The 55,798-nt window shown below is 62.8% G+C and carries 54 protein-coding genes, 1 tRNA gene, 2 rRNA genes and 3 pseudogenes (2 of these 60 only partly in view); 39 read left to right on the forward strand and 21 right to left on the reverse strand.

Annotation, left to right across the window (positions count from 1 at the left end; all coding sequences use genetic code 11):
- From K8M09_RS02345 to K8M09_RS23710, 4 genes are all read left to right on the forward strand, one after another.
- Positions 1–2,247, forward strand: a 23S ribosomal RNA gene (locus K8M09_RS02345); it begins 550 nt to the left of the window's first position.
- A gap of 213 nt (positions 2,248–2,460) precedes the next feature.
- A 5S ribosomal RNA gene (gene rrf / locus K8M09_RS02350) occupies positions 2,461–2,575 on the forward strand.
- Between the two features lie 101 nt (positions 2,576–2,676).
- A tRNA-Met gene (locus K8M09_RS02355) sits at positions 2,677–2,753 on the forward strand.
- A 43-nt stretch (positions 2,754–2,796) separates the two neighbouring features.
- Positions 2,797–2,991, forward strand: coding sequence for a hypothetical protein (locus tag K8M09_RS23710; RefSeq protein WP_324256106.1), 195 nt, complete (start codon positions 2,797–2,799; stop codon positions 2,989–2,991).
- Between the two features lie 333 nt (positions 2,992–3,324).
- On the opposite strand, the pseudogene K8M09_RS23715 reads toward K8M09_RS23710, so the two are convergent.
- Both K8M09_RS23715 and K8M09_RS02365 read right to left on the reverse strand, forming a co-directional pair.
- Positions 3,325–4,365: pseudogene (locus K8M09_RS23715) on the reverse strand (recombinase family protein); the annotation flags it as partial.
- A 19-nt stretch (positions 4,366–4,384) separates the two neighbouring features.
- Positions 4,385–4,576 (reverse strand): hypothetical protein, encoded by a 192-nt coding sequence (locus K8M09_RS02365; protein ID WP_229342097.1) that lies wholly within the window; start codon positions 4,574–4,576, stop codon positions 4,385–4,387.
- A 294-nt stretch (positions 4,577–4,870) separates the two neighbouring features.
- Here K8M09_RS02365 and K8M09_RS02370 point away from each other — a divergent pair, with 294 nt between their 5' ends.
- Entirely contained in the window at positions 4,871–5,173 is a 303-nt protein-coding gene (locus K8M09_RS02370; protein ID WP_009450601.1) for a hypothetical protein, read from the forward strand.
- The gene (locus tag K8M09_RS02375; RefSeq protein WP_009450599.1) at positions 5,170–5,601 is read left to right on the forward strand and encodes a PIN domain-containing protein; all 432 of its coding nucleotides are present in this window, start codon (positions 5,170–5,172) and stop codon (positions 5,599–5,601) included. Before K8M09_RS02370 ends, K8M09_RS02375 begins: the two co-directional genes overlap by 4 nt.
- Positions 5,602–5,790: 189 nt before the next feature.
- On the opposite strand, the pseudogene K8M09_RS23765 reads toward K8M09_RS02375, so the two are convergent.
- The 6 genes and pseudogenes from K8M09_RS23765 to K8M09_RS02410 all read right to left on the reverse strand — a co-directional run.
- Positions 5,791–6,668, reverse strand: a pseudogene (locus K8M09_RS23765) (acetate/propionate family kinase); the annotation flags it as partial.
- 119 nt (positions 6,669–6,787) lie between these two features.
- The gene (locus K8M09_RS02390) at positions 6,788–7,165 is read right to left on the reverse strand and encodes a hypothetical protein (RefSeq protein WP_160787801.1); all 378 of its coding nucleotides are present in this window, start codon (positions 7,163–7,165) and stop codon (positions 6,788–6,790) included.
- 14 nt (positions 7,166–7,179) lie between these two features.
- A complete protein-coding gene (locus K8M09_RS02395) occupies positions 7,180–7,872 on the reverse strand; it encodes an ABC transporter ATP-binding protein (protein WP_009450594.1) in 693 nt (230 codons plus the stop codon).
- Position 7,873: 1 nt separating this feature from the next.
- On the reverse strand, positions 7,874–9,007 hold the full coding sequence (locus tag K8M09_RS02400; RefSeq protein ID WP_160787802.1) for an ABC transporter permease: 1,134 nt from the start codon (positions 9,005–9,007) through the stop codon (positions 7,874–7,876).
- On the reverse strand, positions 9,004–10,137 hold the full coding sequence (locus tag K8M09_RS02405) for an efflux RND transporter periplasmic adaptor subunit (protein ID WP_084496653.1): 1,134 nt from the start codon (positions 10,135–10,137) through the stop codon (positions 9,004–9,006). Before K8M09_RS02405 ends, K8M09_RS02400 begins: the two co-directional genes overlap by 4 nt.
- Before the next feature lie 18 nt (positions 10,138–10,155).
- Positions 10,156–10,734: a TetR/AcrR family transcriptional regulator gene (locus tag K8M09_RS02410; protein ID WP_090615767.1), complete on the reverse strand. Its 579-nt coding sequence runs from the start codon at positions 10,732–10,734 to the stop codon at positions 10,156–10,158.
- 168 nt (positions 10,735–10,902) lie between these two features.
- Here K8M09_RS02410 and K8M09_RS02415 point away from each other — a divergent pair, with 168 nt between their 5' ends.
- The 4 genes from K8M09_RS02415 (at position 10,903) to K8M09_RS02430 (ending at position 15,594) form a co-directional block, all read left to right on the forward strand.
- The gene (locus tag K8M09_RS02415) at positions 10,903–11,826 is read left to right on the forward strand and encodes a LysR family transcriptional regulator (RefSeq protein WP_009450588.1); all 924 of its coding nucleotides are present in this window, start codon (positions 10,903–10,905) and stop codon (positions 11,824–11,826) included.
- 185 nt (positions 11,827–12,011) lie between these two features.
- The gene (gene chrA, locus K8M09_RS02420) at positions 12,012–13,247 is read left to right on the forward strand and encodes a chromate efflux transporter (protein WP_160787803.1); all 1,236 of its coding nucleotides are present in this window, start codon (positions 12,012–12,014) and stop codon (positions 13,245–13,247) included.
- Positions 13,248–13,363: 116 nt separating this feature from the next.
- Positions 13,364–15,325, forward strand: coding sequence for a heavy metal translocating P-type ATPase (locus K8M09_RS02425; protein ID WP_009450586.1), 1,962 nt, complete (start codon positions 13,364–13,366; stop codon positions 15,323–15,325).
- A gap of 35 nt (positions 15,326–15,360) precedes the next feature.
- Positions 15,361–15,594 (forward strand): hypothetical protein, encoded by a 234-nt coding sequence (locus K8M09_RS02430; protein ID WP_137390480.1) that lies wholly within the window; start codon positions 15,361–15,363, stop codon positions 15,592–15,594.
- Here the strand turns inward: K8M09_RS02430 and K8M09_RS02435 are convergent.
- Positions 15,585–16,364, reverse strand: coding sequence for an acetoin reductase (locus K8M09_RS02435; protein WP_009450585.1), 780 nt, complete (start codon positions 16,362–16,364; stop codon positions 15,585–15,587). The two genes, K8M09_RS02430 and K8M09_RS02435, sit on opposite strands and share 10 nt — an antisense overlap.
- 292 nt (positions 16,365–16,656) lie before the next feature.
- Here K8M09_RS02435 and K8M09_RS02440 point away from each other — a divergent pair, with 292 nt between their 5' ends.
- Positions 16,657–18,045, forward strand: a complete 1,389-nt coding sequence (locus tag K8M09_RS02440; protein WP_009450584.1) for a mercuric reductase — start codon at positions 16,657–16,659, stop codon at positions 18,043–18,045.
- A 35-nt stretch (positions 18,046–18,080) separates the two neighbouring features.
- The gene (locus tag K8M09_RS02445) at positions 18,081–20,432 is read left to right on the forward strand and encodes a heavy metal translocating P-type ATPase (RefSeq protein WP_160787804.1); all 2,352 of its coding nucleotides are present in this window, start codon (positions 18,081–18,083) and stop codon (positions 20,430–20,432) included.
- 50 nt (positions 20,433–20,482) lie between these two features.
- Here the strand turns inward: K8M09_RS02445 and K8M09_RS02450 are convergent, their stop codons facing one another.
- The 9 genes from K8M09_RS02450 to K8M09_RS02490 all read right to left on the reverse strand — a co-directional run bounded on the left by K8M09_RS02450 (position 20,483) and on the right by K8M09_RS02490 (position 28,458).
- The gene (locus K8M09_RS02450) at positions 20,483–20,713 is read right to left on the reverse strand and encodes a hexameric tyrosine-coordinated heme protein (RefSeq protein WP_009450582.1); all 231 of its coding nucleotides are present in this window, start codon (positions 20,711–20,713) and stop codon (positions 20,483–20,485) included.
- A gap of 96 nt (positions 20,714–20,809) precedes the next feature.
- Complete coding sequence (locus tag K8M09_RS02455; protein ID WP_009450581.1) at positions 20,810–21,454, reverse strand: DUF924 family protein; 645 nt, start codon at positions 21,452–21,454, stop codon at positions 20,810–20,812.
- A gap of 92 nt (positions 21,455–21,546) precedes the next feature.
- Positions 21,547–23,496 carry a heavy metal translocating P-type ATPase gene (locus K8M09_RS02460; RefSeq protein ID WP_040672527.1) on the reverse strand — a complete coding sequence of 650 codons (1,950 nt, stop codon included), beginning with the start codon at positions 23,494–23,496 and terminating at the stop codon, positions 21,547–21,549.
- 86 nt (positions 23,497–23,582) lie between these two features.
- Positions 23,583–23,804: a heavy-metal-associated domain-containing protein gene (locus tag K8M09_RS02465; protein WP_160787805.1), complete on the reverse strand. Its 222-nt coding sequence runs from the start codon at positions 23,802–23,804 to the stop codon at positions 23,583–23,585.
- A 360-nt stretch (positions 23,805–24,164) separates the two neighbouring features.
- A complete protein-coding gene (locus K8M09_RS23815; protein WP_425287023.1) occupies positions 24,165–24,869 on the reverse strand; it encodes a hypothetical protein in 705 nt (234 codons plus the stop codon).
- 79 nt (positions 24,870–24,948) lie between these two features.
- Entirely contained in the window at positions 24,949–25,386 is a 438-nt protein-coding gene (locus tag K8M09_RS02475; RefSeq protein ID WP_051018000.1) for a MucR family transcriptional regulator, read from the reverse strand.
- Between the two features lie 139 nt (positions 25,387–25,525).
- A protein-coding gene (locus tag K8M09_RS02480) for an IS3 family transposase (RefSeq protein ID WP_112830905.1) occupies positions 25,526–26,835 on the reverse strand; the annotation gives its coding sequence in 2 pieces (ribosomal slippage) (positions 25,526–26,541 and positions 26,541–26,835; 1,311 coding nt in all).
- A gap of 20 nt (positions 26,836–26,855) precedes the next feature.
- Positions 26,856–27,872, reverse strand: coding sequence for a nucleotidyl transferase AbiEii/AbiGii toxin family protein (locus K8M09_RS02485; protein WP_160787806.1), 1,017 nt, complete (start codon positions 27,870–27,872; stop codon positions 26,856–26,858).
- Complete coding sequence (locus tag K8M09_RS02490) at positions 27,865–28,458, reverse strand: DUF6088 family protein (RefSeq protein WP_009450572.1); 594 nt, start codon at positions 28,456–28,458, stop codon at positions 27,865–27,867. Before K8M09_RS02490 ends, K8M09_RS02485 begins: the two co-directional genes overlap by 8 nt.
- A gap of 235 nt (positions 28,459–28,693) precedes the next feature.
- On the opposite strand from K8M09_RS02490, the gene K8M09_RS02495 reads away from it, so the two are divergent.
- The 11 genes and pseudogenes from K8M09_RS02495 (at position 28,694) to K8M09_RS02545 (ending at position 41,915) form a co-directional block, all read left to right on the forward strand.
- Positions 28,694–29,656: an ArdC family protein gene (locus tag K8M09_RS02495; protein ID WP_100237024.1), complete on the forward strand. Its 963-nt coding sequence runs from the start codon at positions 28,694–28,696 to the stop codon at positions 29,654–29,656.
- A pseudogene (locus tag K8M09_RS02500) lies at positions 29,653–30,049 on the forward strand (DUF2958 domain-containing protein). The gene K8M09_RS02495 and the pseudogene K8M09_RS02500 overlap by 4 nt, the downstream one beginning before the upstream one ends.
- A 124-nt stretch (positions 30,050–30,173) precedes the next feature.
- Positions 30,174–32,312, forward strand: a complete 2,139-nt coding sequence (locus K8M09_RS02505) for a ParB/RepB/Spo0J family partition protein (protein WP_160787807.1) — start codon at positions 30,174–30,176, stop codon at positions 32,310–32,312.
- Positions 32,313–32,409: 97 nt separating this feature from the next.
- Positions 32,410–32,715 (forward strand): hypothetical protein, encoded by a 306-nt coding sequence (locus tag K8M09_RS02510; protein ID WP_009450568.1) that lies wholly within the window; start codon positions 32,410–32,412, stop codon positions 32,713–32,715.
- Positions 32,716–33,132: 417 nt separating this feature from the next.
- Complete coding sequence (locus K8M09_RS02515) at positions 33,133–33,297, forward strand: hypothetical protein (protein WP_009450567.1); 165 nt, start codon at positions 33,133–33,135, stop codon at positions 33,295–33,297.
- Between the two features lie 199 nt (positions 33,298–33,496).
- Complete coding sequence (locus tag K8M09_RS02520) at positions 33,497–34,045, forward strand: hypothetical protein (RefSeq protein WP_024707717.1); 549 nt, start codon at positions 33,497–33,499, stop codon at positions 34,043–34,045.
- Positions 34,046–34,110: 65 nt separating this feature from the next.
- The gene (locus K8M09_RS02525) at positions 34,111–34,527 is read left to right on the forward strand and encodes a hypothetical protein (protein WP_081725750.1); all 417 of its coding nucleotides are present in this window, start codon (positions 34,111–34,113) and stop codon (positions 34,525–34,527) included.
- Positions 34,520–35,164, forward strand: coding sequence for an antitoxin of toxin-antitoxin stability system (locus tag K8M09_RS02530; RefSeq protein WP_112830902.1), 645 nt, complete (start codon positions 34,520–34,522; stop codon positions 35,162–35,164). The genes K8M09_RS02525 and K8M09_RS02530 overlap by 8 nt, the downstream gene beginning before the upstream one ends.
- 158 nt (positions 35,165–35,322) lie before the next feature.
- On the forward strand, positions 35,323–39,645 hold the full coding sequence (locus tag K8M09_RS02535; protein WP_160787808.1) for a strawberry notch-like NTP hydrolase domain-containing protein: 4,323 nt from the start codon (positions 35,323–35,325) through the stop codon (positions 39,643–39,645).
- Positions 39,645–40,682, forward strand: a complete 1,038-nt coding sequence (locus K8M09_RS02540) for a DUF7146 domain-containing protein (RefSeq protein ID WP_112830900.1) — start codon at positions 39,645–39,647, stop codon at positions 40,680–40,682. The genes K8M09_RS02535 and K8M09_RS02540 overlap by 1 nt, the downstream gene beginning before the upstream one ends.
- Before the next feature lie 306 nt (positions 40,683–40,988).
- Complete coding sequence (locus tag K8M09_RS02545; protein ID WP_024707710.1) at positions 40,989–41,915, forward strand: DUF2493 domain-containing protein; 927 nt, start codon at positions 40,989–40,991, stop codon at positions 41,913–41,915.
- 32 nt (positions 41,916–41,947) lie between these two features.
- Here the strand turns inward: K8M09_RS02545 and K8M09_RS02550 are convergent, their stop codons facing one another.
- Entirely contained in the window at positions 41,948–42,448 is a 501-nt protein-coding gene (locus K8M09_RS02550; RefSeq protein ID WP_015740143.1) for a hypothetical protein, read from the reverse strand.
- Between the two features lie 232 nt (positions 42,449–42,680).
- On the opposite strand from K8M09_RS02550, the gene K8M09_RS02555 reads away from it, so the two are divergent.
- Complete coding sequence (locus tag K8M09_RS02555; protein ID WP_112830899.1) at positions 42,681–43,121, forward strand: hypothetical protein; 441 nt, start codon at positions 42,681–42,683, stop codon at positions 43,119–43,121.
- A 568-nt stretch (positions 43,122–43,689) separates the two neighbouring features.
- A complete protein-coding gene (locus tag K8M09_RS02560; RefSeq protein ID WP_094540691.1) occupies positions 43,690–44,016 on the forward strand; it encodes a DUF736 domain-containing protein in 327 nt (108 codons plus the stop codon).
- A gap of 94 nt (positions 44,017–44,110) precedes the next feature.
- Here K8M09_RS02560 and K8M09_RS02565 read toward each other — a convergent pair whose 3' ends face one another.
- Both K8M09_RS02565 and K8M09_RS02570 read right to left on the reverse strand, forming a co-directional pair.
- Positions 44,111–45,352, reverse strand: coding sequence for a type II toxin-antitoxin system HipA family toxin (locus tag K8M09_RS02565; RefSeq protein WP_112830898.1), 1,242 nt, complete (start codon positions 45,350–45,352; stop codon positions 44,111–44,113).
- Positions 45,330–45,650 carry a helix-turn-helix domain-containing protein gene (locus K8M09_RS02570; RefSeq protein WP_160787809.1) on the reverse strand — a complete coding sequence of 107 codons (321 nt, stop codon included), beginning with the start codon at positions 45,648–45,650 and terminating at the stop codon, positions 45,330–45,332. Before K8M09_RS02570 ends, K8M09_RS02565 begins: the two co-directional genes overlap by 23 nt.
- Before the next feature lie 319 nt (positions 45,651–45,969).
- On the opposite strand from K8M09_RS02570, the gene K8M09_RS02575 reads away from it, so the two are divergent.
- The 14 genes from K8M09_RS02575 to K8M09_RS02640 all read left to right on the forward strand — a co-directional run.
- Positions 45,970–46,236 (forward strand): helix-turn-helix domain-containing protein, encoded by a 267-nt coding sequence (locus tag K8M09_RS02575; protein WP_020818551.1) that lies wholly within the window; start codon positions 45,970–45,972, stop codon positions 46,234–46,236.
- 60 nt (positions 46,237–46,296) lie between these two features.
- Complete coding sequence (locus tag K8M09_RS02580; protein WP_112830896.1) at positions 46,297–46,572, forward strand: DNA -binding domain-containing protein; 276 nt, start codon at positions 46,297–46,299, stop codon at positions 46,570–46,572.
- 128 nt (positions 46,573–46,700) lie between these two features.
- Positions 46,701–47,033 carry a transcriptional regulator domain-containing protein gene (locus K8M09_RS02585; protein WP_229342101.1) on the forward strand — a complete coding sequence of 111 codons (333 nt, stop codon included), beginning with the start codon at positions 46,701–46,703 and terminating at the stop codon, positions 47,031–47,033.
- On the forward strand, positions 46,969–47,466 hold the full coding sequence (locus K8M09_RS02590; protein ID WP_229342103.1) for a DUF2285 domain-containing protein: 498 nt from the start codon (positions 46,969–46,971) through the stop codon (positions 47,464–47,466). Before K8M09_RS02585 ends, K8M09_RS02590 begins: the two co-directional genes overlap by 65 nt.
- Positions 47,467–47,602: 136 nt before the next feature.
- Positions 47,603–47,884, forward strand: a complete 282-nt coding sequence (locus tag K8M09_RS02595) for a helix-turn-helix transcriptional regulator (RefSeq protein WP_010336149.1) — start codon at positions 47,603–47,605, stop codon at positions 47,882–47,884.
- Positions 47,885–47,903: 19 nt separating this feature from the next.
- Positions 47,904–49,049, forward strand: a complete 1,146-nt coding sequence (locus K8M09_RS02600) for a replication initiator protein A (RefSeq protein ID WP_160787810.1) — start codon at positions 47,904–47,906, stop codon at positions 49,047–49,049.
- Entirely contained in the window at positions 49,046–49,699 is a 654-nt protein-coding gene (gene parA, locus K8M09_RS02605; RefSeq protein WP_160787811.1) for a ParA family partition ATPase, read from the forward strand. The genes K8M09_RS02600 and parA overlap by 4 nt, the downstream gene beginning before the upstream one ends.
- Positions 49,696–49,950, forward strand: coding sequence for a hypothetical protein (locus K8M09_RS02610; protein ID WP_024708785.1), 255 nt, complete (start codon positions 49,696–49,698; stop codon positions 49,948–49,950). The genes parA and K8M09_RS02610 overlap by 4 nt, the downstream gene beginning before the upstream one ends.
- Positions 49,947–50,465, forward strand: coding sequence for a DUF2840 domain-containing protein (locus tag K8M09_RS02615; RefSeq protein WP_160787812.1), 519 nt, complete (start codon positions 49,947–49,949; stop codon positions 50,463–50,465). The genes K8M09_RS02610 and K8M09_RS02615 overlap by 4 nt, the downstream gene beginning before the upstream one ends.
- Positions 50,462–51,007 (forward strand): S26 family signal peptidase, encoded by a 546-nt coding sequence (locus K8M09_RS02620; protein WP_035746360.1) that lies wholly within the window; start codon positions 50,462–50,464, stop codon positions 51,005–51,007. Before K8M09_RS02615 ends, K8M09_RS02620 begins: the two co-directional genes overlap by 4 nt.
- 35 nt (positions 51,008–51,042) lie before the next feature.
- Positions 51,043–51,378, forward strand: a complete 336-nt coding sequence (locus tag K8M09_RS02625; protein WP_112830889.1) for a DUF736 domain-containing protein — start codon at positions 51,043–51,045, stop codon at positions 51,376–51,378.
- A 4-nt stretch (positions 51,379–51,382) separates the two neighbouring features.
- Positions 51,383–52,093 (forward strand): lytic transglycosylase domain-containing protein, encoded by a 711-nt coding sequence (locus K8M09_RS02630; protein WP_112830888.1) that lies wholly within the window; start codon positions 51,383–51,385, stop codon positions 52,091–52,093.
- A 1,252-nt stretch (positions 52,094–53,345) separates the two neighbouring features.
- Complete coding sequence (locus tag K8M09_RS02635) at positions 53,346–54,467, forward strand: DUF3363 domain-containing protein (RefSeq protein WP_229342295.1); 1,122 nt, start codon at positions 53,346–53,348, stop codon at positions 54,465–54,467.
- A gap of 187 nt (positions 54,468–54,654) precedes the next feature.
- Positions 54,655–55,798, forward strand: the 5' portion of a protein-coding gene (locus tag K8M09_RS02640; protein ID WP_160787814.1) for a conjugal transfer protein TraG. The gene runs 845 nt beyond the window's last position; the window shows 1,144 of its 1,989 coding nt (coding positions 1–1,144); its start codon is at positions 54,655–54,657; its stop codon lies beyond the right edge, outside the window.

A 55,798-nucleotide genomic window follows, 5' to 3' on the forward strand; every position in this document is an offset into this window, starting at 1 on the left:
TGAAACCGGTTGCCTACAAGCAGTCGGAGGCCGCAAGGCTGACGGCGTACCTTTTGTATAATGGGTCAACGACTTAGTGTAACTAGCAAGCTTAAGCCGGTAGGTGTAGGCGCAGCGAAAGCGAGTCTGAACAGGGCGTTCAGTTAGTTGCATTAGACCCGAAACCGAGTGATCTAGCCATGAGCAGGTTGAAGGTTGGGTAACACCAACTGGAGGACCGAACCCGCATCTGTTGCAATAGATTGGGATGACTTGTGGCTAGGGGTGAAAGGCCAATCAAACTCGGAGATAGCTGGTTCTCCGCGAAATCTATTTAGGTAGAGCGTCGACCGAATACCCTCGGGGGTAGAGCACTGGATGGGCTATGGGGACTCACCGTCTTACTGATCCTAACCAAACTCCGAATACCGAGGAGTACTAGTCGGCAGACACACGGCGGGTGCTAACGTCCGTCGTGAAAAGGGCAACAACCCTGACCTCCAGCTAAGGTCCCCAAGTCATGGCTAAGTGGGAAAGGATGTGAGACTCCCAAAACAACCAGGATGTTGGCTTAGAAGCAGCCATCATTTAAAGAAAGCGTAACAGCTCACTGGTCTAATTAAGGGGTTTTGCGCCGAAAATGTAACGGGGCTAAAGCCATGCACCGAAGCTGAGGATTGGACGCAAGTCCAGTGGTAGCGGAGCGTTCCGTAAGCCTGCGAAGGAGGACCCGTGAGGGCCTCTGGAGGTATCGGAAGTGCGAATGTTGACATGAGTAACGATAAAGGGAGTGAGAGACTCCCTCGCCGAAAGACCAAGGGTTCCTGCTTAAAGTTAATCTGAGCAGGGTTAGCCGGCCCCTAAGACGAGGCGGACACGCGTAGTCGATGGGAACCACGTTAATATTCGTGGGCCTGGTGGTAGTGACGGATTGCGTAACTTGTTCATCCTTATTGGATTGGGTGGGCAGGGAAGCGGTTCCAGGAAATAGCTCCACCGTATAGACCGTACCCGAAACCGACACAGGTGGTCAGGTAGAGCATACCAAGGCGCTTGAGAGAACTGCGTTGAAGGAACTCGGCAAATTGCACGCGTAACTTCGGAAGAAGCGTGACCCCAAGGCACGCAAGTGTTTTGGGGTGGCACAGACCAGGGGGTAGCGACTGTTTATCAAAAACACAGGGCTCTGCGAAGTCGCAAGACGACGTATAGGGTCTGACGCCTGCCCGGTGCTGGAAGGTTAAGAGGAGAGGTGCAAGCTTTGAATCGAAGCCCCAGTAAACGGCGGCCGTAACTATAACGGTCCTAAGGTAGCGAAATTCCTTGTCGGGTAAGTTCCGACCTGCACGAATGGCGTAACGACTTCCCCGCTGTCTCCAACGCAGACTCAGTGAAATTGAATTCCCCGTGAAGATGCGGGGTTCCTGCGGTTAGACGGAAAGACCCCGTGCACCTTTACTATAGCTTTACACTGGCATTCGTGTCGGCATGTGTAGGATAGGTGGTAGGCTTTGAAGCAGGGACGCCAGTTTCTGTGGAGCCATCCTTGAAATACCACCCTTATCGTCATGGATGTCTAACCGCGGTCCGTTATCCGGATCCGGGACCGTGTATGGTGGGTAGTTTGACTGGGGCGGTCGCCTCCGAAAGAGTAACGGAGGCGCGCGATGGTGGGCTCAGACCGGTCGGAAATCGGTCGTCGAGTGCAATGGCATAAGCCCGCCTGACTGCGAGACTGACAAGTCGAGCAGAGACGAAAGTCGGTCATAGTGATCCGGTGGTCCCGCGTGGAAGGGCCATCGCTCAACGGATAAAAGGTACGCCGGGGATAACAGGCTGATGACCCCCAAGAGTCCATATCGACGGGGTTGTTTGGCACCTCGATGTCGGCTCATCGCATCCTGGGGCTGGAGCAGGTCCCAAGGGTTTGGCTGTTCGCCAATTAAAGCGGTACGTGAGCTGGGTTCAGAACGTCGTGAGACAGTTCGGTCCCTATCTGCCGTGGGTGTAGGAATATTGACAGGATCTGTCCCTAGTACGAGAGGACCGGGATGGACATATCTCTGGTGGACCTGTTGTCCTGCCAAGGGCATAGCAGGGTAGCTATATATGGAATGGATAACCGCTGAAGGCATCTAAGCGGGAAACCAACCTGAAAACGAGTATTCCCTTGAGAGCCGTGGAAGACGACCACGTTGATAGGCCGGGTGTGGAAGCGCAGCAATGTGTGAAGCTTACCGGTACTAATAGCTCGATTGGCTTGATCGTTCTCATTGTTCATGCTCATCGAATAAATTCGATGAGCCATATCTTCTGTCCTGACGCGCCAAAGCGCTCCGGACGGGCCGCGCCACGAGGCGCGACGGCCTCTGGCCTTGCGGAGCGATGCTCCGTTGCCCAAAGAAGAAAAGACGTGTTCACAAAACAAGACAAACGAAGGCTTTGCCTTCTACCAGCTTCTCATTGATTGCCCTTAGCCGACCTGGTGGTTATGGCGGGGTGGCCGCACCCGTTCCCATTCCGAACACGGCCGTGAAACGCCCCAGCGCCAATGGTACTTCGTCTTAAGACGCGGGAGAGTAGGTCGCTGCCAGGTCTGCTAAAGGCAATCAACAGTCTTCTCATCACACATTCGGCCCAAGCCGATAGCGGGCCGCCCTCAAAGCGGCCCTTTTGCATGCAAAACTAAACAAATAACGCGGGGTGGAGCAGCCCGGTAGCTCGTCAGGCTCATAACCTGAAGGCCGCAGGTTCAAATCCTGCCCCCGCAACCATCTTTACTTGCGATCCACCCCGCTCTCCGGCGGGGTTTTTCGGTTGTGCGGAAATCATAAGGATTCCAGCGAGATCGCCCTGAACGTCGATCTCCACCTTCCCATCCACCGGCGTCAGCACGATCTTGTCCACCAGCGAGCGCAGGATGTCCGCCGCCTCGATCCGCTTCTCTTCCTCTTCGTCCTGCAAGGCTTCGTAGAACTGCTGAACGCGCTTCCGGTACTGGAGCGCCATTGAGGGATGCAGCAGTGGAGGCGGCTCGTCGGCCTCGGCGAGGAACGTAACCAGCTCGGTCTTCCGAGCCTCCAGCCGCTTCATGTCTTCCACGATGGCCTCTATCGGTCCACCAGCCTTGATTGCGGTCAGCAGCTTCGCCAACTCGCGCTCGATCTTTCCGATCTCGGCTTCGGCCGATGCGATGCCGGCGCGGCCTTCCATGCGCAGACGGTTCATCTCCTGCGTGAACACCTCGCAGAAGCGGGCGAACATCTCGGGATCGACCAATCGAGTGCGAAGGGCGTTCAGCACGCGGGCTTCCAACTCGTCGCGGCGAATGTTGACTCGATTGTCGCAGGTGCCCTTGTTGCGCGCTGTCGAACAACCGATCAGCTTCTGAGAGATGGCGGAGTAGCCGCCTCCGCAGCAGGCACATTTGGTCAAACCCGAGAACAGGTATTTGGGGCGGCGACGGTAGTTCATCTTGCTGACGTCGGCGATGCCGCTCTCATCCCGTTCGGTCCGCATTTCGCCTTGGCGGGCTTTCACGACGTTCCAGAGGTCGTCATCGAGGATGCGCAACTCCGGCGCCTCCTGGATCACCCATTCCTCTTCCGGGTTGGGCCGAGCCTGCCGCTTGCCGGTATCCGGGTCTTTGACGAAGCGCTGGCGATTCCAGACGATCTTGCCGACATACATCTCGTTGTTAAGGATGCCGTTCCCGCGTTTCGGATTGCCGTTGATGGTGCTGAAACCCCAATGCCCACCCGAAGGGGCGGGAATACCATCCTTGTTCAGGGCAAAGGCGATGGTCTTGGCCGATTTGCCAGCCGCATAGTCACGGAAGATGCGGCGCACGACATTGGCCTGCGCTTCGTTGATGGTGCGGTCACCCCGGATTGGCTCACCGTTGGCATCGAATTTCTTCACCACATCGTAGCCGTAGGAATTGCCGCCGCCGGACTTGCCGGCCTCGACGCGGCCGCGTTGCCCTCGGCGGGTCTTGTCGGCCAAATCCTTCAGGAACAGCGCATTCATCGTGCCCTTGAGCCCGACATGCAACTCGCTGATCTCACCCTCCGACAGGGTGAACATCTTCACGTCGGCATAGCGCATGCGCTTGTAGATGCCGGCGATGTCTTCCTGGTCACGGCTGATCCGGTCCAGTGCCTCGGCCAGGATCATGTCGAACCGGCCTCGCGCGGAATCCATGATCAGCGCCTGGATGCCGGGACGCTGGATCATGCTGGAGCCTGAGATGGCGTGATCGGAATATTCCTCGACGACCGTCCAGCCTTCCTTTTCCGCCCGCAGGCGGCACATGCGGAACTGGTCGGCGATGGACGCCTCGCGCTGGTTGTCGGACGAATAGCGGGCGTAAATCGCGACCTTCAATGCACTTCTCCCCGAAGCATCAGGAGGGGCGCTTCCTCCGCCGCTTCATCATCTGAACTTCCTCGGCGTAGCACTCCCGCGCCGCCTGACGAGCCAGGAAATCGACCAGACGCAGAAGACGTGGATCGGGATCGCCCCGCGATGTGAACGTCAGCTCCGGCTCTTCCAGCAACAGAGATTCGAGCAGCGCTTCGCGCTCGCTTCCAGTCATCTTGGATTTGTTTCCGGGGGCTCGCAAGGTCATAACTTGCAGCATCCCCGGCGTTTCTGACGTAAGCAACTGAAATCAAAGCCGTATAATTGGCGGCGGCCGGGGCGACAACGGCGGCGTTGTCGCGCTCGGGCGAAGCATGGCGTGCCACAGCATATGGAAAATACTGGCGGGAACGCGCAGTATTCTTCTGCACAAATGGCCTGTGGTGCGAGTCTCGTGGCATCGCTGACATCCCTTGTTTACAAGGCCGACATCGGCTATATGTCAGGATATATAACACGGAGGCCAGCCATGAGCAATGCCGCACAGAAGAGAGCGATCGAGAATTACCGGACACGCCTGACGCAGCGTGGCTTCAAGCGCTTCGAGGTTCTGGCGCTGGAAGCCGACCGTGAGCTGATCCGGTCGCTTGCCCGGCATCTGGCCGAGGAGGGGCCGGAAGCGGAAGAAGCCCGGCAGACCATCAAGGCTCTGGTTGCCGGCGAGCCGCCGAAATCTGGGGACATCCTGTCGGCCCTGCGCCGCTCGCCTCTGGTCGGCGCCGATCTCGACCTGTCGCGGCCGCGCGAGGAAGGGCGCCGGGTCGACCTGTGACGCGCTACCTCCTCGATACGAACATCCTCAGCAACATCGTCAAGCCGCAGCCGTCGGAATCGCTACTGGCGTGGTGGGCGGAGCAACGCGACGAAAACCTGTTCGTCGCCTCGTTGACCATCGCAGAAATTCGGCGTGGCGTTCTCGAAAAGCCACGCGGCAAGAAGCGCGATGCTCTCGATGCCTGGTTTTCGGGACCGGAGGGGCCGCAAGAGTTGTTCGCCGGCCGCATTCTCTCGTTCGATGACAAAGCGGGCCTGATCTGGGCGCGATTAATGGCGGACGGCAAGGCCGCTGGCCGCCCGCGCAGCGCTCTCGACATGATCATCGCTTCTGTCGCAGGTGCAAACGACTGCATTGTGGTTACGGACAACGAGAAGGACTTTGCCGGGCTGGAGTTCGTCAATCCGCTGCGTCCGGTGGAATGATCCCCGGCAGACCGGGATCAAGAACGGGTTCGTCCCATTTGCGTGCGACGCCGAGCCAGCGGTCCACGAACGCCTGAAACTCGGGCTCTCCGAAGCGGAGCTGGAACGTATAGAGGCGATTGACAGTCCTCCCATCGCTGCAGCATAAGCCCCGACATACTTTTTGGCGCGGTATGCGTAGATCTCGATCGCGAGTTGGGCCTCGGGGTCGCCCTTAGCCGCCCTGTCTTCAATGTCGCGCATGTCGGACGAGCCTGCCAGCCCCTTCAGCCCGCTCTCGTAATAGAGCGCATCCTCGATCTCCTGCACCGAAAGCTGAAGTTCGCGCGACAGAAAGCCAAACGCGCCTGGGTCCACGTCACCGGAGCGGGTACCCATCACCAGCCCCTCGAGCGGCGTCATGCCCATCGAACTGTCCATGCTGTGCCCGCGGTTGACGGCGCAGATGCTGGCGCCGTTGCCGAGATGAATGCTCACCAGTTGGAGGTCGGAAAACGGCCGGCCGATCTCTTGGGCCGCCCTCTCGGCCACATATTTGTGAGAGGTACCATGAAACCCGTAGCGGCGCAGACCGGCATCCCGCCACCTTGCCGGCACCGCATAGGTGTTTGCGAAGGCTGGGTTGTCGAGGTGGAAGGCCGTGTCGAACACGGCCACTTGGCTTATGTCCGGCCATAGGCCGCGGCAGAGCCTGACTGCTTCCAAGTTCGCCGGGTTGTGCAAAGGAGCCAGCGGTGTCAGGGCTTCGATGGCCTCGACTGTCTCGTCGTCAACAGTGTCGGCGAGGTAAACCTTGCGCCGCCATGGACGATCCTGTGCCCGACAGCGTCGATTGCGTCGAGCCCGAAACGCTTCAGCGCGGCCGGAACCACTTTCAGCGCTTCGCTGGGACTATCGAATTCGACCGCACCCCGCTCGTCGGTTTCTCCATGCCGAAAACGGCATTCGCATCCTCCGGCCCGAAAGCGCTCATAAGAACCCTTGAACACTTCGTGTGTTTCAGTCGTCACGCTGAAGATGCCGAACTTGAGGCTGGAACTGCCGGCGTTAAAAACAAGTACCTGCATAGTTGCCCTGTCATTTAGTGGTTAGGTTTGCCAAAGGTTAGTTCGATCCAACTTCGCCATATCGCGATACTGGACGTAGCGAATGCCTGTCGACTCGCCAGCACAGTCGTCGCGCACCACTATCGTGGCCATCGGATCTTTACCGCAACTGTCGAAATGGCAACCCAGATGCCGAGCCGCAGGACCATCGCGGCCATCGTGCGGCTCTCGTAGGCCCCGCCGCGCCAGACGTGCCAAAGGAAGAAAACGAAGACCACGGCCGTTGCCGCCGCGATACCGATGGACAGGGCAGGCGCCCAGGCCGTGCCGCGCCATAGTCCGATCCCTGCCAGCAGATAGGCGAAGCCCGCCACGAAATTGAACCACAGCACGAAGGGAACCACCGCTCCCATATCAGCGCCGCCGAAGAGCGCGCGGCCGCCCGAAATGACGGTAGCCAGGCCAAACACGATCGCCACAACTGCGGTGATAGAATGGGAAAGTGGCCTTGCGGTCATGGTGTCCTCCGGTGTCACGCGTCGGCCAGCCTGCCGTCGCGCAGGTGGACCAGGCGGTCGAAACGGTCAAAAATCTTCTCGTCATGGGTGACGGTGACGATGCAGGCTTCCTGCTCGACGGCAAGCTTGCGCAGAAGGTCCATCACCAGTCCGGCCCGCTTGCCGTCGAGCGCGGCGGTCGGTTCGTCGGCTAGGATGATGCGGGGACGGTTGGCCAGCGCCCGCGCAATGGCCACTCGCTGCGCCTCGCCACCCGACAGGAGCGCTGGCTTGGCCGCGGCGCGGTGGTCGACCTCGAGATAACCGAGCAGATCGCCGGCACGCGCGCGACCCTTCTCAACCGACCAGCCGGCGAGGTCGAGGACCACGGCGACGTTCTCCTCCGCAGTCAGGAAAGGCAAAAGGTTATGGGTCTGGAAGATGAAGCCGATCTTGTCGAGCCTGAGCCTCCTCAGGTCGCGCCGCAGCCATTGCCCGTCGAACACCGTCTCGCCGTCCAGCGTCACCTTGCCCGCCGATGGCGCCAGGATGCAGCCGATGACGTTGAGCAGCGTGGTCTTGCCCGAGCCGGAGGGGCCAAGAAGAGCGATCACCTCGCCGGCGCGAACCTGAAGGTCGACGTCGCGCAGCGCATCGACACGGGTTTCGCCGTCCCCAAAATGCTTGGCCACACCCTTCACGTCGATCAGGATTTCGCCGTCCGTCATGTCAGCTCCCCAGAGCCGTGGCCGGATCGACCTTCATTGCCGCCCGTACGCCAAGACCCGAGGCGGCGATGCAGACGGCGAAGATGATCCCGGCCAGCACCATCACGTTGAACGGCTCCAGCACCACCCGGCGTGGGAAATAGTCCTTCACCGTCAGGATCAGCACGAGCCCGATCCCCCAGCCTGAAGCGCCGAGGATCAGCGCCTGCTGCACGATCAGCCCGATGATGGTGCGGTCGGGCGCGCCGATCAGCTTCAGTGTAGCGATCTGCTTCAGCTTCTCCATCGTCATCGTGTAGATGATGAGCGCGATCACCACCGCTGAAACACTGAGCAGGATGCCGAGAAACAGGCCGATTTGCCGCCGCGCCAGATCGACCACCGAGGAGACCAGAATGTCCTCTTGCTCGGCTTGCGTCAGGGCCGCCAGATGTTTCCACTGCCGCACGGTCGCGGTCAGCAATTCGACATCCGCGCCCGGCGCTAACCGTGCGATCACGGCCGCGACCGAAGCGGACTTGACCGAAACGGTACCCCGCGCCGCCTGAACGCGCTGCGCTGCCGGGTCAAGCTCTGTCTGTAGCGCCATCGCGTCCGCCAGCGTGATATAGACCGCCGGATCGCCGCCCGCGTTCATTGCCCCTTCGACCAGCCCGACCACGATGAAGCGGTTGCGTCCGAGATGGATCGTCTCGCCGGTCAGAAGACCAGTCTTGCGGTCTGCCACCAGTTCGAAATGGCTTGTGCCGATGCCGCGCCCCTCGGCGATGCGCTGCGGGCCGCCGGGATGTCCCGGTTCGTAGCCGATGACGTAGAGCCGCAGCGAAGCGCCGGCATGGGCAGCCTCGATGTTCTGGAAATTGATCGCGCCGGCCTCAGTCACGCCGGGCATCCGCGCCACGGCGTCGCGCGTGGTCAGCGGGATGTTCGAGGCTTCGGCGAACGGCCCTTTAGTGCCGCTCTCGACCACCCAGACATCTGCTGCCGGCGCCTTCACCACCGCCAGCGCATCGGCGACAAGGCCGTTATAGATGCCGATCATCGACAGCACGACTGTCATCAAGAGCCCCAGCCCGAAACAGGTGAGGACGAAGCGGAACAGTCCGTGGCGTATATCCTTGAGGGCAAGGTTCATGGCGTGGTCCTGGTCCGCGCCCGCCGCCCCTCGGTCGCGCCTTGCGGTATCCGGGCGACGATGGCGGCATCGTCCGGCAGGCTGCCCGTGACTTCGACCCGGCCCCGATCGTCGCGCGCGCCGAAGGACAGTTCGACCTGCTCCAGCCGTCCGTCCCGCACCAGCCAGACCCGGCCGCGATGCCCGTCGAAACCGGTGATCGCCACCTCCGGCACCATCAGCGCACTGTTGCGGTTGCCGGTGGTGATGCGCACCTCGGCCTGCTCGCCGAGATACAGCGGCTGGGGGCAGTCTGTGCAGGTCAGCCAGATTCGGCGTTCCTCATTCACCCGGTCGCTTTCAAGCCCGATGCGGGCGATACTGCCTTGGAACTCAGCCTGCGGCTGCGAGCGCAGCCGGATCGTGCCGGGCTGGCCAAGCGCAAGCTGGCCGGCGCGCTCCTCATCGACATAGGCCTGTATCCAGACGGTTTCCGGGGCGATCAGGGTGAAGATCGGATCGCCGGCCCGTACCACCGTTCCCGCTTCGGCATGGCGCGTGACGATCACCGCGTCATAGGGTGCGCTCAGCCGATGACGGGCGAGAAGGACATTCTCCTGTTGCAGGGCTGCCGCAGCGTCCGCGCCCTGAGCACGGATCACTGCCACATCCGCCTCGGCAACCGCAAGATCGGCACGGGCCACATCCTCGTCGCGCTGCGCTTCCTCGGCGCGCTGGATCGAGGTCACATCGCGCTGCGCCAATCCCTGCTGACGCTGATTTGCCGCCTGGCGCTGCGCCAGAACGGTACTGGCACGCGCCACCGTTGCCTCGGCGCGGGCGAGGGCGGCGACATTGGCCTCGACCGCGGCGCGGGCGCGGGCGGTGCGCGCTTCCTGCTCGGCTGGATCGAGGGTCGCCAGTTCCTGCCCCCTGACTACCCGGTCCCCGACGTCGGCGGCCAGCCCGGTCAGGGCAGCCCCGACCTCGAATCCCACCCGGCTGAGAATCCGCGCCTCGACCGAACCGAGGCCGTAGATGCGCAGGGCCACATCCTGCTCGGCCTGCACCACGTTGACCGTGAGCGGCCGCTCGGTGAGGAACAGCACACCCACGCCGAACAAGAGAACCACTGCCGCTGCACCGAACATCCACCGACGCCGCATGGCCTAATCTTCCTTCACGGTCAAAAGCCGAAGTTGTACTTCAAGGAGCCGCTTTCCTTCCCCGATCAGCGAGAAGTTGCGCGCCCCGAGCGACCAGCGGATCGCCATGCCCTGCACCAGCGACGTCAGCAGAACGGCGGCATCCTCCGGGGCGACTTCGCGGCGCAGGCAGCCGCCGTCCTGACCGCGAGCCAGTTCGGCTACAATCAGCGCCTGAAACTTCATCAACAGGCCTCGAAAGGCCGCGCGCAGATCCTCATTGCCGACATTCAGCTCGCGCGAGAACAGCAGCATGGGCAGCGTCGGTGTGGCTGCAATCTGTCCCAGTTGCGCGGCCATGAGCGCTGTGACCCGGTCGAGGGGGTTATCAGTCCCAGCCAGTGCCCGCTGCCATTCCATAGCCAGTTCCCCGGCCACATGATCCGCCACGGCAAGCCACATCGCGGCCTTTGTCGGGAAATGCCGGAACAGGGCAGCCTGACTTACGCCCACCGCCGACGCCGCAGCGCCTGTCGTCACCCGGTCCGGTCCGATCTGGTCGGCCAGGTCGAGGACGGCCGCGACGATTTCGGCCTTGCGCAATTCCGCGGATTTTCGCATAAAGTACCTAGTAAGTGAGCAGTCACATACTTAATGGAGCGATGATCGTGGTCAAGCTTTTCTGACGAGGCAATGCGAACGCGCGGTGTTGCGGGCAAGATGGGGGCAGCCTGCCGGCAATCGGAGCAGGCTTGCAAGGGGTGATCCTTCATGGATGCACAGAACCAGAACTGGGACGATCTGCGCTTTTTCCTCGCTGTGGCCCGGGCGGGCACGCTGTCTGGAGCAGCACGCAGCCTTGGCGTAACGCACTCGACCGTGTTTCGCCGTCTCGGCGCCTTCGAGGAACGTCTGGGTGTCCGGCTCTTTGAGCGGTTGCCGGATGGCTATGCGCTGACGGGCGCCGGAGAGGCCATGCACGAGACCGCCATCCGGATCGATGAGGAGATTATCGCCCTGTCGCGTCAGGTGACCGGACAGGACCAGCGCCTGAGCGGGCTTATCCGCATCACAGCCATCGATATGCTGGCGATCGGGTTATTGCCGCCGCATCTGGCGGCCTTCCATGCAGCGCAGCCAGGGATCGAATTGGAAGTGATCGTTTCGGACACTCCCCTGGACCTGACCCGACGCGAGGCCGATGTCGCACTGCGCATCGGCAACACCCCGCAGGAAACATTGGTCGGCCGGCGCGTCGGCCGACTGGCATTCGGAGCCTATGTCTCGGCGGAACGCGCCGCTCACGGACTCGATGACGATCTTGCCGGCAATGACTGGATCGGCTTCGGCCGGTCACATGGAGCGATTGGCCATCAGTTGGCGGATTGGCTGCCGACGGTGCGGCCGATTTACCGGACCAATTCGATCTCGGCTGCGATTGCCGCGGCAAGGGCCGGAATCGGCCTTGCGCCACTGCCTTGCGCCGTGGCCGACCGCACGCCCGACCTCGTCCGCATCGCCATGTTTCCGGAAGATTTCCGGCTCGATCTGTGGCTGCTGACCCATGAGGATCTGCGCAACACTGCCCGTATCCGCGCCTTCATGGATTTCATGGCCGACGCGCTCGCTGCTGACGCCGATCTTCTGGAGGGTCGCCGGCCACAGGCGGGTCCTCCCCGGACAACCACGGCATGATTCATCCGTTATCTCTCTTGCGGGGTGCGGTCCTGTGGACACCGCTTGCGATGCTGATGGAGCAACAAGGCGCGCGCTTCGGCAGTCACCAGTCTGTTCCATTGCTCCAATACAGGGACAATGTGGGATGCGTCTTCTCATAGCGCCTGGCAAGCCCCTGAAATCGCGAGCATCACGGAGACATCATGCCCGCCAATGACACGCTGAATGCCGTGGCCCAAAGCGGACGACAAGGAACGCCCGGCGAGGTTCTGGCCGCCTTCCTGAAACTGGGCCTCACCTCCTTCGGTGGACCGATCGCGCATCTGGGCTATTTCCGCGAGGAATTCGTCGCCCGGCGCGGCTGGATCGAGGATCGTGGCTATGCCGATCTGGTCGCGCTATGCCAATTCCTTCCGGGACCAGCATCCAGCCAGGTCGGCTTTGCATTGGGCTTGCAGCGTGCCGGACCGGTGGGTGCGCTGGCTGCCTGGGTGGCGTTTACCTTGCCTTCCGCCCTGCTGCTGCTGTTGTTCGCGCTCGGAGCGGGGGCGTTTTCAGGCCCGCTTGGCATCGGGGTGCTCCACGGGTTGAAACTGGTGGCGGTGGCCATCGTGGCGCAGGCGGTCTGGGGGATGGCGCGCACGCTCTGCCCCGACCGCTCACGCCAGACGATCGCGCTCGCCGCCGTCCTGATGGTGGTGCTGATCGGGGGCGCGACGGGCCAGGTGGGTGCAATTCTGCTCGGTGGACTTGCCGGGCTCTGGCTTTGCCGGGACACGGCGGGAGAGACGGGTGAAGCGCTGCCCTTCCCGGTCTCGCGACAGGCGGGGATAGTCGCGCTGGCCCTGTTCTTCATCCTGATCTTCGGCCTACCGCTGGCGGCGGCGCTGTTTCCCGCGCAGGGGTTGGCGGTGATCGACGCGTTCTATCGCGCCGGTGCTCTGGTATTCGGTGGCGGCCATGTGGTCCTGCCTTTGCTGGAAGCCGAAGTGGTTCGCCCGGGCTGGGTCACGCCCGATGCGTTCCTGGCCGGCTATGGCGCGGCCCAGGCGGTGCCGGGGCCGCTATTCACCTTCGCCGCCTATCTCGGCATGCTGCTCGAACCCGGCCCGAACGGGATCGCCGGCGCGACGCTCGCCCTTCTTGCGATCTTCCTGCCGGGCTTCCTGCTGCTTGTCGGCGCGCTGCCGTTCTGGAACACACTGCGCGCACGCTCCGGCGTGCGGGCGCCGATGGCAGGCGCGAACGCTGCGGTGGTCGGCATTCTGGGCGCTGCGCTCTACGATCCGCTCTGGATCAGCGCGATCGGTTCGCCCCGCGACTTTGCGCTGGCGCTGACCTGTTTCGTGGCCTTGATGAGCTGGAGATTCCCGCCCTGGCTCGTGGTGCTGATCGCGGCTGCCGGCGGCGCGATTCTGGAGGTAAGCTCAATGTCATAATGGAAAGGAATAGCGACCAGGAACCTGATCGACCGGACAGATCGCCAGCCCATCCGGCGCATCATCGCCGGTCTCCCCAGCCACTGCCGCCGTCGCGGCACAGCCAGGAACACAAATTGCAAATCGATCTTTCTTCCGACCGCTTCATGACAGCATTGACCGGCATCACGCTTGCCGGGATGGCGCTTGCAACTGTCGATGCCTTTTTGAGCCCCGGTCTATGGGGACCGGTCGGCCTCGTGCTGGTCTATCTGGCCGGTGGTGTGCCGACGGCGGTTCGGGCCCTGACCACGCTCTGGCGTGAGCGGATCCTCGACATCGATCTTTTGATGATCGTGGCAGCCCTTGCTGCCGCTGCGGTCGGCGCCGCGCTTGAAGGGGCAGTGCTGCTGACGCTGTTCAGTCTCTCAACCACGTTGGAGCAGCGGGCGATGGGCCGGGCGCGCCATGCGGTCGAGGCGCTGATGGCGCTGCGCCCCGACACCGCGCTGAGACGCGACCCAGAGGGCGCCGTCACGGAAGTTCCGGTGGGCGATCTCGTGGCCGGCGATCTGGTGGTGCTGCGGCCCGGCGCGCGGGTGCCGGCCGATGGCGAGGTGGCGGAAGGGGAAGGCTCGCTCGATGAGGCGACGATCACAGGCGAATCGATGCCGGTCGGCAAAAGCCCGGGTGCTAAGGTGTTTGAGGCCACGGTGAACCTCAACGCCGTGCTGGTGGTCCGCGTCACCCGCCCGGTCGCGGAAAGCACGGTGGCGCGGATGATCGAACTGGTGACAGAGGCACAGGCCGCACGCGCTCCGTCCGAACGGTTCAGCGCCTGGTTCGGCCAGCGCTACACCATCGCGGTGCTGGTGGGTGCGGTGCTTGCTTTGGCGATATTCCTCGCGCTTGGCTGGACGATGCAGGATGCGCTTTATCGCGCCGCGACGCTGCTTGTCGCGGCCAGCCCCTGCGCGGTGGTGATATCGGTCCCGGCCGCGATCCTCTCGGCATTGGCGGCGGCCGCGCGCGGCGGCGTGCTGTTCAAGGGCGGCGCGGCGCTGGAGACGCTGGCCGATGTCGATATCTTCGCCTTCGACAAGACCGGTACGCTGACAACAGGCAAGGCCGAGGTGACACAGGTGGTGGCGTCGGAAACGGGAGCACAGGCCGAAGAGCGGTTCCTGTCATTGATCGCGGGTCTCGAGGCGCATTCCGAACATCCAATTGCCGATGCGATCCGCCGCCACATCGACGAAAAAGGCATAACCGCCGCCGTGGTGCGCGATGTGGAAACCGTGCCCAGTGAGGGGATTACGGGGGAGGATGCCGTGGGCCCGCTCTGGGCCGGCAATCCGCGCATGGCCGCGCGCATGGGCGCATCGCTCGACGCACCCGAATTTGCGCAGCTGACGGACGGCAGCCAGACCGTGGTGTGGCTGGGGCGGGGAGATCGGGTCTATGGCGCGCTCACCGTCGCCGACCGTCCGCGCGCGACCTCGGCCGCGGGGTTGGCTGCGCTCAGAGCGGCTGGGGTGGGCACCATCGCCATGATGACCGGCGACCGGCGCTCTGTCGGCTTGCGGATCGCCGCGGAGCTCGGACTGGAAGCAAAACATGTCCATGCCGATCTGCTGCCTGAAGACAAGGTCCGGCTGGTGGGCGAACTGGCGAGGAATGGGAAAGTCGCCTTTGTCGGCGACGGGGTGAACGACGCCGCCGCGCTGGCGCGCGCCGATGTCGGCATCGCCATGGGCGCGGCGGGCAGCGATGTCGCGTTGCAGGCGGCCGATGTCGCGCTGTTGTCGGAGGACATGGCCCGGCTTGCCGCCGCGCATCGGCTGGCGCGGCGCACCCACCGGATTATCCGCCAGAATCTGATTTTCGCCATCGGCATGATGCTGCTTCTGGTCGCCTCGAGCCTGTTCTTCGCCCTGCCTCTGCCGCTCGCGGTCGTCGGACACGAAGGCGGCACGGTGCTGGTGGTGCTGAACGGCCTCAGGCTACTCGCCGACCCGATCCGGGCGCGCAGTGCGACCTCACTGCGACGCCAATCCAACGCCGGCCCTGTAGAGCCTTCATACCAGTCAGGGGTTTGACCGGATGACGGCAATCCCGCTCGAAACGCGCGTAGATGAGGAAACCGATCGATCTTCAGCAGGTGTCGATTGCCGGTCAAGAACCTGTAGTGCGAATGGCGACCGAAGGCGGCGATGACCATGCCAAGCAACAAGAGAACAATTCTCTCCGACAAAACGCGGTTCTTCCAGACGGAACCATTCCGCTGGAGAGAAAAATTCTCACAAGGCCGTTTCCCGGTGTGGGCGCTTCTGAACGTTCGCGATTTGGCAGGCGGCTTTATCGATAGACGATACCGCCATCGGTCAGGATCGACTGTCCCGTGATGTAGTCGGAATCGGCGCCCGCGAGGAAGGCGACCAACGCTGCCACGTCCTCCGGTGTCTGCGCGCGGCCCAAAGCGATGCCCTCGACGTATTTCTTGTAGGTTTCGCCCTTCGGCGTTCCGGTGATCTCGGAAAAGCGCTCGTCGATCTCCACCCACATGTCGGTGCCGACGATGCCGGGGCAGTAGGCGTTCACCGTGATGCCCGCGCTGGCATATTCCTTGGCGGCGGCTTGCGTCAGCGCACGCACGGCGAACTTGGTTGCCGAATAGACGCCGAGCATGGCGAAGCCGTCATGTCCGGCAATCGAGCAGGCATTGATGATCTTGCCCTTCTGACCTCGATCCTTGAATTTCTGCGAAGCCGCCTGGATGCCCCAGAGCACGCCGTCGACATTGATCCGGAAGATCAGGTCCATGTCCTCGGGCGTGACGTCGGCGATCGGCTTGACCTGGGCGATGCCGGCATTGTTGACCATGACGTCGAACCCGCCGAGTTGCTTCTCTGCATGGTCGATGGCGGCGTAGACTTCGTCGCGCTTGCTGACATCGGCGACGACGGTGGTGGCCTTGCGTCCGAGCGCTTCGACTTCCTTGCGAACGGAGTCGAGCTTATCGGCCTTGACGTCGGCCAGCGCGAGATCAGCGCCTTCCTTTGCAAGCCGCAGCGCAATACCGCGTCCGATCCCCTGGCCAGCGCCGGTTACCAAAATGACTTTGCCATTCAACGACATGATTTTCTCCTACAGAAAGTCGGCCAATCCTGTGCAGCCAGCATGTTCCCTTTCCGGGCAATACAGCCGGAGCAGAACCCACTCCACTCCATGATCCCGGCCCATTTTAAGGCCGTGGCCTGGAAATGATGCGACGGCACGGATACTGGCAGTAAGGCCACCTCAAGGGGCCGCCCGCAAAAGCAACAGTAATTGTTCGACCCCGCAAGAGTATGACATGATTCCGCATATATGTCCGAGCGCCATATTTTCATCGTGCGGTGAGTCGCTGTTGCAGAAGGATACGTAGTTGATGACGGAAGCGGAGCGCTACGACGCTGTCGTGATCGGCAGTGGCGAGGGCGGCAAATACCTCGCCTGGGATATGGCGCAAGCCGGCCAGAAGGTAGCCGTCATGGAGCGGCGCTGGATCGGCGGTTCGTGTCCCAACATCAACTGCCTGCCCAGCAAGAACGAGATCTGGAGCGCGGGTGTCGCTCATACCGTTGCCCATGCCGGGGAGTATGGCGTTGTCGCCGGCCCCGTCTCGGTCGACATGAAGACGGTTGTGGCGCGCAAGCGCGCCATGGTCGAGAGCCTCGTGGCGTTTCATCTCGAGCGCTACGAGGCGACCGGCGCGGAACTCGTCATGGGCAATGCACGCCTCGTCGCGCCTGGGACGATTCAAGTTGCCTTGAACGACGGCGGGATGCGGCGGCTCGCCACTGAAAAGCTGTTCCTCAATCTTGGGACGCATGCAACCATTCCGCCTGTTCCCGGCCTCGCCGAGACCAGGCCGCTCACTCATATCGAGGCGCTCGAACTGGACCGGTTGCCGGCACATCTGATTGTTCTCGGCGGAGGCTATGTCGGCCTTGAACTTGCCCAGGCGTATCGACGTTTCGGCAGTCGCGTCACAGTTGTGGACCGTGGCCCGCGGCTGCTGAAGCGCGAGGATGAGGATGTTTCCGACGAGGTCCGACTGATCCTGGAGGCGGAGGGCGTCGAGGTGCTTTTGTCGGCTGAAGTTGCGAACGTGGAGGGCCGATCAGCCGGAAGCGTGCGCGTCACCGTTCGGACGCCGGATGGTTCGAGAATGATCGAAGGCACAGACATTCTGGTTGCAGCCGGCCGCACGCCCAACACGCGAGGCATCGGCCTTGAAGAGGCAGGGGTTGCGCTGACGGATCCCGGCACCATCAAGGTGAACGATCGCCTGGAGACGACCGCAAAGGACGTTTGGGCCATCGGCGAATGCGCGGGAAGTCCGCAATTCACCCACGCTTCGCTAGATGATTTCCGAATAATCCGGGACAATCTCGACGGTGGAGACAGAACGACCACCGGGCGGCTGATGCCCTATTGCATGTTCATCGACCCGCCGCTGGCCCGCATCGGCATGAGCGAGGCGCAAGCGCGGGCCAATGGAATGGATTTGCGCGTCGTCAAACTGCCGATGAAGGCGGTGCTGCGGACACGGACGACATCGCAGACCGCGGGCTTCATGAAGGCGCTGGTCGATCCGCAGGATCGGATCGCAGGCTTTACCATGATCGGCTCGGAGGCCGGGGAAGTGATGGCCGTGGTGCAGGCGGCCATGCTTGGCGGTCTGTCCTACAGTGTCCTGCGCGATGCGGTTCTTGCGCACCCGACAATGGCCGAGGGGCTGAACGCGCTATTTGGCAACGTAGCGAAACGATGAGTTTTCCAAGTTCCATTGAGGCGGCGGGTTAGAGAATGAACGGACACGATGAGCATCGGCACCATTCGCATGATCATGACCATTCGGGTCATGCGCATCTTGTGACGGACCCGGTCTGCGGGATGGAGGTCGACCCGCAAACCGCAGAACATCGCCTGACCCATGGGGGCCACACTCACTATTTCTGCTCGGCGTCCTGCAATGCGAAATTCGAGGCGGACCCGGCGCGATATCTTGCAGGGGAAGCGTCGCCCATACCGGAAGCGCCCGAGGGCGCGATCTGGACCTGCCCGATGCATCCCGAGATCCGGCAGGACGGGCCGGGAAGCTGCCCGATCTGCGGCATGGCGCTGGAGCCGCTGGTGGTGACGGCCGACAGCGGCCCCAGCCCCGAACTCGCCGACATGACACGGCGTTTCTGGATCGGGCTGGTTCTCGCCGCTCCGGTCTTCGTGCTCGAAATGGGCGGTCATCTTTTCCCGGCCCTGCACCATCTGGTGCCAATGCGGATATCGATCTGGATTCAGCTCGTTCTGGCGACGCCGGTGGTTTTGTGGTGCGGATGGCCGTTTTTCGAGCGCGCCTGGGCCTCGCTGATCAATCGCAGCCTCAACATGTTCACTTTGATCGCCATGGGCACCGGCGTCGCCTGGGCCTACAGCATCGTCGCCGCCCTTGCGCCGGGAATTTTCCCCGCCGCTTTCCGCGCGGAAGATGGCACGGTCGCGGTCTATTTCGAGGCGGCGGCGGTCATCACCGTTCTGGTGCTGCTTGGCCAAGTGCTGGAACTGCGCGCCCGCGAACAGACCTCGGGCGCGATCAGGGCGCTGCTTGATCTGGCGCCGAAGACGGCGCGGCGCATCGGCGATGACGGCACAGAGGAAGACGTGCCGGTCGAGCACGTTATTCTCGGCGACAGGCTGCGCGTGCGGCCCGGCGAGACCGTGCCGGTCGATGGCGTGGTGGAGGACGGACGCTCATCGCTCGACGAGGCGATGGTTACCGGCGAATCCATGCCTGTCACCCGCACTGTGGGCGATCAGGTCATCGGCGGTACGCTGAACCAGACCGGGGCGCTGGTGATCCGTGCGGAAAAGGTCGGCCGCGATACGATGCTGTCGCGGATCGTCCAGATGGTCGCCGATGCGCAGCGTTCGCGTGCGCCGATCCAGCGCATGGCCGACCACGTCTCGGGCTGGTTCGTACCGCTGGTCATCGTCATCGCAATTCTCGCCTTCATTGTCTGGGGCATCTGGGGGCCGGAGCCGCGCTTTGCCTATGGGCTGGTCGTGGCCGTTTCGGTGCTGATCATCGCGTGTCCCTGCGCACTTGGGCTGGCGACGCCAATGTCGATCATGGTTGGCGTCGGCAAGGGCGCTAGTGCCGGCGTCCTGATCAAGAACGCCGAGGCGCTCGAGCATATGGAAAAGGTCGACACGCTGGTGGTCGACAAGACCGGCACGCTCACCGAGGGCAAGCCGTCGGTGACGGCGGTCGTTGCGGCGGCCGGCTTCGACGAAACGGAAATCCTGCGGCTTGCCGCCGGTGTCGAGAAGGCGTCGGAACATCCGCTGGCATTGGCGATCGTGGAGGCGGCGGAGAAGAAGGGCATCGCCATCCCGCCCGTAGTGGATTTCGACTCTCCGCTTGGCAAGGGCGCGCTCGGCAGCGTCGAAGGCAAGGCGATCGTGGTCGGCAATGCGGTGTTCCTCAAGGAACACGACGTCGACGTCGCGGAATTGTCCGGCCAGGCAGATGCGTTGCGTCATGATGGCGCCACCGCGATCTATATCGGGATCGATGGCAGGGCCGGCGGCATCTTCGCCATCGCCGATCCGGTCAAGGCGACGACGCAGGAGGCGCTGAACGCGCTGCATGGCGAGGGCATCCGCATCGTCATGCTGACCGGCGACAATAAAACCACGGCCGAAGCCGTCGCGCGGCAACTCGGCATCGATGAGGTTGAAGCGGACGTGCTGCCGGACGCAAAGAGCGCGGTCATAAGCCGGCTCAAGGCAGGAGGCCGGGTGGTGGCGATGGCGGGCGACGGCGTCAACGACGCGCCCGCGCTTGCCGCCGCCGATGTCGGGATCGCCATGGGCTCGGGCACCGATGTCGCCATCGAAAGCGCCGGCGTCACCCTGCTCAAGGGCGATCTGATGGGGATCGTCAAGGCGCGGCGGTTATCCGAGGCGACGATGGCGAACATCCGCCAGAACCTGTTCTTCGCCTTCATCTACAATGCCGCCGGCATCCCGGTTGCCGCAGGCGTGCTCTACCCTTCTTTCGGCCTGCTCCTGTCACCGATCATCGCAGCAGCCGCCATGTCGCTGTCGTCGGTCAGCGTCATCGCCAACGCGCTGCGGTTGCGGGGTCTGAAACTGTGACTGAAACGCTGACGCGACTGACGCCCTGGCGTCAGTCGTAGGCGAGGGCGTCAGTCGCGCCAGTAATTGTTGGCGGCCGCCACCGTCTGGAAATGGATGGCGATCACCTGTGAGGAGGCGATCAGTTGCGCGGTGTCCTGATCGTAGGCCGCGCGCAGCTTGTCGCGAATTTCTGCGGACGGTTGGGTGACCTTGACGCCGACCCGCGCCATTTTGGTGGCAAGGTCGAACCCCTCCTGCGGGGTCGCTGTCTTGAGTGAGGGAAGCCAGATGTCAGCCATGTTTTTTCCTTCCAGAGAATATGAATACGCAACAACCGTAATCTACCCGAGCAGCCGACGAAAGCATCAACCCGCGATGCGCTTCGCCTCCAGGCGTCACGCCTGAAACGCCCTTTCGTGCGGGAAATCCCTTCCGGCGATGTAAGCTTCTTCCGCCGGCGTCGATTCTCGGCCGAGGACGTTATTGCGGTGCGGATGACGGTCGAAAGCGGCGATGACCTTGCGTACGTCGCCAGCCTGATCCACCAGCGACTGGTATATCGGTTGAAGGGAAGCGGACGCTTCCGCCGCTATCTCTTCGCGAAGCCTGATGAGCAGGTCGATGCGCGCGAGGTGATCCGGGCCTTCGCAATGGCCAAGGGGCTGACTGTAGACGATTCTGAACCAGGGCATGTCCAGCGATGCGTAGTGGCCGTTCGAAAACCCCTCCATCGCCAGCGACAGCGCGGCAGGGTCCTGCGCGAATGCGCGCTGTGTGTTGCGCCAGAGCGAGCGCGAGAACTGGTCGAGCACGATGATTAGCGCCAGCCTGCCTTCGGGGTCGCTGGTCCAGTCGTCGAGATCGCCTGAAGCTGCGCTTCTCGTGAGGTCGGCGAAGCGCTCGACGATCATGTCATCCGCTCCGCCGTGCAGCCGCCACGACCAGTGATCGCGGTGAGTTTCAGCCTTTATCTGTGAGGAGCGGCCTTCGGGAAACCAGAAGTCGAAAACGTCGTTCCATGGGGCGGTCCTGGCATTCATGTCGATCCTTTCCGACAAATGCGAGCGATGAGACAGGGTTGACGTCGCAAAAACAACAGACTCCGCATCGCTGCGGGGTCTGCGAGGAGGCTTCAGCCTCGCGCGGCCACAGTTGCGGGCCGGGCGGTGGCGACCTTTGAGGCCCTCCCGCCGGGTGCGGTCGTCTTCGGCATGCGCAGAAGGCGCATGCCGTTGGCGATGACGATCAGCACCGAAAGTTGGTGGACCAGCATGCCGCCGGCCATATGGACATTGCCGGAGAACACGCCCGCCAGCAGTCCGGCCACCGTCACCAGTGCGATGACGAGGTTCTGGCGCATATTGCCCAGCGTTGCGCGCGAGATCGCCATCGCCTCGGGGATCTTGCCGAGATCGTCTTTCAGGAGCGCGATGTCGGCGGTCTCGATGGCGACGTCGCTGCCGGCGGCGCCCATGGCGATCGAGGTGTCGGCGGCGGCAAGAGCGGGGGCATCGTTGATGCCGTCGCCGACCATGGCGACATGCGCGCCATCCGCCTTCATCTTCCGGATCAGTTCCAGCTTGTCCTCGGGCATCAGCCCGGCATGGACCTCGTCGATACCGACCTCGCGGGCGATGGCTTCGGCTGCGCCATGCTGGTCGCCGGTCAGCATGACCACACGGCCTATGCCGATGTTACGCAGCCGGGTGATGGCTTCCGCCGCGCCTTCACGGGCCATGTCGGACATGCCCAGCATCCCGATCAACTGCCCGTCACGCGCCACCAGGATCGGCGTCTGGCCATTGGACAGCAGACGGTCCAGAGCGGCTTCGCCCTCCTGGCCCAGCGCAATGCCGAGCGTGTCCATGAGGCGCCGGTTGCCGGCGGCGATGATGCGGCCGTCGATGCGGGCGCTCAGGCCCATGCCGGCATGTTCCTCCAGCGATTCGAGCGTGGAAAGCGGCCCCTGCTTGCGGCCGGCCTCGACGATCGGACGGCCGAGCGGATGGGTCGATCCGGTCTCGGCGGTCGCAGCCAGATGCAGCAACTCGGCCTCGGCAATGCCGCCGAGCGCGACGATAGAGGCGAGCTGCGGCTTGCCTTCCGTCAGCGTGCCGGTCTTGTCGAGCGCCAGCGTATCGATGCGGCCCGCACTTTCCAGATGCTGGCCGCCCTTGATCAGGATGCCGCTGCGCGCCGCCCGGCCGATGCCGGCGACGATGGAGACCGGCGTCGAGATGACCAGCGCGCCGGGGCAACCGACGACCAGCAGCGTCAGCGCCAGGCGGATGTCCTGCGTCACCGCGAAGGCGGCGACCGCGAGCCCGATGATCGACGGCGTATACCATTGCGCAAAGCGCTCGATCATGCGCTGGCTCGGGGCCTTTTCCTCCTGCGCTTCCTCGACGCGCTGAATAATGCGGGCAAGGGTGGTGTCGGCGCCGACATTGGTGGCGCGGATGCGCAGCAACCCGTTCTCGGCGATCGTTCCTGCATGGACGTGGCTGCCAGGCGCTTTCTCGGCCGGCATCGGCTCACCGGTAATCGCCGCCTCGCTGACGGCGGCGGTGCCTTCGGTTACTTCACCATCCACCGGGATGCGTTGACCGGCCCTGACCAGCACGGTCTCGCCAAGCTGGACCATATGCGCCGGCACCTCGACGGGATCGCCGTCGCGCAGCACGGTCGCGGTGGCGGGCGCGGCATCAAGCAATGCCTTCAGCGCGCCACGGGTCTGCCCCATGGTGCGCGCCTCCAGCCAGCCGCCGAACATGAACAGGAAGGTGACGGCCGCCGACTCCCAGACTTCGCCAATAATGAGCGCGCCGACCGCCGCGACGGTGACGAGCAATTCGATGCTGAAATGCTTTACACGCAGCGAGCGCCAGGCACGGATCGCGATGTCGGAGCCGGCAAGAAATGCGGCCGCGACCATCAGCGCGGTCCATGCCTCGACCATGCCGAAGCCGTAGCGCGCCAGAAGACCGGCCGCGATCAACCCGCCGCTGCCGACCGTCAGCCAGAAACGCCGCCGTGCCGGATGCACGAAGGCGCTCTTGATCCTGCTGACAAGATTGCTCATCTCCTCGCTCCTTTCATCTTCATCCATGTCGGAAAAGCGTGCCTGCCGCGCCGGCACGCGGCGCGGCGAAAAAGGCGGAGTGCCGATCAAAAGGCGGCAGGCCGCGCCTCGTAGCCGGTTCCACGCACTGCCTCGACCAGCGCTTCAACGCTCGATTGCGCGGGGTCGTGCTCGACCTCGATCTTGCCGGTGTTGAAGCGCACCTCGGCCTTTGCCACACCGGGAAGGGCGTTGAGCGCCTTCTCGATCTTGGGTACGCAGGAGGGGCAGGAAAGCTCATCGCTGCGAAGGATGGTTTTCTGGGCCATGATCGGGTTCCTTTCGATAGTGGGGAAGGGGTGTCCCCTGCCTCATTGATCTAAGGGTTTGACCCCGCATTGCGATTGGTGAAACCGGCAAGCCAGGCTTGCATGAATGCACAGGCCGCTGCCTTGGTTCTGGTTCGTCGGGCGACCACATGGGGAGCTGTGGTGGAATTGCCGCCTAAACCAAAGGGATTTCCGTGCGTAAATGCACAGGTCGACAAGTCTCGATTCCCTGGCGGATGCTTTGATGTGGACGCGCCGCTGCTGGAAGGACAGCTTGAGGATACTCTTACCAAAGTCGCATCGGCGACACGACCATATGCGAAAGTCTTATGGGGAGACTTGAGTGAGATCAACGACGAGCTAACATTTTTGCAATAAACCAATGAAATGGAGCATATCATGCGTGGATTTGTTGATGACATCGAGGAACTGACCGAAGGAAACACGGATTTTCGCCGTGTTCTTTATACGGCAAGAAATATGCAGCTCGTGCTGATGGCGCTTCAGCCCGGCGAGGAGATCGGCGAAGAGGTTCACGACGACGGCGATCAGTTCTTCCGTGTCGAGGACGGCGAAGGCGAAATCCTGATCGACGGCAATGTGAGCAGGATCAGGGCCGATATGGCCATGATCGTACCGGCCGGTGCGCGGCATAACGTCAAAAACACCGGGAATGAGCCGCTGAAGCTTTATACGATCTACAGCCCTCCCGAGCACGTCGACGGTGTCGTTCATCCAACCAAGGCTGAAGCCGACGCCGCGCATGAACACTTCGACGGCAAGACCACCGAATAACGCCGTTGCGCAAGCAGTGACTTGCGGCGACAACATCCATGAACGGTGTTCCTGCTTGCCCTCCCGCACCGAACCGCGAGAGGGCAGCTCTTTACTAGGAGATGACGTGAAGACCCCGATGCGCACCGGCCTTCCTGCCGCACGGCTGGGATTGCCCTTCAGAATCTGACATTCGTCATCGGTGCCGTAGTGGTGCGGGTCATCGGTGGTCTGTTCTTCGAACTGCCGTTGACCCTGCTCACCGTTCGCGATGGAGAAGCGCCGGTGCATTCAGGACGGCATCTATTGAATCGCGCAAATGGGGCGGCGAGTTGTTCCGGTGCAACCTGGGGAACGGTCGAAAGAGGCCCTATGAGAATTTGAGGCCGAGTCTCTTCCGTCTGGCAGGAGCCGCTGGCGGTTCTTCGACGGGCTTTGGCTTGCGTCCTAATCCCATCGATTTTGCCAGTGCGGAACGCGCTGCGGCGTAGTTTGGCGCGACCAGCGGATAGTCTGCCGGCAGGCCCCATTTCGCACGATATTCGTCCGGGGTGAGGCCATGGTGGGTCGACAAGTGGCGCTTCAGGGATTTGAACTGTTTTCCGTCCTCGAGACAGACGATGTAGTCCGGCGTCACCGACTTCTTGATTGGGACTGCGGGCTTTTTGGATTCTGATACGACTTCCGTGGGGACATCGGTCTGCTGCAGCAGGCTCGTATACACCCTGGAGATCAAGCCGGGCAATTCGGCGACAGGTACAGGATTGTTCGACACATAGGCCGAAACGACATCTGCGGTCAGCTCGATTAGCCTGTCTGTTGATTTCCGCTGAGAGCTGACCCGGGATTTTCGCCGAGAAGTGACCCGCCTCTTGTCCGTCGTCAGAACATTTGGCGCTGATGGCTGCTTGATTTAGCGGAGTGTCGGCCTCGATCTTTGGTTGATGTTAAGCGGCGAGTTTGCGGTGCTGCAAGCGCCGGAGCTCGATCGTCTGTCGTTTGATCCTTTCTCGTTGTTCGATGATAGCAGAGGCCCTGCCGAAGTAGGCGTCGGCCGGGGTCACGTTGCCAAGGCTCTCGTGGTGGCGTCGGTGATTGTAATACTCGACGAAGGCTTCGATCTGGCGTTCAAGATCGCCCGGCAGGAAGTAGTTCTCCAGCAGGATGCGGTTCTTGAGCGTCTGATGCCAGCGCTCGATCTTGCCCTGGGTCTGCGGATGAAGCGGAGCGCCGCGGACATGGCTCATGCCGTTGGCGTCGATCCATTCGGCGAGTTCGCTGGCGATGTAGGACGGCCCGTTGTCGCTGAGCAGTTTTGGCTTGTGCAACACCCTGGCGCTGTCACAGCCTGAAGCCGTAAGGCCCAGTTCCAGCGTTTCGGTCACGTCCTGGGCCCGCATGGTCGTGCACAGCTTCCAGGCGATGATGTAACGGGAGAAGTCGTCGAGCACGGTCGACAGATAGACCCAGCCCCAGCCGATGATCTTGAAGTAGGTGAAGTCTGTCTGCCACATCTCATTGGGACGCATGGTCTTGTCCCTGAACTCGTCGGCGGCCTTGATCACCACGAAGGCCGGGCTGGTGATGAGGTCATGGGCCTTGAGCAGGCGATAGACGGTCGCCTCGGACACGAAGTAGCGCTTCTCATCGGTGAAGCGCACCGCCAGCTCACGTGGTGACAGCTCGGACTGTTCCAGCGCCATGTCGATGATCTGGCTCTGGACCTCGGCGCTGATGCGGTTCCACACCCGGTTCGGCCGGGAAGGACGGTCCTCCAACGCCTCCGGGCCGCCTTCGACGTAGCGGTCATACCAGCGGTAGAAGGTGCGCCGCGCAATGCCGAGCTGATCCAGCGTCTTCTTCGCCGGAAGGTGCGACTGCTCGACGATCTTGATGATCTCGAGCTTTTCGGATGCGGGGTATCTCATTCGTCGTCGCCCCCATCCGCGATCATGCTTTTTTTGAGCAGACGGTTCTCCAGCGTCAGGTCGGCGACTGCCTCCTTCAGCGCGCGGGTCTCGCGACGAAGGTCCTGCACTTCACCGGTCGTCGCAGCACGGGCCGTGTCGCCTGCCAGTCGCCGCTTGCCGGCTTCCAGGAATTCCTTCGACCAGGTGTAGTAGAGGCTCTGCGCAATCCCCTCCTTGCGGCACAACTCGGCAATGCTGTCTTCGCCACGAAGGCCATCCAGCACGATCCTGATCTTGTCTTCCGATGAAAAGTGCCGCCGTGTCGCCCGGCGGATGTCTTTGACCACACCCCGGTCCTCCCAGTTTCTTACTTGGCTGCTCTGTTCGTGCGCGCGGCTATATCAGCGCACCGCGCCATGAGCGCTTCGAACGGCTCCTCGTCGTCGAAGAGCAGTCCATCCTCAACCATGCGGGCATAGTCATCCTCCAACGCCTTCGCGCCATCGCCGACCGGCACGAGTTGCAAGCCGCCGCTGACAGCCGCTGCATAGTCGATCGGCGTGCGGTCGGCAGCCTTCTCTGCGAAGAACATCGACTTGTGCCGGGCGACAGCGTTGGCCAGGTCGCGATCGGCAAAAGCGGCTTCCGCAAAGCCGGCTTCGTCCAGTCGGACAACATCGTGCCAATGTCGCGCGAAGCGGTCGCCGCGCAGCCGCTCCTGGAGGCAAAAGACGTGGATGGCGGTCGCCTTCTCCCAGAAGGTCCGCTCCGCGTGCATGACGCGCGGCCGCGCCGTCGGAAACACCAGGCCGTCGATCAGGCCGGCCGCGTCGCAGACGACGTCGCGCAAGCTCGCGGGTTCGCCCGTCGAGCGCCCGCCGAACTCCAGCATGACGCTTGGAGCCACATAGCCGGACCCGGCTGCGGTCGCCTCATAGTCGATGAAGAGCTTCTCATCCTCGACCCGGACGGCCGCCGCCAGACCTTCGACGGCCAGTGCGGTCTCGATCACAGGCTGCACGGTTTCCGCGACCCATGCCGGTAACCGCCGACGGACCTCGCTGGACCAGCGCTTTTCCTCGCTTCGTGTCTTCGGCAGACCCTCGCCATTGTCCCCGACCAGATCGGGCGCAATCGCCCGAATGTCGTAGGTCAGATCCACGTCCTCCGAAAACCGGCGAATGACCTGATAGGCTTTCGACAGCGACGTGCCGCCCTTGAACACCAGATGCTCGCCGAGCGGTGCCGCGTAGAGGGTCGCCAGCGCCCACACCACCCACACATCCTTTTCGAGAAGATGGGTGGGACGACCCGAACGGTCGGCGACGACGCTCAACGCGTCACGCCGATCCTCGGCCGAAAGCTGGAGGAAAACGTCAGCCATAGGCCGCCTTTCCGACGCTCTGCGCGAGCCATGTCGGAAGCTGCGGCGCGGCGGCGACCAGTTCGCCGAACACGCCGGGCGGCATCTTCCGCTTCAAGGTCGTGAGCGCGGCCTCCGCCTTTTCGGGGCCGAGCCAGGCCAGCGCCCGCACGGCCTCGCCTGCGGGGCGGTTGGCCAGGGCCAGTTGCCAGCGCGGCGCGTGCCGCAATTCGACGACCTGCTTGCCGAGGTGTATCTTTCGGCTGCGTCCGGAGGTCAGATAGACCGAGCGGACGGGCACCTGCGTCGTCAAGCCAAGCGCGTTCGCCGCGGCGGCTCCGTTCGAGACGATGATCTCCCCTTTTTGGGTCGCGAGGGCCTCGACAGCCTGCTCGACCGAAGGTGCGCGCGTGCCAAACCGACTGGCGATGGGGCGCAGATAGACGCCACGACCGGCGCGGATGAGCTGCCCGCGCTCGGACAGACGCGACAATGCCTGATCCACGGCCGCCCGGTTTCCGAGGTGGAGCAGGCCCTTGGCGGACACGGGCATCCCTTCGGGAAGTCCCGTCGCATGTGCCAGAATCTGTTCGGTCAGCCGTGTCATCGTCTTTCTCCTGTTGGAAATATACGCGGGTTTCTGACAGTTTTCAAGGAAGCGCAGGGGAACATACCGAATAGGGGGAAAGCCTTCCCCTGCGGCCGAGCCTTGGTCTCTACCTACCCCTTCTGCGGGGAGATCCCCGCAACGCCCCCTTCAGAGTGAGAGTGCGGACGGATTTTCCGTGACGGGTTAAGAGCTGGAGGAGAGGCTTCCGGCACCCGTCGCGGAGATCATCCCGATGGCCAGACAGGGTCGTAACCTCGCGGAAGGTGGCGCGCGCAGCAACCTTTACGACGACATCACCAACAAGATCATCGCCGAGCTGGAGCAAGGGCGGTTGCCATGGGTCCAGCCCTGGGGTGCGTCGCCTGATACCGCCCCGCTGGGCCTGCCGAGAAATGCTTCAACCGGCCGGTCCTATTCCGGCATCAATATTCTCATCCTCTGGGGGGCTGTCATCCAGCATGGTTTCCCCGCTCAGGCGTGGCTGACGTTCCGCCAGGCGCTTTCGCTTGGCGGCAATGTCAGGAAGGGCGAACGTGGCACGACTGTCGTTTATGCCGACCGTTTCACCCCCGAGGACGAGAAGCGCCGTGCCCGCGAAACGGGTGAGGATGCGCATGCCATTCCGTTCCTAAAGCGGTTCACGGTCTTTAACGCCGCGCAATGCGATGGCCTACCCGATGAGATCACGGCAGTCGCGCCGCCACCGCCGCCGGGCCTTATCGAACCTCAGGTCGAGGCGTTGATCCGGGCCACCGGCATCGACTTCCGTATTGGCGGCAATCGCGCCTTCTATATGCCGTCGCTCGACTATGTGCAGGTGCCGCCTCCGCAAGCCTATTTCGAGCCGATCAACTGGCACAGGACGGCCCTGCATGAACTGGGGCACGCCAGCGGCCATCACAGCCGCCTCAACCGCGATCTGACCGGCTCGTTCGGTTCGAAGAAATACGCCTTCGAGGAGATGATTGCCGAACAGACCGCAGCTTTCAGTTGCGCCGCGCTCGGGATCGTGCCGACCGTCCGCCATGCCGATTACATCGGATCGTGGCTGGAGGTCATGCGCGAGGATTCCCGCGCCATTGTCCGCGCGGCCTCGCAGGCCAGCAAGGCGGCGGACTGGCTGCTGTCGCATCTGCTTGCCGAAGACACCGGGGAGTCGGATGCGAGCGAAACCGACCGGAGGGCGGCGGCATGATCCTCCTGACAGGCGCACAGCACGACCGCCTGCTGGCCAATGGTCGCCAGCGCGATCAAGATCACATCCCCGGTCGTGAAGTTCTTCAATCCCATCGGTGAAGGCGTCTGGCTCGCTACCGAGCTGGATGAGGATGGCGACATCATGTTCGGCCTGGCGGATCTCGGCCATCCCGAACTGGGTTCGTGGAGCCTTGGCGAGATGCAGTCAGTCCGGCTGCCATTCGGCATGGGCATCGAGTGCGATCTGCTGTTCACCGGCGATTTCCCGATCTCGGTCTGGGCCGAGGCCGCCCGTGAGACCGGCAGCATCCGCGCCGCCGAGCGTTTGCTCTACGGCGTCGGCGCGAGCTTTTCCCGTACATCCGCCGATACAGAAAACCGGAGTGCCTGATTTCCGGGTTTCAGGTTCTGCGGCTGGCGTCGCTCTCTTCAGAGGAAGAGGGCGGCGCTTCGCTTCGTGACGGGCTGATAGCCGGAGAGAGAGGCTCACCGGCGTCCGTCATGGAGTCACTGACATGGCCACTGCCGTTCAAAAGATCACCCTGTCATCCTCGCGCGACATTCCCTTCAACAAACTGGTGCTCAGCCAGTCCAACGTCCGGCGCGTCAAGGCCGGGATCTCTGTTGAGGAGCTGGCCGAGTCTATCGCCCGTCGCGGCCTGATCCAGTCCCTGCATGTCCGCCCGGTCGTGGATGCCGAGGGCAAGGAAACCGGCATGTTCGAGGTGCCCGCCGGCGGTCGCCGCTTCCGGGCGCTGGAACTGCTGGTCAAGCAGAAGCGCCTCGCCAAGATCGCGCCGGTCCCGTGCGTGGTGTCGGAGGCCAGCGCCGATGTGCTGATCGACGAGGTATCGCTCGCCGAGAATATCGAGCGCGCACCGCTGCATCCGCTCGACCAATTCCGCGCCTTCCAGGCCATGCGCGAAAAGGGCATGACCGAGGAAACAATAGCTGCCGCCTTCTTCGTGGACTCCAAGGTGGTGAAACAGCGCCTGCGTCTGGTTTCCGTCTCACCGGCATTGCTCGACGTCTATGCCGAGGACGGCATGACGCTGGAACAACTCATGGCCTTCAGCGTCAGTTCTGACCATGCCCGTCAGGAGCAGGTCTGGGAAGCGATCAGGGATGGCTGGCAGAAGGAACCCTACCACATCCGACGCCTGCTGACCGAAACCACAGTCCGCGCCGCCGACAAACGGGCGGTGTTCGTTGGTATCGATGCCTATGAAGAGGCTGGCGGCTGCGTGCTGCGTGATCTCTTTCAGCAGGACGATGGTGGCTGGCTGCAAGATCCGGTGCTGCTCGACCGGTTGGTGGGCGAAAAACTGAAGGCCGAGGGCGAAGCCATCGCCGCCGAGGGCTGGAAATGGATCGAGGTCGCCATCACCTTCCCCTATGGTCACGACCATGGCCTACGCCAGATTGTCGGCACCACGGTCGATCTGAGCGAAGAGGAACGCGCCACCCGCGAAGCATTGCGCGACGAGTATGACCGGCTTGAAGTCGAATATGGCGAGGCGGACGAGCTGCCTGACGAGATCGACGCCCGCTTGGGTGAGATCGAACTGGCTCTGGAAACCTTCGAGCGCCGTCCGATGACCTTCGAGCCGGACCAGATCAGCATGGCGGGTGTCTTCATCAGCATCGACGCCGATGGCGCATTGCTGATCGAGCGCGGCTATGTTCGCGCCGAAGATGAAACGCCTGCGGAACCGGAAGCTGAAATCGTTGACCCGGAAACCGGCGAGGTGATCCAGCGGACAGAACCGGAGGTAAGCCGCATGGGTGCAGTTATCACGCTGGGCGGCCAGGCGGTCGAAACTGAGGAGGAAGACGAGGCCGACATCATCAAGCCGCTGCCCGATCGCCTGGTCAGCGAGCTGACCGCGCATCGCACGCTGGCGCTGCGGGATGCGGTGGCAGTAAACCCGCATGTCGCTATGACGGCACTGCTGCACAGGCTGGCCATGGATTGCTTCATGCCGCATTCCAGCAAGGGATGCCTCGAAGCCCAGGTCCGGGAGGTTCATCTGCCCGCACAGGCCGAGGATCTGCGCGACAGCGCGTCGGCCAAGGCTATCGCTGACCGCCACGAACGCTGGGGCGATCATGTCCCGGCAGACGATGCCGCCCTCTGGGATTGGCTGACCGATCTGGACGATGGGTGGCGCATGGAGTTACTCGCCCATTGCGTCAGCTTCGGTGTCAATGCGCTCTATGAGAAGCCGAACCCTTACAGCGGCACGGGCGTCAGCCAGCACGGGCTGGACATCCGCCTGTCGCAGGCTGACCGGCTGGCCCGTTCGACCGGCCTCGACATGGTGGCCGTGGGCTGGCGGCCGACGGTCGGCAATTATCTCGGCCGCGTGACCAAGCCCCGTATCCTTGAAGCTGTACGTGAAGGGGCCGGAGACCGGGCCGCCGAGTTGATCGGACATCTCAAGAAGGGCGACATGGCCAAGGAAGCCGAACGCCTGCTGGCGGAAACCGGCTGGCTGCCTGAGCCGCTGCGCATGGCGGACGAGGGTATCGAAGTCGACCCGGCATCGGGCACTGCGGCGGAAGCCGACAATCTGCCCGATTTCCTCTCCGGCGATGGCGAGGACGACCCCGCTGACGATGAGGAAGAACAGCATATGGTCGCTGCTGAATAGCACTCATGCGGGGCGGCTTCGGTCGCCCCGTTCTAACCGCTCCGTTTCCGTAACTCGCCCGATCCTCGTGATCGGGCTTTTTCTTTGGAGAGCCGCCATGGCTGCCAGCATCGACGTTGATGAAATATTTGCTCAGGATCGGGAAAACCGTCCGCTGGAGCGTACACTGCCCTGGGAGGAAAGCCGCGACGGCATGACCGTTGTTGTGGAGCCAAAGCCCCATTGGGCCGAAGATATGCGCGTTTTCCGGCTCGATGCCCGTGAATACTGCCGCTATGCCGAATGGACTGCCCATGGCGGCCGTGCGCGCTTCTATGGTCACATCGATACATCGGGCGACGATCTGATGATGAAAGCCCGCGCGATGGTTGCCCGCGAAATTGCCGATGGGCTTTGGAGCTGAAGACCCGATCGCAGGGTCTCTGGCCGTGAGGATGGGATGTCTGCACCGGACGGGCCCAATCCGGCTTCACCATGCAATCCGCCATCCCGATCAGGACAAGCGGCAGCCATCTCTGGCCTGAAGGAACACGATCCTGATGCCAGCATGGTGGCAAGGCTGACGCGGCAGAGCATCTGCGACGGGTATCCGGCATCCTGTCAGATGCGAAAAACCACCCCCGCTTCCATTCGCAAACCTTGGTCCGATCCGTCTCTTTGACATTCAACCCCAAAGGGGTCGGCTTACGCGCGCGTGCCGCCCTCGGGGATTCGGGAAAAGTCCGAACGCCCTCGGGTGATTGCAGATCCGGTCAGACACTTCGGGCGCCTGTCGCGCGGGGGATGGTCCCCCGCCTCCCAAAGACAGGAGCCGGAACCCATGTCCTATGCAGATGCCACCGCCTTCGCCGCCAGCCTTGCCGCCACGCTGATGGTTTCGATCGTTGTGTTCCAGGCCGGAGACGGCACCCACGCCGCGTGCCCTGCCGCCGAGTTCGACGGCGACGACGACATGGTGAAGCTGGAGCTGGACCCGTGGGAATAAGGCGCGAAAGCGCCTCATCCCCGACGGCCCGAGCGCGGCAGCCCGCGCTTCGGGCCTTCAGCGCCTCGCGATGGTTCCCATCGCCGGCAGCGGAACCGGGAACGAGCCCGGTCAGAGAGGAAGAGTGCGGGCCGTTCGGCCGTGACGGGTTGAGGGTCGGAGAGAGAGGCTCACCGGCGCCCGTCATGGAGTGATCCCGATGACCTTTGCCCGTTCCGAAACCTTCCGTTCCATCGGCCAGATTCTGGCTGCCGATGTTCTGCCCGCGCTTTATCGGTCGCAAAAGCTGCCGCTGCGTATCTCATGCCTTGGCGTGGCCAGTTATGACGCCAGTGACGCGGCGAACGGTTTTGACCGCGTGATCCCGCTTGGCGAATGCCCGTCACCGGAAGAGGCCATCCAGGCCGCAGCCTTGCGCCTGTCGCGCGGTGATATTCGCACGGGGCCGGACAGCTTTCCGTATTTTCAGCCGCGCATCATGCTCATTCAGGACCAAGATCAACGCCTGGTCCTCGCTGGCGAAATCCGCGCCGGCATTATCCTCTGGCAACAGCCTGTCGCCTCCGATGCCGAGGCACGCAGGATCGTGACCGAGGCCAGCCGCCTGCGCGGTATGGCGTTTCGGACATCAGATCCCGAAGCGGCGAGACGGCTGCGTTACCGCGCCGCTGCGCTGGAAGCCCGGTTGGTCGATTCCTTTTGGCGCGAGACCTCGGCCGATCTGCTCCGCCTGCCGCAGGCCGCCTGAGCTTCACCCATTTCATCCCATTCGGCTCGGCCACACGCCGGGCCATGTCATGCCAGGAGACTATCATGGCCGATTATTTCACGCACTTTTCTTGCCTGCTCGATGTAGGCACCCCCGAAAACGCTGCCCGCGCGCTGGATCTCTACAAAGCTCTGGCGGATGACAATGCCGTTGAGGATCCGCCCTCCGATGGCTTCCTGCTCTCCATCCAGCCAGAGCATGGCGGTACGCAACTCTGGATGCGCGATGACGTCACCGGCGATCCTGAGCATGTTATCCAATTCGTCAAACGCTGCGCTGCCGAATTTGGCCTGAGTGGATTGTGGGGTTTCCAGTACGCAAATAGCTGCTCGAAACCGCGCATCGACGGATTTGGTGGTGGGGCGCATGTCCTTGATCTCGCCACCGGCAAGACGGTGGACTGGATCTCTACCGATGGCTGGCTTTCCACCGTGCTGGAGGGAGGCGATCCCCATGCCTGAGATCATCGAAACCACCGTCTATCGCCTCGACGAATTGTCCGAAGCGGCGAAGGACAAGGCCCGTGCCTGGTATCGCGAAGGCGGCTTCGACTATGACTGGTACGATGCCGTCTATGAGGATTTTCAGCGCATCGCCGAGATCCTCGGTTTGAATCTCAAAACCCGCACCGTCCGGTTGATGGGCGGGGGTACACGGCAAGCCCCCTGTATTTGCTTCCGGGGCTTCTGGTCGCAAGGTGATGGCGCCTGTTTCGAGACCTTCTATTCCTACCGGAAAAATGCGCCGCGCCGGATCAGGGAATACGCCCCGCAGGACACCGAACTGCACCGCATCGCCGATACCCTTCAGGCGATCCAGCGCCGAAACTTCTATCAGCTTCGCGCCGATGCCAGCCATCGCGGGCATTATTATCACGAATACTGCATGTCGATCGCGGTCGAGCGCGACAGCCCGACCTGGCAGGACATGACCGCTGATGCCGAGGAGGCGGTCATCGAGGCGCTGCGCGATCTGGCCCGCTGGCTCTACCGCCAGCTTGAGCGCGAGTATGATTATCTGTCCTCGGACGAGGCTGTCGATGCAACCATTGCCGCCAATGAATACACCTTCACCGCAACTGGTCGCCGCTTTGGATGATCCCGAGAATACGCTGACAAGCGCCCCACCGTCCGGTCGGGGCGCTTTTTTTATGCTGCGCTTTGAGAGTCAGAGGCGGGCCGGAAGGGGTTAAGTCCGGGCGGTCGAGAGAGAGCGCTGTTCGGGCCTGTCCTTTCCGCTCTCCTGAGGTTCCAGGCATGAACATGGTGTTCCCCGTGACCGACCCGGTCACACCAATGGCGGCTGCGCCCGCCATTCTGGCTGCGGCCAATCTTTTACTCCCCCATCTCGAACGCGGGCAGCGCGTCGATGCTGCCATCCTGCGCGGTGTGATGGAAACGGCCTTCGGCGCATCTGACGCTACCGGCGTCTGGGACTGGAAGCTCGCTTATGAGGCGTGCGAAGTCGCTGCCGTTCTCTTCCTGCGCAAATACGGAAAGGCGCTTTTCCGTAAAGCCGCGTCTCCGGCTTCACGGATTTCTGTGCTGGCAAAGGTCGCGGGGCTGCTGCCCACGCAGACCCGACGTTCCGAGGAAAGCCAGAACTTCCAGCAATTTTCGACGCCGATCCCGCTCGGCCTTGCCGCTCTGACAGCCGCCGCGATCACACCCGATGATCGCGTGCTGGAACCATCGGCGGGCACCGGCCTTCTGGCGATACTGGCGCAGACGATCGGCGGCTCGCTGATCCTCAATGAACTCGCCGAGACCCGCGCCGATCTGCTTGCCCAGCTCTTTCCGGCTTTTGCCGTCACCCAGTTCGACGCCGCCCAGATCGACGACCATTTGCCCCCAGATGCCGTCCCGTCCGCGGTGCTGATGAACCCGCCCTTCTCGGTTATGGCCAATGTCAGCGGGCGTGTCGCCGATGCGGCCTACCGCCATGTTGTCTCGGCGCTGGCCCGTCTTGCACCGGGCGGTCGGCTGGTGACGATCACCGGCGCAGGCTTTGGTCCCGAGGCCCCGGCATGGCGGGACGCTTTCATCCGCTTGCAGGCGCGTGGCCGTGTGGTGTTCAGCGCCGCCATTGATGGTGCGGTCTATGCCAAGCACGGCACCACGATCGACACACGGCTGACCGTGATCGACAAACTGCCCGCCGACGATCCCGCCAGTTTGCCGGCTTCGCCGGGGATCGCGCCTGATGTTGCCACGCTGATCGGATGGATCGAGGAACAGGTTCCGCCGCGCCTGCCAGTGTCATTGCCGAAGATCGTGGTTTCCGCTTGGGCCACCGCGCCGAAGACCGTGCGGGGCTATCTCGCTCGCTCGGCGGCTACGCGATCTGTCGCTGCTTCGCCCAATGATCCTGATGGCGTCGAACTCGCCTATGAGACCGTGGACTGGACGCCACCGGAAGGCGCTCGCCTGTCCGACGCGATCTATGAGGAATATGCGCTGCAATCGCTGCGTATCGCTGGTGCACAGCCGCATCCGACCAAGCTGGTGCAATCCGCCGCCATGGCCTCGGTCGCACCGCCCAAGCCTTCCTACCGGCCCATGCTGCCGCCCGACATCTGCGCGCGTCTGTCGGACGCCCAGCTTGAAACGGTGATCTATGCCGGTGAAGCCCACGCCGATCATCTCGCCGGCGCCTGGACCGTGGACGAGCATTTCGACAATGTGAGCGCCGCGCCCGAGGATGCTGCCGGATCGATCCGCTTTCGCCGGGGCTTCATGCTCGGTGATGGAACCGGCGCTGGCAAGGGTCGCCAGTCCGCCGCCATCATTCTCGACAACTGGCTTCGCGGTCGGCGCAAAGCGATCTGGATCTCCAAATCCGACAAGCTGATCGAGGACGCGCAACGCGACTGGTCGGCGCTCGGCATGGAACGGCTGCTGGTCACGCCTCTGTCACGCTTCCCTCAAGGCAAGCCGATCACGCTGTCGGAAGGCATCCTTTTTACCACCTATGCCACGCTACGCTCCGACGACCGCGGCGAGAAGGTTTCCCGCGTCAAGCAGATCGTCGAATGGTTAGGGTCCGATTTCGATGGAGCCATTATCTTCGACGAGAGCCATTCCATGCAGAATGCCGGTGGCGGAAAAGGTGAACGCGGTGATGTCGCCGCCTCGCAGCAGGGACGTGCGGGCCTGCGGCTTCAGCACGCGCTGCCCGACGCCCGCGTCGTCTATGTCTCGGCGACTGGCGCCACCACCGTCCACAATCTCGCCTATGCTCAGCGCCTCGGCCTCTGGGGCGGTGAGGACTTTCCGTTCCAGACGCGCGCCGAGTTCGTCGAGGCGATCGAATCCGGTGGCGTTGCGGCCATGGAGGTCCTGGCCCGCGACCTGCGATCTCTCGGCCTCTATACCGCCCGCTCACTCTCCTATGATGGCGTCGAATATGAACTGATCGAGCATCAGCTCACGGACGAACAGCGGCACATCTACGACTCATATGCTGCCGCCTTCGCTGTCATTCATGGGAACCTGGACGCGGCGATGGAAGCCGCCAACATCACCGGCAGCGAGGGGACGCTGAACCGGCAGGCCAAATCCGCCGCCCGTTCGGCCTTTGAAAGCACCAAGCAGCGCTTCTTTGGCCATCTGCTGACCTCCACGAAAACCCCGACCCTGATCCGGTCTATCGAGGCCGATCTGGAGGCGGGCCATGCCGCCGTCATCCAGATCGTCTCGACCGGCGAAGCCCTGATGGAACGGCGGCTATCCGAGATCCCCACCGAGGAATGGAACGATATTTCCGTCGATGTCACGCCGAGGGAGTATGTCGGCTCGTATTTGCAGCATTCCTTCCCGGTCCAGCTCTACGAGCCGTTCACCGACGGTGAGGGGAACCTCTCGTCACGGCCCGTCTTCCGCGATGGTCAGCCGGTGGAATGCCGCGAAGCCGTGGCGCGGCGCAACGAGATGCTGGAGCAGCTGGGGTCGCTTCCGCCTGTCCCCGGTGCGCTCGACCAGATCGTGCAGCGTTTCGGTACGGATATGGTGGCCGAGGTCACAGGCCGTTCGCGCCGGATCGTGCGCAAGGGTGACGGGGCATCGGCACGTCTTGCGGTCGAGAACCGTGCGCCTTCTGCCAACCTTGCCGAGACGTCAGCCTTCATGGATGACCAGAAGCGCATCCTCGTCTTCTCTGATGCTGGTGGCACGGGGCGCAGCTATCACGCCGAACTCTCGGCGAAAAACCAGCGGCTGCGCGTGCATTACCTGCTGGAACCGGGCTGGAAGGCCGATGCCGCCATTCAGGGGCTCGGGCGCACCAACCGCACCAATCAGGCGCAGCCGCCGCTGTTCCGACCCATCGCCACGGATGTCAAAGCCGAGAAGCGCTTCCTTTCGACCATCGCCCGCCGCCTCGACACGCTGGGCGCGATCACACGCGGCCAGCGTCAGACCGGCGGTCAGGGGCTGTTCCGTCCCGAGGATAATCTGGAATCCGCCTATGCCCGCGATGCGCTGCGCCAGCTCTATCTGCTGATCGTGCGCGGCAAGGTCGAGGGCTGCTCGTTGGAGCGGTTTGAAGCCGCCACCGGCCTGAAGCTGATGGATTCGACCGGCATCAAGGACGACCTGCCGCCGATCACCACCTTCCTCAACCGCCTGCTGGCGCTGACCATCGAGTTGCAGGGCATCCTGTTCTCGGCCTTCGAGCAGCTTCTGCAGGCGCGGATCGACGGGGCAATTGCATCCGGGACCTATGACATGGGGTTGGAAACGCTGAAGGCGGAGAGCTTCATCGTCACCGACCGGCAGGTGATCCACACCCATCCGGGCACAGGGGCGGAAACCCGGCTCCTGACGCTCACCGAGCGCAGGCGCAATCAACCGGTTTCGCTCGATGCCGCGCTGGCGGAACTGGATGATCCCCGCGCAAGATTGCTCATCAACGAGCGATCCGGTCGCGCCGCCGTGCAGATCCCGACCACCAGCATCATGCTGGATGATGGCGAGATCGAACGGCGCGTGCGGCTGATCCGGCCGATGGAGGCGATGAACATTCCTGTGCGGGCGATGGGTGACACCCACTGGATCGAGGCCGACCGTTCCGCCTTCAACGCAGCCTGGAAGACAGAACTGGCCGAGGTGCCGGAGTTCACCGACAGTACCCTGCATATAGTGACAGGGCTGCTTCTGCCGATCTGGAAACGCCTGCCGCAGGAGTCTTCCCGTGTCTATCGGCTCCAGACCGACGAGGGCGAACGCATCATCGGTCGCCGGGTATCGCCGGCCTGGGCCGCCAATGCTTCGACCAGTGGCGTCACCAACAGCCTGACACCGGATGCCGCCTATGCTGCGCTGATCGAAGGTCGCACGATCCTCGACCTTGCCGAGGGGCTGCAACTGCGCCGCGTCCGCGTCATGGGCGCCAACCGGATCGAACTGACCTGCTTTACCGATGCAATGCGTGATCGGCTGCGGGCCTATGGTCTCTTCAGTGAGATCATCTCGTGGAAACTGCGCTTCTTCGTACCCGTCGATGCAACGGGGCCGGAGATCATCGGCAAACTGCTTGACCGCTTCCCGGCCCTGCGCATCGGTGAGCGGGAGGCCGCATAATGTCGCGTCTCAACGCTTCCGAACTGGCGCACCGTCTCGGCCGACAGGCCGAGGCGGTGTGCCGCCACTATCTCTCCAATGGCCGCAAACAGGGCAATTACTGGCAGGTTGGCGATGTCCGAAACACGGCTGGCCGCTCGATGTTCGTCCGGTTGCACGACAGCGTGAAAGGCATTGCCGGCAAATGGCAGGACTCGGCCACGGGTGAATATGGCGATCTGCTGGATGTGATCCGGGATTCGCTCGGTCTCATCGACTTCGCAGATGTTGCCGAAGAAGCCCGGCACTTCCTCAGCCTGCCGCATCCTGAACTGCAGCCGTCATCCCGTCCGTCCCGAACGCCTGCACCATCGGGATCATCCGAGGCGGCACGTCGCCTCTGGCGCATGACACAGCCGCTGATCGGCAGCATCGCAGAAGCGTATTTACGCGGACGCGGCATTACGGATTTACGCCAAACCGCAAATCTGCGCTTCCATCCCAACTGCTACTGGCGCCCCGAGGACGATGGCCCGACGCAAACCTGGCCCGCCATGATCGCCGCCGTTACCGACCTCGATGGCAGGATCACCGGCGCACACCGCACATGGCTGGCCTCGGACGGCTCCGGCAAAGCACCTGTCGATCCGCCGAGGAAGGCAATGGGCGACCTGCTCGGACACGCGGTTCGTTTCGGGGATGCGAAGGATGCCATGGCAGCGGGGGAAGGTATCGAAACCATCCTGTCGCTGCGTCAGGCTTTGCCCACCATGCCGATGGTTTCCGCGCTCTCGGCCGGACATCTCGCTGCCATCCTGTTTCCGCCGCAACTGCGCACGCTCTATATCGTCCGCGACAACGATCCGGCAGGTGACAGCGCACGCGATAGCCTGGTGAACCGGGCGCACGAGGCCGGGATCAAGGCTATCACGCTCTCGCCCATGATGGGGGACTTCAACGAAGATCTCGCAACTCACGGGCTGGATGCCGTTCGGGCAGAGATCCGGGTGCAAATCGCTCCCGAGGACGTCAGCCGTTTCACGGCTTCAAGTGCATAGCCGGTACGGATCCGTGATCGGGGCGTTCCGATCCTGTCATGCGCATAGGCTGCATCCTGTCATCAGCAGAGGACCGCGCCTTGGCCTTCCGAGAGGGCGATCGGCCCACAAACGCTCCGGTCAGGCAATGGCGGCGCCCGACTGATTTCCGTCGGCGGCGGAGCCGCCTTTACAGCGCGAAACAAATCAGCCGGGCTTTGCCATCAAGGCACTCGCCAGAGGCTCGCGCTGCCAGACCGGAGCGCCCGTGCGCTTTCGTCGCCATGAAGGCCGCGACGGTCGCGGTCCAACTGACGGAAGCATCCCATGTACGCGCACGACGATTTCGAACCCGATCACAGCACGTCCCCGACCGGCCATGCCATCGAGGAACTCGAACTCTACGGCTACCGCCCCTCCGAAGACGAGGCCGATCCCCGGATCACACCCGAAGATCACGTCATCCAGGGCGCAGTCTCCGACATCTTCGACGCCCTGATTTCCACCATGGCCGACACCAGCCTCGATTTCGACCTCGACGAAATCCTCTGGTCCACCGTCAACACCTTCCACCGCGCTGTCGAGCGGATCGAGCACAAACTCGACGATAACGAGCAGGCGCAGAAACGCCTTCAACGCGAACAGGACGGCAGCGAGGTTAAATCCGTCCAGCTCGAAACCCTGATCGGTGCAGGCCAAAGCCTGATCGAACGCCGCGACAGCATGGAGACCTTCCGTGAAACCGCCGCCGACATCTATCTGCGCACTACCGGCACGCCCTGGTCGCAACGCTCCGGCTCACGGGTCAACCATCGCCAGATGACCTCGGCCATGATCGACAGCCGCGACTTCATCGCCGCAAAGCGCCGTGCCGACAACGAGGTGCTGCTGCCCGCAGGACCGAAGATCGCCTTCTCGGGTGGCGACACCACCGATCACCGGACGATCTGGGCCAAGCTCGATCAGGTCCACGCCAAGCACCCGGACATGGTGCTGATGCACGGCGGATCGCCCAAGGGCGCGGAACGCATCGCGGCCACCTGGGCCAATAACCGCAAGGTCGCACAGGTCGCCTTCAAACCCGACTGGGCAAAACATGCCAAGGCAGCACCGTTCAAGCGCAACGACCAGATGCTCGGCATCATGCCGATCGGGGTCATCATCTTCCCCGGCACGGGTATTCAGGACAACCTGGCCGACAAGGCTCGCAAGATGGGCATCCCAGTTTATCGCTTCGGGACCGGCAGCGCGTGAGCGCTGCCGGTTCGGCATAACGCCATTGCGCACTACTGCAAGAGCGCCAGGTCCTCCCAGCGAATCCGGAGATAACGGCCTGAGCGCTTTGGCAATTGCTTGCGGCTGACCATTCGCCCGGAGACCTGGAACTCCGCATTTATTTTGACCACGAGCAACTTGTTGAAATGCCTCGATGTATCCACCATCACCACGTCCTTGGTCTTGAAAGGTGTGATGGTTTTGATTTCGACATGATCGTTTTCGAGCCTGCCGTCCGAACCCTGCGCGTAGGTCTTGTTCAACTTGATGCCGTAGGTGATGGCCCCGAACAATTCGCCGATGTCGCCATACACGGACAAATGCAGGCCAGTCTCCAGATGGTAGCTCTCAGCGAGTGAGATCAGGTCCTCAAAATATGGGATCATTGATCGGATGGCGTTTGGATACTTCGCTCCCCACTCCTTGTGACGAAGCTGCTCATCGATGTCTGACCAGCTTACCCATTCGCCATCGTCGTAAAATGCTCGATCTGACCAATCGATTTCTGCCATAGACTTTAACCCGCAGCCTTCCACCACCCAACAATATAACCACCGTAGAGGTAGAGCCGATACTGGTCTACCAGACGCATCAGCTTTCTTGTTCAAGCGGCAAGTTTACAGAGAGGCTTGACCTTACAAACTATCTCATCTCGCCCGGTGAGAGGAATGCTGCTATTCTGTGGCTGCGCCGTGGTGGTGGTGGAAGGCGCAACCGTCCAACCTTTTGCACGGAGACACCACCATGATCGTTCTCGGAATCCTCGTTTCCATCGCAGCCATCGGCACCATGTGCTGGCTGCTGTTCAATCTCGCCGTATTCGCTTTGCCATTCTTTATTGGCCTGAATGCAGGCGCCTTGGCCTATGATACTGGGGCTGGTTGGCTCGGCGGCATCGTCGTTGGTCTTCTCGCCGCCGGTCTAACGCTGGCTGTTGGGCAGGGCCTGCTCATGCTGATCCGCCCGATGTGGGCGCGTCTGCTGATTGCTCTGGCCTTCGTCGCTCCGGCGGGAATGGCCGGATTTTACGCCACGCTCGGTATTGTCAAGCACATGATGCCCTCGGAGATATGGCAACTCATCTTCTCGGTGATCGGAGCGGTTGCGGTGGGCGTGACGGCGTTCCTGCGCGTTACGGGCATGGCGGCAACCGACCACGCGGACGGCGGCTTTGCACGAACCTGAATCGCAATGATCCGTTGATGGCGACCAGACGCGGATGCTGATCGTTTTCCGTCTTCGTCAGGAAAATGGTGACAGACAGCGGCCAATCACCGGATCAACCTAGGGCACAGACGCGGCCCATAGGAGCGCAGGACGGTCGGCACCAGCGCGTGCAGACTGACGGGAACCCGCGGGTGGTGGCATGCCGGTGGAACAGGCCGGAAGCAGAGATGCGCATGATCTGAGACGCATGGTGACAGGAAAGGCCGGTGTTGCCGGTCAGGTCATCCTGATGGAGCCTCAAGGTTGCCACATCTCCGTTCAGCCCCCGTGTCTCGACCGCTCCAAACGGCCTCTTCAATGGCCTGATCTGGCCGAAGACCAGCGCGATGCGCTTCGACCGCCCTAGCGCAACAGCGTCGTCACAACTTTCTTCCCCTGCCGGCAAAGCCGACATTCCGCGCGGAACAAGAAAGTTTCTCCTGTGCTGTCCAGCCCCTTTGGGGTGCGCCAGCGTTCGTCTCCGGCCGGACGATCGCCATAGAGGCCGCAATGGTGCGGGCTCGGAAACGGAAATCGGAGACTTAAAATGGCAACCATCGGCACCTTCAAGAAGACCGGCTCGAACGAATTCACCGGCGAAATCGTCACCCTCAGCGTCCAGGCCAAGGGCGTGCGCATCGTCCCCGACCTGCGCGCCACCGGCGAGAACGCCCCCAGCCACCGCGTTCTGGTCGGCCGCGCCGAAATCGGCGCCGCCTGGTCCAAGCGCTCCAACGAGGGCCGCGACTATCTGGGCCTCAAGCTGGACGATCCGAGCTTCAACGCTCCGATCTACGCCAACCTCTTCGATGACGAAGAAGGCGACAGCTTTTCCCTCATCTGGTCCCGCCCCAACGGTCGCCGCGGCGACTGAGGCGCGGAACAAAGGCTCCGACCGCAAGGTCGGGGCCTTTCCCGTGCCTGCGGGAAAGCCGTCAGGCCCGGTGACCTGTCCGGGCTGGAACTGCTCAGCCGGTCAGGATCGGGATCATGGTTTTTACATGGGCGTCGATCCGTACCAGCACGGCCGGGGGGACCACTTCGCGCTCCGGCAGTGTCCACCATCGCGCATCGATCCGCCGCACCGTTTCGGCGACGGTCTTGAGGACAGCGGGCTCAGGAAGCCTTGCCCGGCTGGCAAACGTCTTCCAGCGGGCCGGGGCCAAGCCCTTGAAGGCCCGCTCGCCGCCCAGAGACAGCGCCAGCCCATCTGCCGGAATATAGGGCACGGTCGAAAGCATGTCGTAGATCGGTGCAAGAACGGGCGTGTCGCCGTCGCCCGGATAGATCAGCGACCAGTTCTTGAGGTGCATGTCGCCATTGCCCATGACCACCGAGAAGGTCAGCCGCCGGACAAACTCCAGCGCGGCGAACGGCGAGATCGCAACATTCAGCACAGAGGCGATATCGTGGGAGGCGGCGCCATCATATTTGCGCGCCGGGTACAGGCCGAAAACCTGCGCAAAATCCTCGATATGGATGCGCTGCCCGTCTGCCCCGCGATCAAAACGCCGCACGAGCAGGACCAGCCCCTCGGCAAGTGTTTCAAACTCTTTGGGAATGCCCTCGAACTGGTCTCGGCTGACCAGTTCCCGCTCAGGCACGTCCATGCCGATGGCTTCGGCAAGCGCGAGGTTCGCGAACTCGTTTTCCGACACGCCCGGAAAGGCGGTCGAGGGGAATTTCGCAATATACTGGCCCTCGTCATCCCCAAGCGGCAAGGTCAGTCCACCGCCCTTGCCCGTGTTCTTCATCACCGAGAGCTTCATCTGCACGCCTGCCAGCGAGAAGCGGGCCTTGGGCTGCCCTTGGGATGGCACCGCCCCGATGCCGGGTTGACCGTCACTGGGCAGCACCCGAACGGCACCCGGCAGATCCGCGCCCAGAGCTGCCAGGAGATCGAAATCATTCCCCGGCCGCACATTGGTCGCATGATGCTTTTCCATCGCCTCACGCAGCCGGTCTTCGGGCAGCAGGTTGGCAAAGAAGGGCGGCAGGCTGCCTGCGACAGGTCGCGGATCCTTGCGCAAGCCCCCTGATGCCGCGCGCAGCGACAGGCTCAGAACCGGAATGCCGCCGGTCGCGCGATAGGCCGGATCAAGGCTGAAGGCGTTGAAGTCACCCGGCGTCCTGACGATCGTGCCAACCTTCGCACTGTTCAGGAACACGTCCAGCGAGGTGATGATTTCAGCGGTTCGGGCGGCTGTCATCGTCGCTCTCCGGTTGCGGGCTGAAGGCCGGATGATCGTCCTCGGCATCGGGGCGCAAAAGCGCTTCGATGGCGGGCACCATTGCCTGCGGGACCAGCATCATTTCCAGTCCAAGCGCCCTGGCGATGTTGATCAATGTCGTGGTGCGCGCAGCTGCCGCCCCCGTCTCGATGTCGCGGTAGCGCGGGCGCGAAATGCCGGCAAGATCGGCCACCTGCTCCTGGGTCAGCCCCGCTGCAAGACGTGCGCGGCGAAAATGGTCGCCGATCAGCCCCAGTGTTTCTGCTTCCGCCTTCATGTGATGCCTTTACGGATCATTCCTGCCTCATTGATCTGGATGGGTATCATATCCAGCGCAAAACGCAAAGAAAATGATCTCCAAGCATATCACGATCATTTCCCATGGAGCGTTTGGGGATCATCTTGCGCTGGTCGGCGTTACGGCCAGCACAAGTGCTGCAATTGCGGCATACGGGCGAATCAGTCGGGCTGCATGCTCAGCCGTGCAGATAACGCCCTGGCCAGATTCGACGATTTCGTATGGCGTATCGGACGAGGGCGACTAAAATAGCCGTAGTTCTGGAATGCGCGCCGGTCGCGATGGGAGGTGATCATGCATGATCACCGCTCGACAGTCGCGGGCCGCACGCGCGTTGCTGGGTTGGACGCAGGAGACGCTCGCTGACAAGGCCCGAATATCGCTGACTGCCCTGAAGCGCCTCGAGTCCGAGAACCGGCTCGAGGTGTATGAGACAACGCGGGATCAGGTGCGCCGGGCGCTTGAAGCAGCAGGGATTGTTCTCCTGTCCACGGATCGCGGGCAAGGAGTATTGCTGGTTCATGGCCAAGACGAGAAGAGACACCGACAGATCCATGACGCCTGACGGGCGCGGGCGGCATCATCAATCCGCTGCGGCGGCCTGCGCCCTGCGGCGGCCCTCGACATGACATTCGCAGTCGTACCCTTTGACGACATCGCGCCTGTCGCCGACGAGCTGACCGAATATGATCGCGCGCACGTCAAACTTTACATGCGGCTGCTTGATGCTGACGCCGATGGTGCGGAATGGACCGAAGCCGTCAACATTCTGTTCGGTATCGACCCCGCCCTGGAACCAGTGCGCGCCCGGCAGGTCCATGACAGCCATCTGGCCCGCGCGCGCTGGATGACACAGAGCGGCTATCGCCAGCTGCTCCGCCGTCCGACAGATCGGACCTGACCTCGGTGCCGTCGCACCAGTGATGCCCTTAGAGCATCACCCCATGTCTTTGTCCCGACTTCCATCTCGGTAGAGGCGCCGCAATTCTTTCACGCTCCACCTGTGCAGTTTCAACCAGGAGCGGAGCAATGAAGCCGGATACATCCCGATGGCGAGACCAGGAGCAGTATGAATTCTATGATGCGCTGCCCGTTGAGGGCGTCGCCTGGGAATGCCTGCGCCGTAACGCCTCCTATCAGGCCAGTTTCGATGATCTTGTAGCGCAAGGCGCCGGGCATCTTCCCTTTGCGGATGACGTCCAAAATCTCTGGGGGTTGCGATTTCCCGGCAGACCCCGGCTTTTCCGCGCTCGACCAACCGGTCATCTGGTCGCCTGTTGCCAATCCGGACATGCTGATGCTCGGGGCAGCGCCCGATTTTCTTCCGCCTTCTCCGTCCGCCTTATCGGTCGATCTTGCTGATGCCATCTGCGGACCAGAGGGGACATATGGTGTCTGTGACGCCAGAGACGGCGTTCAATATCTGATCCTCGCCGATACCGATGCCAATTCGCAGCCGGCGCTCATCCTGCCCCTTGACGAAAATCTGCCGGATCGGCTCGAAGCCATTCTCAGGCTCTGGCACATGCTGGCCGGGAGACCCGCGCGCCGCGACCCCAGGATGACGCCGTATCAGCGCCGGCGGTTTCGCCTGATGATGCAAGCTGCCGACGGAAACGCCAACCACGCGACCTATCGTGAGATTGCCATCGCCATTTACGGCGAGGCGCGCGTTCGCGCTGAGCCGTGGAAGACATCGGCTTTGCGCGCCTCTGTCATCGCCCTTGTCCGATCTGCCGCCGCGCTGATCGACGGCGGTTATCAGGACCTTTTGCGCCATCGTCGCAAACCCTGACACTGACGTCTGATCGAGGGTGAGGATTTTACCCCTTCGATCTTCCTCATCCCCCATGCCGCCGCGCCTTCGCCACCGTGCGCATGTCATGCCGTTGATCGTCAGCGGCATCCTGCACAACCACGGAGGCCACCCCATGCGACCTGATCTCGCCGCCTTGCCGCCACGCTACCTGCGCACCAAGGAAGCTGCCGATTTCCTCAGCCTGTCCGCGCGCACGCTGGAAAAGCACAGAACCTACGGAACCGGACCTGCCTATCACAAGCTCGGCGGTCGCGTTGTCTATTCGGTCGAGGATCTCGCAGCCTGGGTTGCGCGCGGATCAGTCACCTCCACGTCGGACCCACGCGGACAGGTTCTCCCGGCGAAACCTCTGCCCCCGACCGCGTTCACCTCGCCCAAGCGCATCACGCGCTGAACGTGGTTGTCACCCCCTGATGGCAGCGCAGCATCCATCCGCCTCGGAACGCGGACAACTCGATCTGTTTCGGACGCTTCCCGGTGAATTCGCTCCACGAGACGCGCAGGATCTCATGGCCTATCCTTTCTTTTCCCTTTCTAAATCGCACCGTATCCGCCCGATTGACTTTGCCCTGGGCAATGTCTCGATCCGTGTCGAAGCTGTTCCCGATCACGGCATGGCGACGATCTGGGATGCCGATATTCTGATCTGGGCGGCCAGTCAGATTGTTGAAGCGCGGGACGCCGGTCTGCGCACGTCGCGCCTGATGGCGGCAACGCCCTATGAAATCCTGACATTCACAGGGCGCGGAACCTCCCTGAGGGACTATCAGCGCCTGAAGGCGGCGCTGGACCGGCTGCAATCGACCACGGTTGCAACCTCGATCCGCCAGCGCGCGAATGGACGGCGACATCGCTTTTCGTGGATCAACGAATGGCACGAGCGGACCGATGCCAATGGCCGCCCGGACGGCATCGAGATGATCGTGCCCGACTGGTTCTACAGTGCGGTTCTGGATGACGCCCTGATCCTCACCATCGACCGGGCCTATTTCAATCTGACCGGCGGGTTGGATCGCTGGCTCTATCGCCTGGTGCGCAAGCATGGTGGGCGGCAGAAAAACGGTTGGCGGTTCGACTTCCGTCACCTGCACCAGAAATCGGGCAGTCTGTCGCCGTTCAAGCGCTTCGCCTTCGAGCTGCGCGACATTATCCGCCGCCAGCCACTGCCCGGCTACACCCTGTTCGCCGAGGTCGAAACCGGCGGCCGGATGCTGCTCGCTTTCGAGCCTGTCCCGGCCTGTGTAAAACCTGTGGATAGCCTCGTGCTATCGGGAACCCGGACTATCGTGCCATCAGGAACCGGAGGCTCGTGCTATCGGGAACCCAAACACCTCCTATCCTTCGGTAATAAAAGCGAAAATTGCGCCCTTAACTTAGAGTCTAACACAGAATCTAACTTTGAAGAGCGGCGGCGCGATGTGGAAAAGCTCATAGCGAAGGCTGGTGCGGCCCTCAGATCGGGTGCCCATAAAGGCAAGCTGACACCCCCAAAGCAGGGATCGCCCGCGTCAACAAGCACGCCTGAACTTCCTCTCGGCAAATCGAGAGGACGGCGATGATTGTTGCGCTCCTCAATCAGAAAGGCGGCGTGGGCAAGACGACGCTGGCGCTGCATCTCGCCGGAGCCTGGGCTGCGCAAGGCAAGCGGGTCATCCTGATCGATGCCGATCCGCAAGGCTCCGCGCTCGACTGGTCGCAGCAGCGCAGCCATGAAGGGCTGCCAAGGCTGTTCAGCGTCATCGGTCTGGCCCGCGATACGCTGCACCGGGAAGCGCCGGAGCTGGCGCGTGACGCCGATCATGTCGTTATTGATGGTCCGCCCCGTGTCGCTGGCCTGATGCGCTCTGCGCTGCTTGCAGCCGATCTGGTGCTGATCCCGGTGCAGCCATCTCCTTTCGACGGCTGGGCCTCCGCCGAGATGCTGGCGCTTCTGAACGAAGCCCGCATCTATCGCCCTGAACTGGCCTCCCGTTTTCTGCTGAACCGATGCGGTGCGCGCACCGTCATCGCCCGCGAAACGGCAGAGACACTGGCCGAACATGATCCGCCCTTGCTGGCCACGACGGTCGGCCAGCGTGTCGCCTTCGCCGAAGCCGCACAGACCGGACGGCTGGTCTTGGAGACAGATGGCGGCGAACGGGCCGCACAGGAGGTCACAGCGCTGGCGGCCGAGATCAATGGCCTCGGTGTCGGGAGGATCGTGCCATGACACGTCCGCCCGTCAAATCCGGCTTCGCATCGCGTCCGGGCAATCCCGATAGCTGGGTCAGAGCCGCCGATGCGCCGGCAACCGGCAAGACGGCTACGGAGGCGTTCACCGCCCGCCTGACCATCGACATCGCGCCCGAACTGCGCGGGCGCATCAAGGTTGCCGCTTTCCGCCGCGGTGTCACCGTCGCCGTGATGCTGCGCGAGCTGCTGGTCCGCGAGTTTCCACCCATCGAAGGAGATCAGTCATGACCGGCAAAACCATGCGCGCTGCTCATGAACATCCGCTGGCGGGCCGTCCAGCGCCTTTCAACACAATGGTCGAACTGACCTTCCAGAAGAAGAAGGTCGAGCGCTGGATCAGGTTCGGTCACAAGAGCTTTGAGCAGATCATCGACCGCCGCCGCAGTCTCGTCGGCTTCGCACCCGAAAGCATCTTCGCCTTCGTCCGCTGGGCCTCCAACGACTACGGCACCATCGTCTCGCGGCTCGACATCCTGCGCGCTGTCGGGCGTGGCGAGCCGTTCCAGACCGTGCCCTTCGTTCGCCCCGGCGGCGAGATCCTGCTGCGTATTGATGGCTGGCCAAAGGTGCAGCAAGCGCTGGCCGCCATCGACGCCGTGGACGCGCTTGGCGTCGATCCTGCGGATGCTGCGCCGGACCATTGGCGGCACGTCCACAACCGCATGATCGCCGGTCAGGACCCCAACCCCTACACGCCGGAACGCCATGCCGCATGGGTCAGCCGCCGGAGGATCGCACCATGAGCCGCCGTCATATCCTCGCCGTGTCCATGTTGGCCGTCGGTACGCTTGTCGCCACGGCCGTTGCCGATCCGCCAACCAGGCTTATCTGGAATGCGACCGCCAGCGCGCCCATCGGCTTCTACACAGTTGTTCCTGCCGATGTGGTCGAAGTTCCTGAACTTGTCGTCATCGCGCCGCCCGAACCGCTGGAGCGGTTCATGGTCGAGCGCGGCTATATCGGGCGGGACGTGCCGCTGCTGAAACGCGTCCTCGGCTTGCCGGGACAGCGCGTCTGCCGCAGCGGTGCGACCATTACCGTCGATAACGTCGAGATGGGCGATGCACTGGAGCGCGACCGGATGGGACGCGATCTGCCGGTCTGGCAGGGCTGCCGCATCATCCGCGACGGCGAACTCTTCCTCATGAATTGGGAAATCCGGGACAGCCTCGACGGCCGTTACTTCGGACCTGTTCCCGCCAGTTCCGTCATCGGCCGGGCGCTTCCGCTCTGGACCGATGAGGAAGGCGATGGCCGCTACGAATGGCGGGCGGTCACGCATTGAACCCACGCCAAACCCACCAACACAGGAGACATACCATGCCACAGATCGGTCAATTTGCGCGTGACGCATCCGGCTTCGCCGGTCAGCTCGTCACGCTCACCATGAAGCGCGATCTTGTTATCGTGCCCATTGAGCATTCCGATGCGGAGAATGCGCCGGACTATCGCGTCCATTACATTGAACATGACGGGCCGGAGGTCGGTGCAGCATGGAAACGCACCGGCGAAAAGGCTGGCGAATATCTCTCGGTGCTGCTCGACGATCCCGCCTTGCCGCAGCCGATCCGCGCCAATCTGTTCCGCGACGACGATGCAGGCTCGTCATGGTCGCTGCACTGGAGCCGCCCGCGGCCCCGCGAAGATCGGGACTGAGATCATGCGATCCCGCGCCCTTCTTCTCTTCACGGCCCTTCTGTTGGCTGGCAGCGGATTGACGCCTGCATTTGCGCAGGTCACGCCGCAACCCGCGCCTGTCACCGCGCATCCCCAAGCTGCTTTCATTGCCGAGGCGTCACAGCGCTTCGGCATTCCAGGGCACTGGATTCTGGCCGTGCTGCGTGTGGAAAGCGCGGGCGATGCGCGTGCTATCTCATCGGCGGGTGCAATGGGACTGATGCAGGTCATGCCAGATACTTGGGCGGGCCTGCGCAGCCGCCATGGTCTCGGGCGCGATCCTTACGATCCGCGCGACAACATCCTCGCAGGTACGGCGTATCTGCGGGAGATGTGGGACCGCTATGGCAATGTCGCGGCCATGCTTGCGGCCTACAATGCCGGTCCCGGTCGCTATGACGAGCATCTGGCGACGGGCCGCACTTTGCCCGCAGAAACACGCGCCTATGTCGCCACGCTCGCACCTGTTCTTGGGCTTGAGACTGCGCCTGATGTGCCGACGATCATGCCGCCACCGCTGCCGGATTGGCGCGAAGCTCCGCTCTTTGTCGCGCAATCCAGCGGCAATTCGGCGGCGGCCAATCAGCCGTCGAACGACGTCCGCGCAACCGTTCCTGTGCGCGATTCTGTCGATCAGGAGCCGCAGGACGGCGGCATATTCGTGGCCCGTGCGAGCAATGGAGACGAGCCATGAGCATGGCGTCTGCACGCTTCTTCGGTCCGCTTCCGGTGTGCAGTCAGGCAAGGGGTCGCCTGGCTGCATTCCCGGCAGGAAGGGCAAAAAGGGAAAGAAAGGCGGAGGGCAAGATAAAGGAAACCGGCACCCTGTCGGACCGGTTTCTGGGCAAGCCCTTGTCTGCACACTGTTTTGGATCGCGGCGCACGGCACCCTGCTTTTGGGTTTCGCGTGCCGCGATATGGCGCAAAGCCTTGGCTCTGCTGGGTTTTGACCGGCACTATAGCCGAATATCAGCCGTTTGCGTGCCTAAACGACATGGGATGCGCTCATGAGCGGCGACGACGAGAATCGCTTCCGTCCGAAGCCCGGTCGCATCAGGTCCGACGTGCCGAAGGCGGGCAAGGCGAAGAGTTTTCTGACGCAAGCCAAAAAGCTGGCGCGCCAGCATAGCAACAGCCCCGGACGATCATCGTCATCCGCATCGCGCTTCGCATCCGGTTCGGCCGGAAGGAGTGGGAAGGCGCCGCGCGCAGGCAAAGGGCCGGGCGTCAAGCGCGGCCGCGGTGCGGCCTTCGTTCGCGCCCGAAGCCTGTCGGGCGGCTGGCGTCACAGCGCGGCCGGAATGCGCCGGGTTGTCGTCAAAACCCGTTATGTCCAGAGCGCCGGGAAGAACGGCAAGGGAGCTGCCCATCTGCGTTATATCCAGCGTGACGGAACCTCCCGCGATGGCGAGCGCGGCCAGCTCTACTCGGCGACCGAGGACCGCGCCGAACCGCAAGCGTTTCTCGACCGCGGCAAGGATGATCGCCATCAGTTCCGCTTTATCGTTTCGCCCGAAGATGCGGCCGATCTTTCCGACCTCACGGAACACACACGCGATTTGATGAGCCGGATCGAGGCCGATCTTGGAACGAAGCTGGACTGGGTTGCGGTCAATCACCACAATACCGGCCATCCCCATGTCCATGTCATCGTTCGGGGCAAGGACGAGCTGGGCGAGAATCTGGTCATCAATGGCGACTATCTCGCCAATGGGATCCGGGAGCGGGCGAGCGAGCTGACGACGCTGGAGCTCGGCCCCGTCACCGAAATCGAACAAAGCCGCAAGCTGTCTGCCGAAATCGACCAGGACCGCTTCACCCGCATCGACCGCGCCATGACCGAGGAGGCCGATGAACGGTTCCTCGATCTGCGCCATGAGCCCGACGACCCGCGCCGTCAGTTCAGCCGGACATTGCGGCTGCGCCGTCTCGCCAAACTGGAAAAGATGGGGCTGGCCACGCAGCACGCTCCCGGCGTCTGGGAGCTTGGCGCGAAGATGGAACCGGCGCTGCGTGAGCTCGGAGAGCGCGGCGACATCATCCGCACTATGCACAAGGCGCTGAAAGCCGATGGGCTGGAACGCGATCCCATGACCTTCCAGCTTCATGGTGCAGCGCCGTCGACACCCATCTCCGGCCGCGTCGTGGACAAATACCTCACCGACGAGATGGGTGAGAACCTGACCCTCGTGGTGGATGGGATCGATGGACGCACGCATCATCTTCCCGGCATCGATCCGGCCCGCGTCGAAGACGCCCGGATTGGCAGCATCGTCGAGATCGGCCCCGCCGATACAGCACAGCGCCCATCCGATCGCATCATCGCTGCGATCTCGGAGAATGGCATTTATCGCCCGAGCCGCCACCTCGAACAGGCGAAGTTCGAAGGGCGTGTGCCGGGTGGTGATTATGAGGGCTATATCGATGCCCATGTCCGTCGGCTGGAGGCGCTACGCCGCGGCGGGATCACTGAACGGATCAATGCCGACCAGTGGCTCATTCCTGAAGATTTTGAGAGCCGCGCCGCTGCCTATGACGCCGGGCGCAACCGCCAGGCCAGTGTCCGTGTCGTTTCTACCCTCGATCTGGAAAAGCAGATCGGCGCCGATGGCGCGACCTGGCTGGACCAGAAATTGGTCTCACCAGATGCTTTGGATCTCACTACGGCAGGGTTCGGGCAGCAGGTACGCGGGGCGATGGATCAGCGCCGCGAACATCATATCACACAGGGCGATGCGACACGGCAGCATGATGGACGTATCCTCTACCGGCGCAATCTGCTCGCCAATCTGCGGGACCGGGAGGTGGCGCGCGTTGGCACGGAAATGGCCGAGAGCAAGAGGCTCCTGTTCCGGTCCGCGAAGGACGGCGAGACCGTCAGCGGCAAATTTGCCGGAACCGTGCAACTCTCGAGCGGCAAGTTCGCCGTGGTCGAAAAGAGCCATGAGTTCACGCTTGTTCCGTGGCGACCGGTTATCGACCGCCAGCTCGGTCGCGAGGTGATAGGCGTCGTACAGGGCGGATCTGTATCCTGGCAGCTGGGACGGCAGCGCGGATTGGGGATCTGAGCCTTCGCTGGTCTGACGCCGTGTGAATTGTTCTGACGGCATCGGGAATTAGGGCTGCTCTTGAGCGAACCTGTCCGATGTGCCGCCGACGGTATCCGGCAGCCCTGCGGCCCGGCTTTTCCTGTTGCCACTCGCGAAAGCGCCTATTCTCTGATCGGCTCCAACACTATTGCCGATTGGAGCTTGTATGCGTGGAGGCCGGATACTCTGGGGCCAGATCATTGTCGTCTTCACCATCGTCCTGGTGATGGTCTGGGCATCCACGCAATGGGTCGCCTTCCGCCTCGGATTCCAGTCCCAGCTCGGCAATCCCTGGTTCGATGTCGCGGGATGGCCGGTCTATTATCCTCCGGCTTTCTTCTGGTGGTGGTTTTCCTTCGATGCCTATGCGCCGGGCATTTTTACCGAGGGGGCAATCATCGCCACATCCGGGGCGGTGATCGCCATTGCCGCCGCCTTCTTCATGTCGATCATCCGGGCGCGCGAGGCGCGCAACGTCGCTACCTACGGATCAGCGCGATGGGCTGAGGACAAGGAAATTCATGCCGCCGGGCTGCTTGGGCCTGACGGCGTGGTCCTGGGCAGGCACAGCAAGGACTATCTGCGACACGACGGTCCTGAGCATGTCCTATGTTTCGCGCCCACCCGATCGGGCAAGGGCGTCGGCCTTGTCGTGCCGACGCTGCTCACCTGGCCGGGAAGCTGCATCGTCCATGACATCAAGGGCGAGAACTGGAATCTGACCGCCGGCTTCCGGTCTCATCATGGCCGCGTTCTGCTGTTCGATCCGACCAATGTGCATTCCGCTGCGTACAATCCGCTGCTGGAAGTCCGTCAGGGCGAATGGGAAGTCCGCGACGTCCAGAACATCGCGGATATTCTGGTCGACCCCGAAGGCAGCCTCGACAAGCGCAACCACTGGGAAAAGACCAGTCATTCGCTGCTGGTCGGCGCCATCCTGCATGTCCTCTATGCCGAGAAGGACAAGACGTTGGCGGGGGTAGCAAGCTTCCTGTCCGATCCTCGCCGCCCGGTTGAAGCGACTTTGCGTGCCATGATGGATACGCCGCATTTGGGGGAAGCCGGTGTGCATCCGGTTATCGCCTCGTCGGCACGCGAGCTACTTAACAAGAGCGAGAACGAACGATCCGGCGTGCTGTCGACCGCCATGTCGTTTCTCGGCCTATATCGTGATCCGGTCGTGGCCCGCGTGACGACTCGCTGTGACTGGCGCATCGCCGATCTGGTGGGCGCGAAAACACCGGTCAGCCTCTACCTCGTTGTGCCACCCTCAGACATCAACCGCACCAAGCCGCTGATCCGTCTGATCC

This window comes from Shinella zoogloeoides (assembly GCF_020883495.1).
Classification (GTDB): domain Bacteria; phylum Pseudomonadota; class Alphaproteobacteria; order Rhizobiales; family Rhizobiaceae; genus Shinella; species Shinella zoogloeoides.

What these genes read in the sequence shown, in the direction of transcription:
- K8M09_RS02365 (WP_229342097.1), bottom strand. Translation starts at nt 4,576, where the DNA reads ATGACTGGAAGCGAGCGCGAAGCGCTGCTCGAATCTCTGTTGCTGGAA.
- K8M09_RS02370 (WP_009450601.1), top strand. Translation starts at nt 4,871, where the DNA reads ATGAGCAATGCCGCACAGAAGAGAGCGATCGAGAATTACCGGACACGC.
- K8M09_RS02390 (WP_160787801.1), bottom strand. Translation starts at nt 7,165, where the DNA reads ATGACCGCAAGGCCACTTTCCCATTCTATCACCGCAGTTGTGGCGATC.
- K8M09_RS02395 (WP_009450594.1), bottom strand. Translation starts at nt 7,872, where the DNA reads ATGACGGACGGCGAAATCCTGATCGACGTGAAGGGTGTGGCCAAGCAT.
- K8M09_RS02400 (WP_160787802.1), bottom strand. Translation starts at nt 9,007, where the DNA reads ATGAACCTTGCCCTCAAGGATATACGCCACGGACTGTTCCGCTTCGTC.
- K8M09_RS02405 (WP_084496653.1), bottom strand. Translation starts at nt 10,137, where the DNA reads ATGTTCGGTGCAGCGGCAGTGGTTCTCTTGTTCGGCGTGGGTGTGCTG.
- K8M09_RS02415 (WP_009450588.1), top strand. Translation starts at nt 10,903, where the DNA reads ATGGATGCACAGAACCAGAACTGGGACGATCTGCGCTTTTTCCTCGCT.
- chrA (WP_160787803.1), top strand. Translation starts at nt 12,012, where the DNA reads ATGCCCGCCAATGACACGCTGAATGCCGTGGCCCAAAGCGGACGACAA.
- K8M09_RS02430 (WP_137390480.1), top strand. Translation starts at nt 15,361, where the DNA reads ATGAGGAAACCGATCGATCTTCAGCAGGTGTCGATTGCCGGTCAAGAA.
- K8M09_RS02435 (WP_009450585.1), bottom strand. Translation starts at nt 16,364, where the DNA reads ATGTCGTTGAATGGCAAAGTCATTTTGGTAACCGGCGCTGGCCAGGGG.
- K8M09_RS02440 (WP_009450584.1), top strand. Translation starts at nt 16,657, where the DNA reads ATGACGGAAGCGGAGCGCTACGACGCTGTCGTGATCGGCAGTGGCGAG.
- K8M09_RS02445 (WP_160787804.1), top strand. Translation starts at nt 18,081, where the DNA reads ATGAACGGACACGATGAGCATCGGCACCATTCGCATGATCATGACCAT.
- K8M09_RS02450 (WP_009450582.1), bottom strand. Translation starts at nt 20,713, where the DNA reads ATGGCTGACATCTGGCTTCCCTCACTCAAGACAGCGACCCCGCAGGAG.
- K8M09_RS02455 (WP_009450581.1), bottom strand. Translation starts at nt 21,454, where the DNA reads ATGAATGCCAGGACCGCCCCATGGAACGACGTTTTCGACTTCTGGTTT.
- K8M09_RS02460 (WP_040672527.1), bottom strand. Translation starts at nt 23,496, where the DNA reads ATGAGCAATCTTGTCAGCAGGATCAAGAGCGCCTTCGTGCATCCGGCA.
- K8M09_RS02465 (WP_160787805.1), bottom strand. Translation starts at nt 23,804, where the DNA reads ATGGCCCAGAAAACCATCCTTCGCAGCGATGAGCTTTCCTGCCCCTCC.
- K8M09_RS23815 (WP_425287023.1), bottom strand. Translation starts at nt 24,869, where the DNA reads ATGCACCGGCGCTTCTCCATCGCGAACGGTGAGCAGGGTCAACGGCAG.
- K8M09_RS02485 (WP_160787806.1), bottom strand. Translation starts at nt 27,872, where the DNA reads ATGGCTGACGTTTTCCTCCAGCTTTCGGCCGAGGATCGGCGTGACGCG.
- K8M09_RS02490 (WP_009450572.1), bottom strand. Translation starts at nt 28,458, where the DNA reads ATGACACGGCTGACCGAACAGATTCTGGCACATGCGACGGGACTTCCC.
- K8M09_RS02495 (WP_100237024.1), top strand. Translation starts at nt 28,694, where the DNA reads ATGGCCAGACAGGGTCGTAACCTCGCGGAAGGTGGCGCGCGCAGCAAC.
- K8M09_RS02505 (WP_160787807.1), top strand. Translation starts at nt 30,174, where the DNA reads ATGGCCACTGCCGTTCAAAAGATCACCCTGTCATCCTCGCGCGACATT.
- K8M09_RS02510 (WP_009450568.1), top strand. Translation starts at nt 32,410, where the DNA reads ATGGCTGCCAGCATCGACGTTGATGAAATATTTGCTCAGGATCGGGAA.
- K8M09_RS02515 (WP_009450567.1), top strand. Translation starts at nt 33,133, where the DNA reads ATGTCCTATGCAGATGCCACCGCCTTCGCCGCCAGCCTTGCCGCCACG.
- K8M09_RS02520 (WP_024707717.1), top strand. Translation starts at nt 33,497, where the DNA reads ATGACCTTTGCCCGTTCCGAAACCTTCCGTTCCATCGGCCAGATTCTG.
- K8M09_RS02525 (WP_081725750.1), top strand. Translation starts at nt 34,111, where the DNA reads ATGGCCGATTATTTCACGCACTTTTCTTGCCTGCTCGATGTAGGCACC.
- K8M09_RS02530 (WP_112830902.1), top strand. Translation starts at nt 34,520, where the DNA reads ATGCCTGAGATCATCGAAACCACCGTCTATCGCCTCGACGAATTGTCC.
- K8M09_RS02535 (WP_160787808.1), top strand. Translation starts at nt 35,323, where the DNA reads ATGAACATGGTGTTCCCCGTGACCGACCCGGTCACACCAATGGCGGCT.
- K8M09_RS02540 (WP_112830900.1), top strand. Translation starts at nt 39,645, where the DNA reads ATGTCGCGTCTCAACGCTTCCGAACTGGCGCACCGTCTCGGCCGACAG.
- K8M09_RS02545 (WP_024707710.1), top strand. Translation starts at nt 40,989, where the DNA reads ATGTACGCGCACGACGATTTCGAACCCGATCACAGCACGTCCCCGACC.
- K8M09_RS02550 (WP_015740143.1), bottom strand. Translation starts at nt 42,448, where the DNA reads ATGGCAGAAATCGATTGGTCAGATCGAGCATTTTACGACGATGGCGAA.
- K8M09_RS02555 (WP_112830899.1), top strand. Translation starts at nt 42,681, where the DNA reads ATGATCGTTCTCGGAATCCTCGTTTCCATCGCAGCCATCGGCACCATG.
- K8M09_RS02560 (WP_094540691.1), top strand. Translation starts at nt 43,690, where the DNA reads ATGGCAACCATCGGCACCTTCAAGAAGACCGGCTCGAACGAATTCACC.
- K8M09_RS02565 (WP_112830898.1), bottom strand. Translation starts at nt 45,352, where the DNA reads ATGACAGCCGCCCGAACCGCTGAAATCATCACCTCGCTGGACGTGTTC.
- K8M09_RS02570 (WP_160787809.1), bottom strand. Translation starts at nt 45,650, where the DNA reads ATGAAGGCGGAAGCAGAAACACTGGGGCTGATCGGCGACCATTTTCGC.
- K8M09_RS02575 (WP_020818551.1), top strand. Translation starts at nt 45,970, where the DNA reads ATGATCACCGCTCGACAGTCGCGGGCCGCACGCGCGTTGCTGGGTTGG.
- K8M09_RS02580 (WP_112830896.1), top strand. Translation starts at nt 46,297, where the DNA reads ATGACATTCGCAGTCGTACCCTTTGACGACATCGCGCCTGTCGCCGAC.
- K8M09_RS02585 (WP_229342101.1), top strand. Translation starts at nt 46,701, where the DNA reads ATGAAGCCGGATACATCCCGATGGCGAGACCAGGAGCAGTATGAATTC.
- K8M09_RS02590 (WP_229342103.1), top strand. Translation starts at nt 46,969, where the DNA reads ATGCTCGGGGCAGCGCCCGATTTTCTTCCGCCTTCTCCGTCCGCCTTA.
- K8M09_RS02595 (WP_010336149.1), top strand. Translation starts at nt 47,603, where the DNA reads ATGCGACCTGATCTCGCCGCCTTGCCGCCACGCTACCTGCGCACCAAG.
- K8M09_RS02600 (WP_160787810.1), top strand. Translation starts at nt 47,904, where the DNA reads ATGGCAGCGCAGCATCCATCCGCCTCGGAACGCGGACAACTCGATCTG.
- parA (WP_160787811.1), top strand. Translation starts at nt 49,046, where the DNA reads ATGATTGTTGCGCTCCTCAATCAGAAAGGCGGCGTGGGCAAGACGACG.
- K8M09_RS02610 (WP_024708785.1), top strand. Translation starts at nt 49,696, where the DNA reads ATGACACGTCCGCCCGTCAAATCCGGCTTCGCATCGCGTCCGGGCAAT.
- K8M09_RS02615 (WP_160787812.1), top strand. Translation starts at nt 49,947, where the DNA reads ATGACCGGCAAAACCATGCGCGCTGCTCATGAACATCCGCTGGCGGGC.
- K8M09_RS02620 (WP_035746360.1), top strand. Translation starts at nt 50,462, where the DNA reads ATGAGCCGCCGTCATATCCTCGCCGTGTCCATGTTGGCCGTCGGTACG.
- K8M09_RS02625 (WP_112830889.1), top strand. Translation starts at nt 51,043, where the DNA reads ATGCCACAGATCGGTCAATTTGCGCGTGACGCATCCGGCTTCGCCGGT.
- K8M09_RS02630 (WP_112830888.1), top strand. Translation starts at nt 51,383, where the DNA reads ATGCGATCCCGCGCCCTTCTTCTCTTCACGGCCCTTCTGTTGGCTGGC.
- K8M09_RS02635 (WP_229342295.1), top strand. Translation starts at nt 53,346, where the DNA reads ATGGGGCTGGCCACGCAGCACGCTCCCGGCGTCTGGGAGCTTGGCGCG.